Source organism: Zooshikella ganghwensis (assembly GCF_018263875.1).
Taxonomy (GTDB): domain Bacteria; phylum Pseudomonadota; class Gammaproteobacteria; order Pseudomonadales; family Zooshikellaceae; genus Zooshikella; species Zooshikella ganghwensis.
The window spans coordinates 1-42,119 of the sequence record NZ_JAEVHG010000028.1; the positions used below are offsets into that span (position 1 = coordinate 1).

At 37.9% G+C, this 42,119-nt stretch carries 35 protein-coding genes, 1 rRNA gene and 1 pseudogene; 25 read left to right on the top strand and 12 right to left on the bottom strand.

Annotated features, from left to right (window positions below):
* Positions 1 to 9 precede the first annotated feature (9 nt).
* Positions 10 to 125, top strand: a 5S ribosomal RNA gene (rrf, locus tag KHS79_RS23915).
* A 464-nt stretch (positions 126 to 589) separates the two neighbouring features.
* Positions 590 to 1,600, top strand: coding sequence for a hypothetical protein (locus KHS79_RS23920; RefSeq protein WP_212722712.1), 1,011 nt, complete (start codon positions 590 to 592; stop codon positions 1,598 to 1,600).
* A 60-nt stretch (positions 1,601 to 1,660) separates the two neighbouring features.
* On the opposite strand, the gene serA is transcribed toward KHS79_RS23920, so the two are convergent.
* A complete protein-coding gene (gene serA / locus KHS79_RS23925) occupies positions 1,661 to 2,890 on the bottom strand; it encodes a phosphoglycerate dehydrogenase (RefSeq protein WP_027709860.1) in 1,230 nt (409 codons plus the stop codon).
* Between the two features lie 364 nt (positions 2,891 to 3,254).
* Here serA and KHS79_RS23930 point away from each other — a divergent pair, with 364 nt between their 5' ends.
* Entirely contained in the window at positions 3,255 to 4,649 is a 1,395-nt protein-coding gene (locus tag KHS79_RS23930) for an FAD-binding oxidoreductase (RefSeq protein WP_212722713.1), read from the top strand.
* A 90-nt stretch (positions 4,650 to 4,739) separates the two neighbouring features.
* Here KHS79_RS23930 and KHS79_RS23935 read toward each other — a convergent pair whose 3' ends face one another.
* Positions 4,740 to 5,063, bottom strand: coding sequence for a DUF4404 family protein (locus KHS79_RS23935; protein WP_084611378.1), 324 nt, complete (start codon positions 5,061 to 5,063; stop codon positions 4,740 to 4,742).
* A 49-nt stretch (positions 5,064 to 5,112) separates the two neighbouring features.
* Between KHS79_RS23935 and KHS79_RS23940 the strand changes: the two genes are divergently transcribed.
* Entirely contained in the window at positions 5,113 to 5,793 is a 681-nt protein-coding gene (locus KHS79_RS23940; RefSeq protein WP_212722714.1) for a fumarylacetoacetate hydrolase family protein, read from the top strand.
* A gap of 71 nt (positions 5,794 to 5,864) precedes the next feature.
* Here KHS79_RS23940 and KHS79_RS23945 read toward each other — a convergent pair whose 3' ends face one another.
* Both KHS79_RS23945 and KHS79_RS23950 read right to left on the bottom strand, forming a co-directional pair.
* Positions 5,865 to 6,974, bottom strand: coding sequence for a DUF3103 family protein (locus KHS79_RS23945; protein ID WP_094789295.1), 1,110 nt, complete (start codon positions 6,972 to 6,974; stop codon positions 5,865 to 5,867).
* A gap of 747 nt (positions 6,975 to 7,721) precedes the next feature.
* On the bottom strand, positions 7,722 to 8,075 hold the full coding sequence (locus tag KHS79_RS23950; RefSeq protein ID WP_212722715.1) for a hypothetical protein: 354 nt from the start codon (positions 8,073 to 8,075) through the stop codon (positions 7,722 to 7,724).
* A 631-nt stretch (positions 8,076 to 8,706) separates the two neighbouring features.
* Between KHS79_RS23950 and KHS79_RS26005 the strand changes: the two are divergent.
* Positions 8,707 to 9,300 (top strand): annotated as a pseudogene (locus tag KHS79_RS26005) (GDSL-type esterase/lipase family protein); the annotation flags it as partial.
* Positions 9,301 to 9,322: 22 nt separating this feature from the next.
* On the opposite strand, the gene rtcR reads toward KHS79_RS26005, so the two are convergent.
* On the bottom strand, positions 9,323 to 10,939 hold the full coding sequence (gene rtcR / locus KHS79_RS23955; RefSeq protein ID WP_212722716.1) for an RNA repair transcriptional activator RtcR: 1,617 nt from the start codon (positions 10,937 to 10,939) through the stop codon (positions 9,323 to 9,325).
* Positions 10,940 to 11,115: 176 nt separating this feature from the next.
* Here rtcR and KHS79_RS23960 point away from each other — a divergent pair, with 176 nt between their 5' ends.
* The 6 genes from KHS79_RS23960 (at position 11,116) to KHS79_RS23985 (ending at position 19,916) form a co-directional block, all read left to right on the top strand.
* A complete protein-coding gene (locus tag KHS79_RS23960; protein ID WP_212722717.1) occupies positions 11,116 to 12,357 on the top strand; it encodes an exonuclease SbcCD subunit D C-terminal domain-containing protein in 1,242 nt (413 codons plus the stop codon).
* An 8-nt stretch (positions 12,358 to 12,365) separates the two neighbouring features.
* Positions 12,366 to 15,614, top strand: coding sequence for an AAA family ATPase (locus KHS79_RS23965; protein WP_212722718.1), 3,249 nt, complete (start codon positions 12,366 to 12,368; stop codon positions 15,612 to 15,614).
* Between the two features lie 425 nt (positions 15,615 to 16,039).
* Positions 16,040 to 16,753: a tRNA-dependent cyclodipeptide synthase gene (locus KHS79_RS23970; RefSeq protein ID WP_212722719.1), complete on the top strand. Its 714-nt coding sequence runs from the start codon at positions 16,040 to 16,042 to the stop codon at positions 16,751 to 16,753.
* 319 nt (positions 16,754 to 17,072) lie between these two features.
* Positions 17,073 to 17,594 (top strand): hypothetical protein, encoded by a 522-nt coding sequence (locus tag KHS79_RS23975; protein ID WP_212722720.1) that lies wholly within the window; start codon positions 17,073 to 17,075, stop codon positions 17,592 to 17,594.
* Positions 17,595 to 17,844: 250 nt separating this feature from the next.
* Positions 17,845 to 18,105, top strand: a complete 261-nt coding sequence (locus tag KHS79_RS23980) for an FmdB family zinc ribbon protein (RefSeq protein ID WP_212722721.1) — start codon at positions 17,845 to 17,847, stop codon at positions 18,103 to 18,105.
* Positions 18,106 to 18,611: 506 nt separating this feature from the next.
* Positions 18,612 to 19,916 carry an NAD(P)/FAD-dependent oxidoreductase gene (locus tag KHS79_RS23985; protein WP_027709318.1) on the top strand — a complete coding sequence of 435 codons (1,305 nt, stop codon included), beginning with the start codon at positions 18,612 to 18,614 and terminating at the stop codon, positions 19,914 to 19,916.
* A 53-nt stretch (positions 19,917 to 19,969) separates the two neighbouring features.
* Here the strand turns inward: KHS79_RS23985 and egtD are convergent, their stop codons facing one another.
* From egtD to KHS79_RS24000, 3 genes are all read right to left on the bottom strand, one after another.
* Positions 19,970 to 20,941: an L-histidine N(alpha)-methyltransferase gene (gene egtD / locus KHS79_RS23990; RefSeq protein ID WP_212722722.1), complete on the bottom strand. Its 972-nt coding sequence runs from the start codon at positions 20,939 to 20,941 to the stop codon at positions 19,970 to 19,972.
* 16 nt (positions 20,942 to 20,957) lie between these two features.
* Positions 20,958 to 22,232 carry an ergothioneine biosynthesis protein EgtB gene (egtB, locus tag KHS79_RS23995; protein ID WP_325167643.1) on the bottom strand — a complete coding sequence of 425 codons (1,275 nt, stop codon included), beginning with the start codon at positions 22,230 to 22,232 and terminating at the stop codon, positions 20,958 to 20,960.
* Between the two features lie 508 nt (positions 22,233 to 22,740).
* A complete protein-coding gene (locus KHS79_RS24000; RefSeq protein WP_212722723.1) occupies positions 22,741 to 23,709 on the bottom strand; it encodes a zinc ABC transporter substrate-binding protein in 969 nt (322 codons plus the stop codon).
* A 94-nt stretch (positions 23,710 to 23,803) separates the two neighbouring features.
* On the opposite strand from KHS79_RS24000, the gene KHS79_RS24005 reads away from it, so the two are divergent.
* The 4 genes from KHS79_RS24005 to KHS79_RS24020 all read left to right on the top strand — a co-directional run bounded on the left by KHS79_RS24005 (position 23,804) and on the right by KHS79_RS24020 (position 27,264).
* On the top strand, positions 23,804 to 24,286 hold the full coding sequence (locus KHS79_RS24005) for a Fur family transcriptional regulator (RefSeq protein ID WP_212722724.1): 483 nt from the start codon (positions 23,804 to 23,806) through the stop codon (positions 24,284 to 24,286).
* A gap of 8 nt (positions 24,287 to 24,294) precedes the next feature.
* Complete coding sequence (gene znuC / locus KHS79_RS24010) at positions 24,295 to 25,035, top strand: zinc ABC transporter ATP-binding protein ZnuC (RefSeq protein ID WP_027709321.1); 741 nt, start codon at positions 24,295 to 24,297, stop codon at positions 25,033 to 25,035.
* A complete protein-coding gene (gene znuB, locus KHS79_RS24015; protein ID WP_027709322.1) occupies positions 25,028 to 25,819 on the top strand; it encodes a zinc ABC transporter permease subunit ZnuB in 792 nt (263 codons plus the stop codon). Before znuC ends, znuB begins: the two co-directional genes overlap by 8 nt.
* A gap of 518 nt (positions 25,820 to 26,337) precedes the next feature.
* A complete protein-coding gene (locus KHS79_RS24020; protein WP_212722725.1) occupies positions 26,338 to 27,264 on the top strand; it encodes a hypothetical protein in 927 nt (308 codons plus the stop codon).
* A gap of 72 nt (positions 27,265 to 27,336) precedes the next feature.
* Here KHS79_RS24020 and KHS79_RS24025 read toward each other — a convergent pair whose 3' ends face one another.
* A complete protein-coding gene (locus tag KHS79_RS24025) occupies positions 27,337 to 28,836 on the bottom strand; it encodes a M64 family metallopeptidase (RefSeq protein WP_212722726.1) in 1,500 nt (499 codons plus the stop codon).
* 384 nt (positions 28,837 to 29,220) lie between these two features.
* On the opposite strand from KHS79_RS24025, the gene KHS79_RS24030 reads away from it, so the two are divergent.
* Complete coding sequence (locus tag KHS79_RS24030; RefSeq protein WP_027709212.1) at positions 29,221 to 29,553, top strand: PilZ domain-containing protein; 333 nt, start codon at positions 29,221 to 29,223, stop codon at positions 29,551 to 29,553.
* A gap of 163 nt (positions 29,554 to 29,716) precedes the next feature.
* Here KHS79_RS24030 and KHS79_RS24035 read toward each other — a convergent pair whose 3' ends face one another.
* A complete protein-coding gene (locus tag KHS79_RS24035) occupies positions 29,717 to 29,974 on the bottom strand; it encodes a DUF2164 domain-containing protein (RefSeq protein WP_094785541.1) in 258 nt (85 codons plus the stop codon).
* Positions 29,975 to 30,148: 174 nt separating this feature from the next.
* Between KHS79_RS24035 and KHS79_RS24040 the strand changes: the two genes are divergently transcribed.
* The 4 genes from KHS79_RS24040 to KHS79_RS24055 all read left to right on the top strand — a co-directional run bounded on the left by KHS79_RS24040 (position 30,149) and on the right by KHS79_RS24055 (position 34,690).
* Positions 30,149 to 31,156, top strand: coding sequence for an amidoligase family protein (locus KHS79_RS24040; RefSeq protein ID WP_212722727.1), 1,008 nt, complete (start codon positions 30,149 to 30,151; stop codon positions 31,154 to 31,156).
* Entirely contained in the window at positions 31,114 to 31,812 is a 699-nt protein-coding gene (locus tag KHS79_RS24045) for a gamma-glutamyl-gamma-aminobutyrate hydrolase family protein (RefSeq protein WP_212722728.1), read from the top strand. Before KHS79_RS24040 ends, KHS79_RS24045 begins: the two co-directional genes overlap by 43 nt.
* Positions 31,813 to 31,821: 9 nt before the next feature.
* Positions 31,822 to 32,259 carry a YqaA family protein gene (locus KHS79_RS24050; RefSeq protein ID WP_094785543.1) on the top strand — a complete coding sequence of 146 codons (438 nt, stop codon included), beginning with the start codon at positions 31,822 to 31,824 and terminating at the stop codon, positions 32,257 to 32,259.
* A gap of 151 nt (positions 32,260 to 32,410) precedes the next feature.
* A complete protein-coding gene (locus KHS79_RS24055; RefSeq protein WP_212722729.1) occupies positions 32,411 to 34,690 on the top strand; it encodes a carbohydrate binding domain-containing protein in 2,280 nt (759 codons plus the stop codon).
* A gap of 128 nt (positions 34,691 to 34,818) precedes the next feature.
* On the opposite strand, the gene KHS79_RS24060 is transcribed toward KHS79_RS24055, so the two are convergent.
* Positions 34,819 to 35,688 (bottom strand): extracellular medium-chain-length polyhydroxyalkanoate depolymerase, encoded by an 870-nt coding sequence (locus tag KHS79_RS24060; protein ID WP_212722730.1) that lies wholly within the window; start codon positions 35,686 to 35,688, stop codon positions 34,819 to 34,821.
* 743 nt (positions 35,689 to 36,431) lie between these two features.
* On the opposite strand from KHS79_RS24060, the gene KHS79_RS24065 reads away from it, so the two are divergent.
* The 3 genes from KHS79_RS24065 to KHS79_RS24075 all read left to right on the top strand — a co-directional run bounded on the left by KHS79_RS24065 (position 36,432) and on the right by KHS79_RS24075 (position 38,767).
* A complete protein-coding gene (locus KHS79_RS24065) occupies positions 36,432 to 37,139 on the top strand; it encodes an AraC family transcriptional regulator (protein ID WP_212722731.1) in 708 nt (235 codons plus the stop codon).
* 101 nt (positions 37,140 to 37,240) lie between these two features.
* Positions 37,241 to 38,149: a DMT family transporter gene (locus KHS79_RS24070; protein WP_212722732.1), complete on the top strand. Its 909-nt coding sequence runs from the start codon at positions 37,241 to 37,243 to the stop codon at positions 38,147 to 38,149.
* A 264-nt stretch (positions 38,150 to 38,413) separates the two neighbouring features.
* The gene (locus KHS79_RS24075) at positions 38,414 to 38,767 is read left to right on the top strand and encodes a hypothetical protein (protein WP_212722733.1); all 354 of its coding nucleotides are present in this window, start codon (positions 38,414 to 38,416) and stop codon (positions 38,765 to 38,767) included.
* A 358-nt stretch (positions 38,768 to 39,125) separates the two neighbouring features.
* Here KHS79_RS24075 and KHS79_RS24080 read toward each other — a convergent pair whose 3' ends face one another.
* Complete coding sequence (locus tag KHS79_RS24080) at positions 39,126 to 39,809, bottom strand: outer membrane beta-barrel protein (RefSeq protein WP_212722734.1); 684 nt, start codon at positions 39,807 to 39,809, stop codon at positions 39,126 to 39,128.
* A gap of 709 nt (positions 39,810 to 40,518) precedes the next feature.
* On the opposite strand from KHS79_RS24080, the gene KHS79_RS24085 reads away from it, so the two are divergent.
* Together KHS79_RS24085 and KHS79_RS24090 are read left to right on the top strand one after the other, a co-directional pair.
* Positions 40,519 to 40,878 carry a hypothetical protein gene (locus KHS79_RS24085; protein ID WP_212722735.1) on the top strand — a complete coding sequence of 120 codons (360 nt, stop codon included), beginning with the start codon at positions 40,519 to 40,521 and terminating at the stop codon, positions 40,876 to 40,878.
* A 326-nt stretch (positions 40,879 to 41,204) separates the two neighbouring features.
* Positions 41,205 to 41,495 (top strand): hypothetical protein, encoded by a 291-nt coding sequence (locus KHS79_RS24090; protein ID WP_212722736.1) that lies wholly within the window; start codon positions 41,205 to 41,207, stop codon positions 41,493 to 41,495.
* The last annotated feature ends 624 nt before the right edge of the window (positions 41,496 to 42,119 follow it).

Below are 42,119 nucleotides of genomic sequence, written 5' to 3' on the forward strand. Positions count from 1 at the left end.
AGGTTTATGCTTGACGACGATAGCGAGTGGGCACCACCTGATTCCATCCCGAACTCAGAAGTGAAACTGCTCAGCGCCGATGGTAGTGTGGCGTTTCGCCATGTGAGAGTAGGACATCGTCAAGCGCATATTGGAAGCCCTGGTACACTGTGCCAGGGCTTTTTACTTTTTAGGGATAATGCGTAAAAAAGCTGGCTGTTTACTAAGCTGAAATGATATAGGGCTTAGATAATCATTAGGGATGCTCAGCTGGTTTCGTTCACCTGTCTTCTTTCTTTGTTATACCCTTAAAAGACCTGCTTAATACCTATTCTTTTGGCTGTAATAAAAAAGCCTCTTCTAAACTTGCCACAGTTCTCGTTATAATTTAGTTATCGTAGTAAGAAGTGATGCTATCACTTGTCGATATACTTATTTTCCTTTCTTATTCGCTTATATCTGTGCCGTGTTTTGTACCATCAGAAAACTAAGTTGATTATGTTTATTAGCAAACCTTGAAACTGAATAGCCACTGGACTTGGTGGGGTATTATTTCAAGAAGCAATGGAACACGGACGAGACGCTAGCGTTAGCTGTAGAGATGATTGGCATGGACAGACAGTTTAAGTTGTACGCCTTTATTAAAGAAATAATCAAAGATACATTTTCCCTTAGCTGGCTTCTTTTTAAAGTCATGATACCTGTATTGATTATCGTAAAGATAATGCAGGAGCTTGGCTTCATTGAATACTTCAGTATGGCGCTAGAGCCTTTAATGGGGCTGATTGGACTGCCATCTTCTATGGGGCTGGTATGGGCTACTACGATTGTAACCAATATTTATGGTGGTATGGTTATTTTCTTTTCAATGCAAGAGCCGATGACGGTGGCCCAAGTGACTGTGCTTAGCGCTTTGATGTTGTTAGCGCATGGCTTGCCAATTGAGGTGAGAATTACTCAGCTGGCAGGTTTGCGAGTCATATTTGTTGTCTTACTCAGGTTAATTAGTGCTTTTATATTCGCCTATTTGTTGCATTTGATTTACAGCAGTGGGAATTGGTTGCAAGACGCAAATGTTATTATCTTTGAGCCTCAAGAGATAGATCATTCCTGGTTAGGCTGGGCTAAAAATGAAACACTTAATTTAATTAAAATTGTAGGTGTGATTTTTTCGTTGGTGACCTTGCTAAAAATATTACGCTTGATTGGGGTTGAGAGGGTTTTGATATTTCTTTTGAAGCCTATTTTAAAAAGAATTGGAATTGCGGAAGAAGCAACAACTATTACTATTGTAGGAGTGACGCTAGGCCTTACTTTTGGTGGTGGACTCTTAATTCAAGAAGCCAATAAAGGACATGTTTCTGCAAAAGATATTTTTTTAGCAATGAGTTTGTTGTCTATATGTCATAGTTTAATAGAAGACACTATTTTAACTTCATTATTAGGTGGACATATTTCAGGAATTTTATTTGTAAGATTGGTATTTAGTTTATTGTTAATTTGGGGCTTGGCTTGTGTAGTCGCAAAATGCGATTCTAAAACAATGGAACGCTGGTTTATGCGCAATAAAAAAGAGGATACTGAAAAAGTCAGTGAACAGCCTTTGGTAGAGAATAAATAAAGCACTTAAGATAATAAAAAAGCCAGAATAAATAACTGGCTTTTTTATATCAGATCTTAATTAATAAAGCACACGACAGCGGATTGTGCCATTGACATGTTGAAGTTTTTCTAGGGCAATTTGGCTCTGTTCTGCTTCAACATCAATAACTACGTAACCCACTTTATCTTTGGTATCAAGAAACTGTCCACTTATATTAATGTTATTTTCAAAGAATATCCGGTTAATTTCTGAGAGTACACCAGGAATATTTTTATGAATATGAAGGATTCTATGTTGTCCAGGATGTGAAGGTAGGCCAACTTCAGGGAAGTTAACAGAAGTAATTGTCGTACCATTGTCGCTGTACTTCACAAGTTTTTCTGCAACCTCTTTCCCAATATTTTCCTGGGCTTCTACAGTGCTTCCTCCAACATGTGGTGTTAGTAAAACGTTATCTATACCTCTTAGTGGAGAGATAAACTCTTCGTTGTTGGACTTTGGTTCTATAGGAAATACATCAATCGCGGCACCTAGTAGTTTTTGGCTACGCAAGGCTTCAGCTAATGCATCTATATTGACCACTGTGCCACGAGAAGCATTAATCAGTACACTACCAGGTTTCATGGCAGCAATCTCGTCTGGCCCAATCATATATTTTGTCGATGGGGTTTCAGGGACATGAAGTGTAACAATATCACACAGACCCAGTAGGCTTTTCATATCTGCTAATTGGGTAGCATTTCCGAGCGGAAGCTTAGTGACAACATCATAAAAGTAAACTTCCATACCTAAAGATTCGGCCATAACGCTTAACTGACTGCCAATGTTGCCATAGCCAATAATACCTAACTTTTTATTGCGAATTTCATAGGCATTCGCTGCCGTCTTCTCCCAACCACCACGATGGGCTTTCATGTTTTTAGCTGGAACTCCCCTTAGTAACAGAATTGCCTCAGCCAAAACTAACTCTGCAACTGAACGGGTATTGGAAAAGGGAGCATTGAAGACAGCAATACCTTTTTCTTGAGCAGAGGATAAGTCTACCTGATTTGTGCCAATGCAGAAGCAGCCAATTGCATTGAGCTTATTCGCAGCCTCAAGCACTTTGGGAGTCAACTGTGTGCGCGAGCGTATGCCAATAAAATGAACATCTGCAATTTTTTCTATAAGCTCCTCTTCTGATAGCGCAGTTGAGAGGTGTTCCACATTGGTGTAGCCATTGGCATTAAGCAACTCGATAGCAGAAGGATGTATGCCTTCTAACAGTAAAAACTTAATTTTATTTTTTTGCAAAGATGTAGTGGCCATATCAGGAAGTTACCATGGTCATAGTGTTCATCAGAGAGCAATAGGTTTCCCATAGTCCGGTACAACGAGCTTACATGGTAAGCATTATTATTATCAGCAGATTGCACACACCGATTAAATCCATTTATTAGAAAGTCCTGTTTAACAAATAGTAAGTTTGAGCATAACAAGAAACAAAGTTGGTGTATTTGGCTATGTTCTCTGCATCGATGGCTCATTTCGCAAACTATAAGGGGGGATAATCATAACATAGTGTGTCAGAATTATGAGCAAGTAAAAGGATGAAACTTATTCAGTCACACTATGAGAAAAGCTGAGTAGGAATAAGGATCGTGAGTAAGTCAACGTTATTGAGAGTAAACCAATGAGTCAACCGGAAATCATAGCTCAACTAAAAGATATTATTGTGGAAGGTAAGGTCCTCACTGATGCTGAATCACTTAGCTTTTATGGTAAGGACTGGACGAAAGTATTTACCCCGGCGCCTCTAGCTATTGTATTTCCCAGAAGTATTCCTGAAGTGCAAGCATTGGTTCGATTTGCTAATAAGCATAAAGTACAACTTGTTGCTTCAGGTGGTAGGACAGGGCTAAGTGGTGGTGCAGTAGCCGCAGCTGGTGAAGTTGTTGTTGCTTTTGACTATATGAATAGCATTAAAGATTTCAATCCGATTGATAGGACTGTGGTTTGTGAGCCAGGAGTGATCACAGAGCAGTTACAAACATTTGCAGAAGAGCATGAGCTTTTTTATCCGGTTGACTTTGCATCTGCTGGCTCTAGTCAGATTGGTGGGAATATTTCAACAAACGCGGGTGGGATAAAAGTTATTCGTTATGGCATGACCCGGGATTGGGTAGCAGGCTTGAAAGTTGTAACGGGTACAGGTGAGTTACTTTCTTTGAATAAAGATCTGGTTAAGAATAATACAGGCTATGACTTACGCCAGCTATACATAGGAGGAGAGGGTACCTTAGGCTTTGTTGTTGAGGCAACAATGAAACTTGTGAGACCTCCTAAAGACCTTACGGTTTTACTGCTGGGTGTGCCCGATATGAGCTCAATTATGAATGTATTAAATAGCTTTCAACAAAAGATTGATTTAACAGCATTCGAGTTCTTTTCAGAGAAAGCGCTACAAAAAGTAGTGGCAAAAGGCGATGTCCAACGCCCCTTTGAGACTCAAGTAGACTACTATGCGTTGCTGGAGTTTGAGTGCTTGAATGAGCAACTTGCTGAACAGGCAATGGAGGTTTTTGAACTATGCTTGGAGCAAGGCTGGGTCATGGATGGGGTGATGAGCCAAAGCTTGACTCAATTGCAGAATCTCTGGCGTTGCCGAGAAGATATTTCGGAAACTATTGCTGAGTGGACACCTTATAAAAACGATATCTCAGTAATTGTGTCTAAAGTACCTGCGTTTCTTGCTGAAGTAGAGCGGGTTGTTACCGAACATTATCCTGACTTTGAAATAATCTGGTTTGGCCATATTGGTGATGGCAATATTCACTTGAATATTTTAAAGCCAGAGCAGCTCGACCAAGAGAGCTTTATAGAAAAGTGTCACCATGTCAGCCAGTGGGTTTTTGAAATTGTGGAAAAATATCAAGGTTCGGTGTCGGCGGAGCATGGTGTTGGCTTGTTGAAAAAAGACTTCCTACAATACACACGAAGCCCAGTAGAAATTGAGTACATGAAGGCTATCAAGCGGATTTTTGATCCAAATAATATTATGAATCCCGGGAAATTGGTTGATATGTAACTGGAAGCAAAGTTAATCAGCTGTACCCTGTGAAGTGTTCATTTGGGCACAGCGATTATTTTTTGTCAGACAGAGAGCGTCTCATTAGGGTTATATACCCATATTATTTAAAGTATCCAGCACTTGCCGTGTTGCAGAAGCAATAGCGGGATGACTTTCAGCGAATTTAATGGCTTCTTCTTCTAGACGGTGTTTAAGCGCTTCAATCGGTGGCTCAGCTTCAGGAGCGTTGATAGCTGTATTTATTTCATCAGCGATTTGACGTAATTCTGCAGTGGTACACTCATCAGCTGCTTCTACATCATCAATGACTTTCAGAAGCTCATCCATGTCTGGTTGCAAACGTTTTGGCGTCATAGCGGTCATCCTAAAAGCTAATGTATTTATAAAGATAATATGCCAGGAAGTACTCATCTGGCAATTTTCCTCTTTTCATTAAACCATCAAAAAGTTGGGAGGGTATGTGACTAAATCACTATGGTGGGAGAATGGACAAAAGGTTGAATGGTCATTAGGAAAAATTGTTTGCGTTGGACGTAACTATGCAGATCATGCTGCTGAGTTGAATAACCCAGTACCAGAGCAGCCATTACTCTTTATGAAACCCGCAACAGCTTATAGTGAGGTAACGTCCTCTGTAAAGCTACCTGTAAGTAAAGGGAGTTTACATTATGAGACGGAGCTTGCGTTATTGATTGGCAAGCCTTTATCGATAAATTCAGGCATTAAGCCAACCGAGGCGATTGTAGGGATAGGCTTAGCCTTAGACTTAACATTTAGAGATATTCAAGCAGAGCTAAAGAAAAAAGGGCATCCTTGGGAGAGGGCAAAAGCCTTTGATGGTTCATGTCCAATAACCAAATTTGTGCATTTTGATTCAAGCTGGTCTCTAGAGGATATTGAGTTTTATTGTTGGATTAATGGTAATTTGCGGCAACATGGTGTGACGAAGGATATGCTGTTTTCAGCTACAGCATTATTAGAAAATATTAAAACAGAATTTACTTTACTACCTGGCGATGTTGTTTTAACTGGGACTCCGGCAGGGGTGGGTGAACTAAAAGGAAGTGAAGTTATTAGGCTTATGTTACAGCACAAGCAGACTAAATTGATTGATCAAACTTTTTCTACTAGTGCTGAATAAAGGTTTGCTGTCCTAACACGTTTAATCAAAATCTGTTTAGGACAGCATGAGCAGTACAATTTAATCGACTTTTATTTGGGTAACGTATAAGGAACCAGGGTTATTTGAGCATTGCCTGATGCTCCATAGTAACCACTATAAGATCTTGCTCTTTCTAAGGTATAGAATGAGTCAACATAGTCATCTTCATTACTGAACCAGCGATCAGGCATTGCTTCAACAATCGCTTGACCAATACCTATGAGTAGACCTATTTCTGGTTGTCCTGCGGCTGAGACGATTTTGCTCACAGCTCCAATAAGCTGCTTGGAAAGCTCTTTATAGTTGTAGTTATCGTCATGCTCATAGAGCATGATATTAGCAGCACCAAAACGATATTGACCCCACATCAACATGATTTGATTTGGGTAATAGGTCTTTTTATCTTCATCTAAATAAGGCATGTCAACAACATTGAGAACAGCTTCTTTTTTAGATGGATTAATGCCTGAAACAATTGCGTAGATTTCTGAACTACCAAGCACCCAGGGTTCATGATCATTGTTTAATCTAATCTCAGTGAGTTTAGCGGTTTCACGCATTCTCTGATTATTTGCAGCACTGCTATATTGAGGAAGATCTTTTTTGTTAAATTTTAGTCCTGCTTTTGCAATTTCTTGATTAAGTACTTTCAAACCTGCCTGTAAGTCTTTTTTACTATTTATATCTATTACAAAAACAGGCATATTTGGCATTTCATTTGGATCTAAATAATGCACATTACCATCTTTATCAAATGCCTCGATAGTTGACCAGTTTTGCTCATTACCATCAGGTACGTATGCTACGAGCCAGTCATCACCTGCTTCCCAATCAGCAAGCATAGACTTATCGGCTAACCTAATTTGTAATAAATTGTCTTCGTAGGTAGCAATGCCTTTGCGCTCAGAAAGAGATAGGTTTGCAGCTGAAACTTTTTTACTTAAGCTTTGGTTATTAGTTGAAGATGTAAGCTGTTGTAAGCTCAAAGATTGTTGATAACGGTGAATATTTTGACGTAATTGGTTATCTATTACTTCACTCTGCAAAGCAATATCTTTAGCTAGCTCTCGAGTGATGGGGGCAATTTCTACAAACTCTGATTGAGCAAGGGTTACAGAGGATAGGCATGATAATACAAAGCCTGCTAATGTTTTTCTCATTTAACGCTCCTTGATATTTACCTAATTGGTAGGCAAGGATGATAGTTTTCATTAGTGAAGATAATATTATTAATATTTTAAATACTGAATTATATAAATAATAACAATATTATCTGACTCCAAACCAAGTAGGCTCTTTGAAAAAATATGCTTTGTTTGTTTTATTACACATGTTAGTTATGATTTACAAACAACAGGCTAGGCGACAATGTTTACTGAGTTTGTTAAATTTCAGCTATTATACCCTTCACGAATGATTTCTAGGTTTTGTTATCTTCACTCCTCACCCCAATCACCTATTAATATAGGCTCATGTGGCTTCGTCACTCGATGGCCGCACCTAAAAACCATTCGCATTGGATATACATACCGCGATCATTTTATTATTCTTTTGGAACGAACACGCTAATACACTTTTGGTGTTTATTAGTGCGAGAAATACTAGCTTAAATTATGTTGCAAAATAACATATTAAAAAGAGATAGATATTCTATCTTTTGACAGACAGCCAAATAATGATAAAGCTGATTTAACTAAATTTTTTACGGATAACTTCTCTATAGTAAAGAGGCAGGTATCCAGGTTCTTAATAGCATTACTCTAATTGTGAATTTGCTAATTAATCAGTTTCTAGCTGGTTCTATCATTGATAAAAGTCAAGCTATTAATATCAAAAAAAATATTCTGAGCGCAAGCATTATTTTTATAAATCAAAAATAAAACCAAAATGTAATAATTGGTTAACAATTAGAGCATGTTGATATACCACTGGCTCTCTGCTTTCAGGCCATTGTATAAGTATTTAATTGCTTTAGATTGCTTGGAAGAATTACTTTTAAGTCCAGTAAAAGAAAGCTCCGTGACTGACTCTCTTATCTGTACTTTATTGCCAGCAGGTAAGATAGAAATAACGGAGTTCGCTGAAGATAAAAGTGACGTTTCATTCGATTGGCAAGTTAACAACCTATCTAGTGAAAAGACGCCACCTTCGCAAGAAAACCCAATATCAGTCAAGATAGTTTTAGATTTATTTAATACTTTATCAATAAATAGGGTTTTATCATCATGGTTGGTCTCAACATATACTTGAGTTGTTATCACTTTTCTCTTTGCTGCACATGAAGTAAGTTGCAGTGTAATTAGGCAGACAAGAAGGGTACAGGAAGATGTAAATAAAAAGTGATTTGTCATATTGTTAGAGTTTGCAAGATCGTGAATGTACTATTAGTTGGAATATATACCCAAAACGAAGGTTTTTTTAGGGGCGGCCGTCAAGCGATGAAGCCCCCGGAGCTTATATTAATAAGTGACTGGGGTGAAGAGTGCTGACAACAAACCCTAAAAATGATTCGTGAAGGGTATAACCATGATTACATCATGAGAGTATCTATTTCGATTTTGTGTAGTCACTTTGTAGTGGGTGTAGCATACTTCACCTGATTATTATTAATATTACCAAAAAATTGAGAAGAAATATCGCTTGAAAAAGGCAGTATTATGACATTTTGAGTAATATTTAAGATATACCCTTCACTTACCATTTTATACGCTCTATCCCCCACGGGTCAGCGAAGCAGTCTTAATATTGAGTAGAGAACTACTATATAGTTATAGCTGGTTTGGTCCCTGTAAACATTAATTCATTACTCGCTACAAAATGGATGAAAAGTGTACAGTTATGCTGAGTAGACTTAAAATGTTTATGGCTTTTATCATGCTTGTATTATTTTTGATGGCTTGGTTTAAGCTGGACTCAAATCCGGATATTGACTCGCCATTAATTTGGCAAGCGCAAATAGCAGCATTTCAAGAAGAAGACCGTAAACGTCCCCCTAAAATAGGGAGTGTACTGTTTGTTGGTAGCTCTAGTATACGGCTTTGGAGAACACTTGCTGAGGATTTCGTACCACTTAGCGTGATTAAGCGTGGATTTGGTGGGGCTACATTAAATGATGTCATCTATTATGCTGAAGAGGTCATTTTTTCATATCAACCCCAAGCCGTTGTACTTTATGTTGGCTCTAATGATATTAAGTCGCCTTCCCCAAAGTCTCCAACTGAAGTATTACACTTAACAAAACAGTTAGTTGAGAAAATTCATAAGCGATTGCCATTAGTACCCGTATTTTTTATTGCCATAAACCCAACACCAAAACGTTGGCATTTATGGCCAGTGATTCAGCAAGCTAACAAATTGATTAAAATGTATGCAGACAAACAACCAAACGTGATATTTATTGATAGTGCAGGGCTTTTTTTGGATAAAAAACAGTCACTGCGGTACTCATTATTTAAAAAAGACCAGCTTCACTTGAATCAAGCTGGTTATGCTCAATGGTTAAGGGTAATTAAACCGGTGCTGATGAAGCATTTAAAGAATGAATCTGCTCAAAGCTCAAGTCATATTTTCCGAGATAAGTTCTTAGTCTGTGAGAGTCATTGGGTGTCTTTTTCAGGTTTCTGGAAATATTGAACAGCTTTCTACCAGCTTCCGCTAAGCTTTTCGCATTCAAACACGCGTTAATCACATATAAAAGCTGCTGTTGATCAAATAAGTCAATATTTGCTATCGCTTCTTTTGAGAGGAACTGTTCTAGCGCTATTCCTTGCTTGTCAGCTAGAGGTGTTGGAGACTGCCATGCCCTGTTGAGCCGGAGAATTTCTTCTTCTACAACACTTTCTGTAATTCGTCCTCCAGGTGCTAGCGTGGCCATTCTTAATACACATGCATTAAGGTCCCGAAAGTTTGCTTTCCAAAGTGCCACTGGTGATAAAGCAAAGTTTAAAAATAAGGTTTTGGCCGCACTATTAAATGTCACTAATGATCCATGTTGTTTAGCAAATTGCTGTAGCTCATATTCAAGGTTAGGTTCTAGGTCTTCAATTCTGTCACGGAGGCCAGGAAGGTCATAGCTCCATAAATTGATTCGTGCGAGTAAATCTTCTCTAAATCTGCCTTCCAGAACCGCTTGCTGTAAGTTTTGGTTTGTGCCAGCGATTAACTGGAAGTTGCTATGAATAGGCTGGTCACTTCCCATTGGGTAGAATGTTTTTTCTTCAATAGACTTTAGAAGCATTGCTTGTTCATCGAGTCCTAATTCACCTATTTCATCAAGAAATAACAGTCCATCATGTGCCGTTTTTAGTAGACCTAAACGAGACTGTAGAGCACCTGTAAAAGCTCCTTTTTTGTGACCAAAAAGAGTAGACATAGCATTGTCGCCATGTAATGTCGCACAGTTTATAGCAACAAACTCACCTTTAACCTGTCCACGCTGTTTTTTTAGTGCGAATATTTGTCTGGCTAGCTGTGATTTTCCCGCTCCAGTAGGTCCTGTGAGCAGGATTGGTGCTGTAGAGCGAATAGCCACTTGTTCAAGCTGGTTTATCAGCCTATTAAATTGTACGTTACGTGTTGAAATACCAGACTTAAGTAACTGTTCACCAACAAGCTGCTCATTGCGGAAACGCTGGGCTATTTGGTCATATTTAGATAGATCTAAATCAATAACGTGATACTGCCCCTTGGCACCAATGCTGGGGGATGGAGAGGTTTGTAAAAGCTTGCCCGGAAAATAATGGGCTTCAGTGAGGAGGTAAAGACAGATTTGAGCAACGTGAGTGCCTGTGGTTATATGAATATAATACTCGTCGTTTTCACGATCAAATGAATAGCTGCTCGCAAAGTCGTGTAAGGCACCATAGACTTGTTCGAAGTCCCAGGGATCTTCCCAGCTTACTTTATGAATGTTAACTGCGGTGTTAGGCGATATTTCTTTTATATCCTCAGCTACTTTTTGCCCCATTCGCATATAATTGGGGTGAAGAATCATTTCTAACCGGTCAATATGAAGCTCAGGGTGCATACAAACTGCCACATTGGGGCGCCACTTATCCCAGCGATTGGCACCACGACCTTTTTGGTCAAGCACGGTTCCTAACAGGCTGATTACTACAGTAGCCATTTACTTATCCTATCTGATATTTAATATCATATAAGATAATAGTAGAAATGGTGAACCTCGTATACATGCCTTTATCAAACTGATTTAAGTCACGAGACTCTTAATATTTTGTATTGCGTGCTGAGTGTTGTGGGTGGTTATACTGCAGCTGGTTTATTAAAAGGAAATCGATTCTGATGAAAATTCTTCACACTTCTGATTGGCATCTTGGGCGTACCCTGTATGGCAAGAAACGCTATGTAGAGTTTGAAGCATTTTTATCCTGGCTTACTTCGACAATTCAACTGCATCAAATTGATACTTTGTTAATTGCTGGAGACGTGTTTGATACTAGTACACCTAGCCATCGATCTCAGGAATTGTATTATCGTTTTCTATGCGATGTCTCTGGAACCTGCTGTAGGCATATCATAGTTATTGCCGGCAATCATGACTCACCTTCATTTCTTAATGCGCCAAAATCATTATTACGAGCATTAAATGTACATGTTGTAGGGGCTATTACAGAAAGCCCTGAGGATGAAGTCATCACCTTGTATGATGAATCAAATACACCGCAAGCGATAGTGTGTGCTGTACCTTATCTAAGAGATAAAGATATTCGTAAGGTTGAGCCTGGTGAAACACTTGAAGATAAAAATATCAAACTTGTAGAGGGTGTAAAGCAACATTACAACAGGGTTTGTTCAATTGCTGAAGGAAAACAAAAAAACTTTGAAAATGCAGGATATACAGGGATACCTATTATTGCAATGGGACATCTTTTTACAATGGGAGGGAAAACTATAGAGGGGGATGGGGTCAGGGAGTTGTATGTTGGTTCATTAGCGCATGTTGGTAAAGATGTTTTTCCCTCTTCAATTGATTATCTTGCATTGGGCCACTTACATATTCCACAGTGTGTGGCGGGTACACAGCACATACGTTATTGTGGCTCACCTATACCAATGGGATATGGCGAAGCTTCACAGCAAAAAAAGGTAGTTATTGTGGAGTTTAAAGATAGTACGACGGGTATTCATGAGTTAGAGATACCGTGTTTTCAAAAGCTGGAACGCGTTTCGGGCTCGCTTGATGTGATTTTGGTTAAAATAGACCAGTTAAAATTAGAAAAAAGCTCTGCATGGTTAGAAATAGAGTATATCGGTAAAGATGTTATTAGTAACCTTCGTGAAGTTTGTAATGAAGCTGTGGTAGGCACTGAAATGGAAATCCGAAGAATAAAAAATAAGCGGGTTATTGATAAAGTGATGTGTGCTATGCAGGAGGAAGAAACACTCGATGATTTGGATGTCAGTGAAGTGTTTAAGCGTTGTTTAGATGCACATAATGTCCCTAATGAAAAACGGACAGATTTAATAAATTCGTATAATGAAATCATTAAATCTCTCTATGAAAAAGACATTAATGCTGAATAGAGAGATTAATGATGAAAATTCTGCAACTTCGATTTAAAAATTTAAATTCACTTTATGGTGAGTGGTTTATTGATTTTACTCACCCAGAATATCTATCAAATGGCATTTTTGCATTGACTGGACCTACAGGTGCAGGTAAGTCAACGATTCTTGATGCTATTTGTTTGGCTCTCTATGGTGCTACACCTCGGCTGGGCAGAATAACAAAAAGCAGCAACGAAATAATGTCTCGTCAAACAGGAGAATGTTATGCTGAGGTACTGTTTGAGACCCAGGTAGGACGTTTTCGTTGCCATTGGGGTCAGCACCGTGCAAGGAAAAAAGCAAATGGTAAGCTTGCTGAGGCAAAACATGAGATTAGTGATGCAGACACTGGAAAAGCAATAGAGACTAAAAAAAGTTTAGTCATAAATGTCATTGAAGAGAAAATGGGAATGGATTTTGATCGATTTACGCGATCCATTCTTCTAGCTCAAGGTGGGTTTGATACATTTCTTAAAGCTGACGCAGAACAAAAGTCTAAAATTTTAGAGCAAATTACAGGTACCGAGATTTATTCTTCCATTTCGCTTCATGTTCATCAACGCTTACGTGATGAAAACGAAGTATTAAATTGTCTACAGATAGAAGTTGCAGGTATTAATACACTGGATGAACAGCAGGAAGAGGATATTAAGCAGAAGCTGAATAATAAAGAACAGGAAGCACTTTTAACCGAAACCCAGCTAAAAGAAAACATGAAAGCTGTGACATGGCTAAAGAATATCGATGAGTTAAAAAAAGAAATAAACTTAATTAGTAATGAAGAAGAAAACTTTCTATCTGAATATGAACAGTTTTCACAAGAGCGAGAGCGCTTAAAGAAAGCATTAAAAGCCTCTGAATTAGATGGCAAGTATGCTTTGTTAAATGAAGTTCGTAATCAGTTAGCTGAAGAGCAACAAAGCCTTAATGCTGAAGAAACGCAACTTCCTTCTTTGTATTTGGATGCATCGAAAAAAGAAGCACTATTAAAACAGGCAGAGCAAAAGATTTTTGAAACTAAAAATGAACAAAAAATATTAGTGCCGTTACTTCAAAAAGTTCGTTCAGTTGATCACCAAATCACAGATAAAATGAAAGCAATAAGCCATTGTAACGATGCTTGTAAAAAAACATCTGAAATAATGTTGAGTGAAGAAGATCAACTAAAATACTATAAAACTAATTATCATTTATTACAACAAGAATTTAACGCTGTAGAGACATACTTACACCAACATCAAGCTGATGAGTGGCTTTTGAGTGGATATGCAGGAATAGAAACGCAACTTGAAAGACTTAACACAATACAGCACGATTTCACGGGAAAAAAAACAGAAAAACAAGTTTGTATAAGTCGTTTTGACACTACGAAACAAGCGTTGAAGTCGATCTATGAAGAAATAAAACACATATCTCAGAAACAGAGCCAAGTAGAACATTCTATTCAGTTGAAGCAGCAGGAACTAGAAACACTACTTAATGGGCGATTAGTTAGGGAGTATTTGGCTGAAAGAGAAGCGTTATACAGAGAAATGGTTTTACTACAAAAAATTTCGGATCTGGAGTCTGAACGTGCCAGCTTGGAAGATGGTAAACCATGTCCACTATGTGGTGCTAAGCACCATCCTTATGCAATGGGAAATATTCCAGAAAAAAATGAGTGTGAAAAAAAGATTGCTGACTTATCAAGTCTAATTGAAAAAACTAATTTAATTGTAGAAGATCTTAATAAGCAAGAACAGATAAAACTTAAGTACCATAATGAGCAAGTTGAAGCAGAGAAAAAACAGATTGCTTTGAGTAGTGAGTGTCAACAATTAGAAAAAGAGTGCTCAGTTATAAATACTCAGCTTAGTTTTTGGATTCAGGAATATGAAGATGTGAAGCAATCGATATGTGATAAGTTAAAGCCTATAGATATAGTTGAACTACAAGAGTTTGATGCTTCTGAGTTACGTATACGCCTTAAAGAACGAATGAAAAACTGGCAACAACAGAAACAAAAAAAAGAGATATTAACCCAGCAAAAAAACGATTGTGAAAGTAAAGTTAAAACGATTACTGCAATACTAGAAACGCATAGCTTATCTCTGAAAGAAAAACAAGTAGAGCTCAGTAAACTTAAGGTAGAGCTAGAAACTTTGAAAAACGAGCGTCATGTTTTATTTGGTGTAAAAAAGGCAGACCAGGAAGAGCAGCGACTAACTGAATCTCTTGCTGATGCTGAGCTTTCAGAAAAACAAGCCAGAACGAGTTATATTTCAGTACAACAGCAGTTAAGAATATCTGAATCAAGAATCAGCAGCTTAAAAACTCAAATTACGAATAAGAAAAGTGATTTAAATAAAAAAGAATATGAGTTTAAGGCGTTGCTAGCTAAAAACTTGTTTCCGAATGAGCAGTTATTTATTGATGCTAGATTGTCAATAGAAGCACGAAATAAGCTCCAGGATAAAGAGCATGAACTGGAAAAGAAGCGTGCAGAGCTTGAGCATAAGAAGAAAGATAGAGAAGCTCGTTTAGCAACAGAGATCAGAAAAAGTATTACTAGTTTGACACTTGATCAACTAGAGTCTCAGCAAAAAGGGTATGATGATACATTTTCGCAACTACGAGATAATATTGCTGAGCTTAAACATCAGTTAACCGAAAATAGTGCAGCAAGAGAGCGTGTTAAGGAAAAAGATAATGAAATTGAAGCACAAAAAAATGAATGTCTTCGTTGGCAAAATCTACATACGTTGATAGGCTCTGTAGATGGTAAAAAATACAGGAACTTTGCTCAGGGGCTCACTTTTGAACGAATGGTTTCACATGCAAATCGTCAACTTGAAAAAATGACAGACCGTTATCTATTGATTAGAGATGAAAAAGAACCTTTAGCGCTTAATGTAATAGATAATTATCAGGCAGGTGAAGAACGTTCTACTAAAAACCTCTCGGGAGGAGAGAGTTTTATTGTTAGTTTATCGTTAGCGCTTGGGCTGTCTCATATGGCAAGCAAAAATGTACGGGTTGACTCACTATTCTTAGATGAGGGTTTTGGTTCATTAGATGAAGAAGCCTTGGATATCGCTTTGGAAACCCTGGCTGGACTTCAACAAGAAGGTAAGCTAATTGGTATTATTTCACATGTAACAGCGCTAAAAGAAAGAATCAGCAGTCAAATTCAGGTTATTCCTCAAACTGGTGGACAAAGTGTTATTTCTGGGTATGGCTGTAATAAAATCTAAATAAATGTGAATGTAATAATCATAAATTCAAATTTGGTTATTGTTTGTGTTAACGCTTATGCGCTAAGTGATAGTATTGATGCTCTTTTAGGAGTGACTGGAGTATATCATATCTGTATTGTTAATGGTTTCGTATAATTAAAAAATCAATTCTGCTTAATAATTGAAATATTAATAATGGTTGTATCGATGCTGATTTGAAGCTGTTATTAGGATGGAAATTAACGAAAAAATTTAAATTTCAAAAAAATGTTGGCTATATAATGTATAGCCATACATAATTACCTTGCTTGTTGTATTTTTGATAATTGCTTTACACACTGACAATAAGACTTGCCAGCATTGCAGTAGAGGTATGTTATTTAAAGGGTGCAGATTTATTTATTGTATGATATTTATTAATTCAGGAAATAGGGATATTGCCAATGGTTATTTATAACAATATGGTGCATCGTATTTCAATTGTTAATAATGATCATATTAATCTGTATAAAAAAGGAAACCAGTACTTTGGGAAAAGTAGTATTCTTGTGGGCATTAGCCCTGGAAATGGCTACTTTAGTGAGAAAAATATGATTAGTATTCTGTCAGGTTTATGTAAGCTGTCTCCTTTTGTATATATTTTGGTGCCAGGAGAAATCCATATTCATAATTTTCTTGGAATTGGCTATACAGCTGATATGGCAAGAAAAAAAGCTAAAAAAGATACTAATCAAACTAACAATAGGTTGGCTCGTGTAGTTGATATTATGCAGTCAGAGCTATGTATTAGTAATTTTAAAATTATAGACTGGTCAAGTGAAATTGAAGTAAACACAAGGTATCAGAATAACTTATGTTTAATATTGAAGGAGTATGATAACAATAAAGAATTTCAACTTTCTGTTAATGTGATGACCTATCGTTATCTTACTTCTAGAGCAAAGTGTAGAACGATAAATAAATTAAATGTGTCAGAGGGTGTTTTGTACTATTTGAAAGAGCTTGCACTATTTTCAGCATTTATAAATATTTTTGGTGAAAAGGTAATTATAGCATACTATCGAGTATGGGGGGATGCTTTGGTGTATATTGACAAGTTGTTTCCTGGTTTTTATAGCTACTGTTCAATGATCCAATATGAAGTGTGTGATATGTAGCAGTGTTAGTTTTTTATTAGAGATGCTCTAAATTGAGTTTGATTTTATGTGTTACTTTTGTGGCTGCATAGTTTTTCCTTATACAAAGTGGGCGGCTAATATCATCATTTGTTATCAGTTTATTATTGGTTCAAGTCACATGCTGCTGAAGTATTTGGTTCATGTTGTATTTTGAGTGATAGATGACTTGGCTTTCAACAGAATTTTTTTGCAAAAAATAAAAAAGGACTACTCAGCGATATTAAGTGTGTAATAACTCTAATTAATTTGTGCTGAGTAATCGTATATTAAAGGTATGTATTAGGTAACCAAGGAAGTTATGATGAAAAGTATAAGTTTTACAAAAGTCCATAAATATATTGCTATTGCAGCAATATCGGCCTTGCCTCTCAGCAGTTTTGTTCATGCAGACACAGAAAGTATTAGGCCTGGACATCATGGTGGTGGTTTTATGTCTCCTATGATTGTCTTTAAATTAGCTGAATCTCAAGATATTGACAAAATTTTGAATGAATTAGAATTAACGCCAGAGCAAATTAGTAATATTAAAACACTAGTCACTGAGGCTAAAGCTGAAAAAGACAAAGCTTTTGCTGAAGCAGGTGTGACTGAGGAACAGCTGAAGCAGTTAATGCAAAATGTACATAAAGCTGCCAAGCCTTCAATGGATCATTTGAAGGAAGCGCTAACAATCTCTAAGTATCAAAAGTTGCGCAAACTGCTGCACTCAGGGCGACCTGATAAGCCAGGCAAGCCTGATCGTCCAGGTAAACCAGGGGGGCCAACTATTCCCGATGAGCCAATGCCTCCAGCTCCAGATGATGTGATTATTGTTCAGTAATTAATTGATGCTTATATTTGATTAATTTTATAGGCTGCTTAGTGCAGCCTATTTTTTTATCAACGGGTGCTTACCACAAAGATGGGGGTAGCTTAAAAGTGTATGGATTATGCTGATAGCAATACCGTATTAGGCATAAATCACCCTTCTCCATAAGTATGACCTTTGATAGCATATCAGCTATAACTCTGGTTGCTCTCTGAAGCAAAGGGTATACAAAGCTCAATCAATTGATGATGAGGTGCTGGCAATGCCAACATATGATTATCGCTGCCCAAGTAACGGACAGGTTGTTGAAGTATTTCATGGCATGAATGAAGAAATTCTCACTTGGGGAGCACTGTGTCAGCTAGCAGGTGTTTCACCTGGAGATACAGATGTCAATGCTAAGGTTATTAAGCTTGCTACAGGCGGTAATGTTGTGTCTAGTCAGGCCTACAGAACGAATGAACCGCCTTGTGCAACAGGAAAACCTTGCTGTGGTGGAGGTAGCTGCGAGTTTAGTGGTTAGCTTATTTCATATGACACAGAGATCAATAGCCTTTCCAATCATCTCGCTACCTATTACAATCAGCCATTGTTGCCTTTGCAAGGTTATTGATAGAGAGTCGATAACTCACTGATATTGGAACGCTCTTACCTAGGAAATAGCTTAAGACTAATTGCTAAGGCAACTAAATGTAAGAAAAGTAAGAAATGTAAAAAAGTAGATTAGTAGCTACATAATTAAAAACAAGATAATAAAGGCTATAACGTTCAGGTGTCGCTTTCAGCAGTAAAATGATCCAGTTACAGAAATAAATAAGACACTTTTTTAGGACAAAGCTAGCCATCAGCACTTGGAATGATTTTAAAAGCAACATGCTTTGCAGCGTGTTGTAAAGCAAACGCGGTAATGGTCTGATAATCACTATTTGCTGATGTATGGCGGATAGCAGTTGCTATATTCTGGTTGTTAAATGGCCATCATACGTGTTTGTAGACAAGTTTTATCATTCGTTAAAGGTAAAACACCTTATGAGCATAGAAGAAAATGGCCATCATATTGTGATTGTTGGTGGGGGTGCTGGCGGTCTTGAACTAGCCACTAAGCTAGGAAAAACGCTTGGCCGCAAAGGGCGAGCTAGAATAACCTTAGTTGATGCTAATTTAACTCATGTCTGGAAGCCGTTGTTACATGAGGTGGCGACTGGCTCAATGGACTATACCGCTAATGAAGTTAACTATCGTGCCCAAGCGAAATGGAATGGCTTTGAGTTTCAACTTGGTCGAATGACTGGCCTGGAGCGGGATAAAAAGCAAATACATTTAGCGCCTGTTATTGATGAAGAGGAAGGTGAAGTCGTTGGTGAGCGTATCATTAACTACGATAGCTTAGTTATTGCTGTGGGTAGTCAGACCAATGATTTTGGCACACCAGGTGCTGCAGATCACTGCTTATTCCTTGATAGTTTTGCACAAGCAAAACGTTTTCATAAAGTTCTCCTTAATAGCTTCCTCAAAGCCAATTATGACAAGGTACCGCTCGATATTGCGATTATTGGGGCTGGTGCAACAGGGGTTGAATTGGCTGCTGAGTTAAGGATGGCTTCAAGAGAATTACCTGTCTATGGGTTAAACCATATCTCCCGGGATGATATTAATATTTCTTTAGTTGAGGCATCGCCTCGAATCTTACCCGCATTACCTGAGCGAATCTCTTTGGCAGCAACAAAAGAGTTGGAGCGACTAGGAATTAAAGTTATTACTCATGACTCGGTTAAAGAGATTCAGGCCCATGGTTTACAGTTAGCCAGTGGAGAGTTTATTCCTGCGCAATTGAAAGTCTGGGCTGCAGGTATTAAAGCGCCTGAGTTTTTAACCACGCTGGATGGTTTGGAAACAGCCCGAAATAATCAGCTTGTGGTTAAGCAGACATTACAGACAACAAAGGATGAATCTATTTTTGCGTTGGGTGATTGTGCAAACTGTCCACAACCAGACTCAGATAAACCCGTGCCTCCCCGAGCTCAGGCAGCTCACCAGCAGGCAACGTTATTAGCTAAAACATTACAGCGGCGCTTGCAAGGACTAGATGCCATCCCTTATGTTTACAAAGATCGCGGCTCACTGATTTCGTTCAGTCGGTATGGTAGTGTGGGCAACTTAATGGGGAACTTAACGGGCAAGAACTTAATGATAGAAGGCCGCGTTGCTCGGTTTATGTACGTGTCCCTTTATCGGCTTCATCAAATAGCATTACATGGCTTTTTTAGAACAAGCCTTATTTGGCTAAACGACAAAATTAATCATGTCATTCGCCCCCGTCTGAAATTACACTGAGTTGTGTTAGCCAAGGAAGGCTTGCTTTACTTTTCAAAAGTGATCTTTAAAGGCTATACAGCATGAAGATTAACAATAGCAAATTGTTGTTGGTCATCAGACCAAATCGCGTCTACTTTAAAGCCTGCAATTCGCACTAATTGTTCAAAGCTGTTCAGTGAATATTTATAAGAGTTCTCTGTGTGAATATTTTCATTCATACGAAAGTGAAAAGTCTTTCCTGAGATATGTGCGATTTGATCAAGGTTGCTGGTTAAATGCATCTCCATGCGAGAGTGTTTAGGGTTGAAGAACGCACAATGGCTAAAATAATCAACGGTTATATTACCATGCAATTCCCGATTAATATGGTGAAGGATATTTAAGTTGAATTGGGCTGTTATTTTTTGTTCATCATTATAAGCTGCATGTAGTACTTTGATGTCTTTTAATAAATCAATACCCATTAGTAAGTTGCTGCCTATCCCCTGTGCATCATGAATACGTTGCAGTAACTCTATTGCTCTACGAGGCTCAAAATTGCCAATACTTGATCCTGGAAAAAAACCAACAATAGAAGGTTTGTGTGAATCGTGTAAGGTTGGTAATTTCCAAGGCTTGCTATAGTCTACACATGTTGCATGGATTGCCAGATCAGGAAAGTGAGTAGCTAAAGCGTTTACTGAGTTTAGTAAATGTTCTTTAGAAATATCCAGTGGCATGTAAATAGCGGGCTGTACAGCTTCCAGAAGGATTTTGATTTTTTGGCTGCTACCACTTCCATACTCTACCAAAATGCTTTCTGGGGCGATGTGACGGGCAATATCATCTGCATATTGTTGGAGTATACTAATTTCACATCGAGTTAAATAATATTCTGGTAGCTGTGTAATTTTGTCGAAAAGGGCAGACCCTCGCTGATCATAAAAATATTTGGCAGGTAGCTGTTTAGGGTGAGTAGATAAACCTGTGAAAACCTCATCCCGCATACTTTCTAGTTTGGGATGTAAATCATGAAACTGTATTTTTTTTTTAGTTGCAGTCATGAAACTAAGCTCTTGTTTAATTCATTACCAGTCGAATGCCACTAAATTGCCAGCGGTGATGAGGGTAAAAAAAGTTTCGGTAAGAGGCTCGTATATGCTTTCTAGGGGATACACAGGAGCCACCCCGAAGTACAATTTGATTGCACATAAACTTGCCGTTGTATTCACCGATTTCACCATTAAAGGTTTGAAAGCCTGGGTAGGCTTGGTAGCTTGAAGACGTCCATTCCCAGGTATCCCCAAACAGCTGTTGTATACCATTACTCAGTCGAGCTGCTTGGGGGTGATAGTGGCCACTTTCCAAAAAATTACCATCTTTATGTGTCGTTGATGCTGCAGATTCCCACTCAAACTCAGAGGGTAGACGACAATTTGCCCAACGCGCGTATGCATCAGCTTCATAAAAGCTAATATGTGTTACAGGTAAATTTAAATCTAATGGACGAAGGCCTGCGAGGGTATACTCGAAAAAATCACCTTCCATTTTTTTCCAGTACAGTGGTGCCTGCCATTGGTGCTTTTGAATACATTCCCAACCATCAGCCAACCATAATGCAGGTGTTTGATAACCACCATCTTCAATAAACTCTAAATAGTCACCATTGGTGACCAGTCGCGATGCTAAACGGTAAGATGGTAAAAAGACCTTGTGAGCGGGTATTTCATTATCAAATGCAAATGCTTGCCCTTGATAGCCAACAGTGTGTTCTCCGCCGGGTAATTCGATAAACTCCAACATGGGGGTTTCATTATGTGTGGGGTCGGAGATTTCTTCGTAAGCAGGATAAAGTGGATTTTGAAATAAATTATACTTCAAGTCAGTTAAAAGTAATTCTTGATGTTGTTGTTCGTGATTGAGGCCAAGTTCAGTTCGAAATAAAATATCATCATAACCTGATGAGATAGGGTTACACCTGTGCAGTAACTGTTTCATCTCGTTGTCAACATAACGGCGATAATTATAAATATCTCTCACCGTTGGACGAGACAATAAATGACGTTTTTCGCGGGGAAATGGCGTACCTACACCTTGATAATAAGAATTAAACAGTTGCTCAAAAGACCAGTGATAAGGCTCGTAATTTTTAAGCTCACGTTTAAGTAAAAAAGTTTCAAAAAACCAAGTAGTGTGTGCTAAATGCCATTTTACTGGGCTGGTTTCAGTGATGGCTTGTAAGCAATAGTCTTCTATTGCTAATGGGTTGCACAGCAACTCTGTTTGTTTGCGTGTATTGATATATTCTTCATAGAGCTGTAGAGGTTTACTCAACTCTTTTATTGCAGAAGTCACAATACCTTCCTTGTGGTATAATCCTTTGTTTCTAATAATAGATCAGACTAAATATTTAACCAGTTATGTTTTAAAGTTTTTAATGGGCACTCACAATGAGTTATATAGCAGAGCAATCACATATACCCTTTATCTTAAAAGCTATTTTCTAAAACACTTTTGCCTAAAGTCTGCATAACGCTCTGCAAACATAACGTGGGATGATTATCTGTGTGAGTATAGTTAAGCTACCAGCAAAAAATAGAAAAGAGAAAGGTGTTAAGAAAAATTTCAAAAAATCGAAAACAATATGTAAAGTGTGTAAGCTGTCTAAATGCTTTCTTTAAAGTCATAATAAAGACAGCTTAACGCTATTTGTATACCCAATACGAATGGTTTTTAGGTGCGGCCATCGAGTGACGAAGCCCCATGAGCCTATATTAATAGGTGATTGGGGTGAGGAGAGACGATAACAAAACCTAGAAATCATTCGTGAAGGTTATATTCAGTGGTGGGGTACAGTGGTACGTTATTGTTCTCGCCTACATTGACTCACAGTGGTAAGTATTTGTTTTAGGAATAGGATATATGCGTCCCCTTGAGCTTTTATATCAGATGCCAGCGGATCTAGGGACGCAATGGTAATTGGCAGTCCATCAATGAGGTTATCAACAATAGCACTGTTAAACTGAGGCTCAACAAATAAACACGTTTTACCCAAAGTTTTAAGGTGCTCTCTCAGCGAAATCACTTGTTTTACACCTAGCATTCTTTCTGGAGAGGCACTGACATAATCCACAACGGGTAAGTTGTAGTAGTGCTCCAGATAACCATAAGCATTATGAAAAACAACTAAAGGCAAAAGGCTGTCAGGTTGTAATTGAGGCTTGAGAGTTTTATTTAATTTGTCGAGTTGATTTTTGAAGCGAACAAAATTATCACGGTATAAAGTAGCCCGCTCTTTATCTATATCGCTTAATTTAAGCATTATTTGCTGGGCAATGACTAATGCATTATCAGGTCCTAGCCAAATATGTGGGTCAATATCCAATAGGTGCTCATCATGCTTATTACCGTGCTCTGTGTTGCTATGCTCATGGCTGTGCTGATCATGTAGCAGTTTAATTTCTGGTAGTGAGATAAGCTTTAGCGTTGATTGGGATGCCTTTTGGCTGAGTAGCTTTGGTAAAAAGCTTTCCAGTGTCGGACTTACCCAGATGAGTAAATCTGCTTCATTTACTTGTCGGATATGATTGGGCTTTAAGGCAAAATGATGAGGCGATGCACCAGGAGGTAACAGTACTTCTGGAGAGGAAACTCCCTCTGTAATTGCAGCAGCAATTAGTTGGATTGGTTTAATTGATGCGACGACTTTTGGAGGAGAAGATAAAGTAGCATTAGCAAATGGTGTGGTAAAAGCCAGTAAAATACATAGTAACTGGCGTAACCACTGAGAATGAATACAGTGTTTTATGAGTGAAAGAAGCTTAGGCAACATAGCAAATCTTGAGCACCAGAAGTCTATACAGGGAGTGTGCATAGTACACTAGTATGTTATATTATAACAATTATGTTTCAGGTTTGCTCCCAGCATGAATACCAAGAACCCCACAGCGCTGACTCCCCATAATCATGACAGCTGTATCGCCAGTGCGTTGGAGAAAGCTCAACAGGTTTGTCAGCGGAATAACGTAAGACTGACGGAGTTACGTCTTCGGGTTTTAGAGCTTGTATGGCGTAGCCACAAACCTTTGGGGGCTTATGATATTTTGGCAGTGCTCGCTAAAGAGGATGGTCGTAATGCTGCTCCTCCTACCGTTTACCGTGCATTAGATTTTTTATTAGAGCAGGGACTCATTCACCGAATCGCATCTCTCAACGCATTTATTGGCTGTTCAGACCCTGAATGTCCGCATCAAGGCTATTTTCTTATTTGTAACCAGTGTGGCATTACCTTGGAGTTACATAGTGACAAGGTGAGTAAAAGTATTCAGCGGGCGGCATCAGAGTACGATTTTCAAATTTCTCATGAAATGGTTGAAGTGGTGGGTGTTTGCCCAAATTGTAAGGTTTAGGATACTTTATGTCGGTACCATTACTACAGCTCACAGATATCAATGTATGCTATGCAGACCAACCAATCCTACAAAATGTAACGCTATCCATTTCTGAAAAGGAAATTGTCACGCTTATAGGACCAAATGGTGCAGGCAAGACCACCTTGGTTAGAGTAGTGCTGGGTTTGTTAAACCCCACTTCTGGAACACGACAAATGCGGGATGGTGTAACCATAGGGTATATGCCTCAAAAAGTAAGTGTTGAGCCTACGTTGCCTCTTTCAGTAAAGCATTTCCTCCGGCTTGCCAAAAAAGAAAAAGCAACAGATATTTCAAAGGTTCTGCAGCAAGTTGGCATAGCACATTTGGTTAATCAACCTGTATATGGCTTGTCTGGTGGAGAGATGCAACGCGTGCTGTTAGCAAGAGCCTTATTGCAAAAACCAAACTTACTGGTCCTTGATGAGCCAGTTCAAGGGGTTGATATTACTGGACAACGAGAGTTGTACAAATTAATTGCAGCACTTCGCTCAGAACTGGGGTGTGGTGTGTTAATGGTCTCTCATGACTTACATTTGGTTATGGCGGCGACTGATAAGGTAGTTTGTTTAAATAAGCATGTGTGTTGCTCCGGGCACCCTGAACATGTGACAAATGATCCTGCATATATTGCATTATTTGGTGAGCAAGAAAGTGAGTTTGCTGTTTATGCTCATCATCATGATCACACCCATAGTACAGATGGAGCCGTTATCCACAATGATTGAGTTTTTAGTTCGTGCTTGTTTAGCGGGGCTAGGTATTGCTGTGATTGCAGGTCCGCTTGGCTGCTTTGTGGTTTGGCGTCGTATGGCGTATTTTGGCGACACACTTGCACACTCTGCCTTGTTGGGCATTGCGTTGGGAATTATGCTAGAAGTCCAGTTGAATATTGCTGTAATTATCTGTTGTATATTATTAGCATTATTATTGGTGACTCTTCAGCAAAACCGCAACATTGCTACAGATACTCTGCTTGGAATTCTTGCTCATAGTACATTGTCACTGGGGTTGGTTATTGTCAGCCTTATGGATAATATTCGCATAGACTTAATGGGCTATTTATTTGGTGATTTATTAGCAGTAAACAATGTTGACTTGTTGTGGATTTATAGTGGTGGCATTTTAGTGATTGGTTTGGTTTGCTGGTTATGGCGTCCTTTGCTATCAATTACTATTCATGAAGAGCTTGCTCGGGTAGAAGGTATTCCAGTTAATACCATGCGCATGGTACTGATGCTGTTGATAGCGATGGTTATTGCGGTTGCCATGAAAATTGTCGGTGTACTTTTGATCACATCACTATTAATTATTCCAGCAGCCACTGCACGAAAACTCGCTGCTTCTCCTGAGAAAATGGCAATATGGGCAAGTGGGTTAGGTTGTCTTGCTGTTATTTTAGGTATTGCTCTATCATATTATTACAATACTCCCACAGGGCCTTCAGTGGTGGTGGCTGCTGGATTATTGTTTATCTTAGTAACCGCTCTGCCTATGAAACGATCCTATTAGTTTATGAAATTTAGTTTCAAACTATGACTAGCTATTAGCATTGATGTCTAAAATGTATTAACTCTGTAAAAAAAACATGATTGTTTTTGCGTAAGTCAATAAAAAAATGATAAATAGTTTGTAGCTTTGTATCCCTTCAAATACCATGCTTGAACGATTCAGCTTGATTGTTTTTGGCAACATGGCGTGTAATCTTATTATATACCCACAGCGAAGGATTTTTAGGGGCGGCCGTCAAGCGATGAAGCCCTGGGCAAGTTTACTACTGTGAAACTTGCGGTAGCCACTTTAATTGATATAACAGCGCTGCTGGGCGGTTATATTAATAAGTGACTGGGGTGAAGAGCGAAGGCAACAAACCCTAAAATTGATTCGCGAAGGGTATATATCCCTGATGTCATTGGCAATCCCAATTAGGTTGGGGGTATCACTCTAAAAATGCTTATAAATATAAGCATGATACAGCCATGTTGACTATAAATTAGTTCAAAATCTCTATAACAAAAACAATATGTCAGATGTGTAGCAAGCGAGATAACTTAAAGGAAATGAATAAACAACAGTGTGTACCATCCGTACTTTGTTACGGCTTTTGTTTTATTGTCAGTATAAGTCTGGCTAGCGTAGATAATACCTATGCTGCAGAAGACTTACCGATGAATCCTAGTGCAGAGAAGCAGTCTGCAGGTGACCAGCATCAAGACAACGCATCATGGTCTTCACAGCAGCTTGATGTGCTAGTGTTAGATATTGAGGATTCTATTACTCAGCTGCAAAGCTCTGTAGAACAAACTAACTCTACTATTATTAAACTGGAAACCTTACGCCGGCTTCAGCCTATACACCCAAAACTGAGTATACTGGAACGTAGATTAGCGCAAACGTTGTCATTTTGGGCTGTCAGGTTTTATAACCAGCTTGATTACAAAAGTGCGTTACACTTTGCGGGGCTGGCCAAAAATATTGTACCAAATCAAGCAGAAGCCAATCAGGTCATCAAGTTGGTCACATTGGCCCAACAGCAGCGTGCTGAGAAAATAAATAGAGCCACTTCTGCTATGCCACCTGCTCCTCGTGTCCATAGTCAACCACAACCTCAGGTGAGGGAAAATACGTTTTTGGACAGCCTTAATTCAGATCAGCGCGCAATCCTTGAAGAGCTACCACAGGACGTTCAGGCTGAACTGATCAATATTATTATTCTTGATCAACAACAGATTACTGAGCGTTTATTTGATATTCGCCATGTACTGGACAGTGTGGTTGACCAAATGATTAAAGAAAATGCACGTGCAGTCATGACAAGTCAGTCTGATAGTGACGCGCGATGGATCATGGCATTAATGAAAACGCGTATACGGCAGATTAATCCATACTTTGAATTAAATTTAAAAAAGCGCATTAGTCCTGGTATGCGCCCCAATATAGCCCTTTATGCTCAGTAGTAATTCAACCTAAAAGTATCTGGAATACATATGTTTATAGATATTCCAGATACACGTTATTCTCCACTGGTCCTAGTATGGGTAGACTGTAACAGTCCAACTTACGCTATCTTGCAATTTATTATCTGTATCTTTAATGACTTGAGAGGTTACATCTTGCACTTGCAACGTCAAGGTATATTCTCCAGGGTTATAGTCATTGACTACTAAGGTTAACTGACTTGAGTTTCCAATCTCTTGATCATTAAGAAGCCAGTGAGCCTCTACTGTTGGATTATTTGGCTGTAGCAAATTTACCGAAAATGTTTGTTTTTGATTACGATAAAGCTTCACTGTAGAGTTTGCAGGGGTTATGCTGTCAATTGGTGAAACATAATCATAAACACGTCGTATAAGTTGTTCTGAATTAACTGACTGAAAAGGTCTTCCTAAAGAACGCATCAAAGAGTTAGTAGTGGGACGATACATTCCTCGTTGGCAGTACTTAGCTCCTTCAAATACATCAACTGCCTTGTCAACTCCCATCCAATGAGACCACTTGTTGCCTGAAGGGTAATAGGTAACATTTGCTTCACTTGTTGGCCCTGCATTGCAAGAGCCATAATCATATTCGTCCGCTAAAAGACCAAATGTATGGCCGGCTTCATGGAGTGCCAGGTCGACAGCAGAGTCATGTAAAGACATTGTCGCAACACTACCACCAGAACCACCATACTCTGTAGAATTGACAACGACTATGATTAAGTCCCGTGCAACAGAGGGTAATCGTTCACTGACATAGCTTTTCACCCTTTGAGTATCCACACATAATAATCGAACAATATTGTAACAATTAAAGTAAGACCTAAACTGGGTGTTTTTGGGGTAGCTATAGCCAGCTCCAGACTCAGTACTTATGCTTTCAACAGCCCATACATTAAAGCTCTTTTGATAGTTATCAATGGGGCTTTCTGCAAAGAAACCTGAGGTAATTGGTTTTAAATCGTCTTTAAAGCGAGATATTTCACTTGAGGTATAACCTTCTGCAACAAAAACGATATCAACACGGTTATCTGAGGGACCATGATCAATAATCTTAGTGACTGATGAAGACTGGGTCGGTTCAGATACCGATGAGGTGCGCTGAGCAGGATATTCACCTAACAAAGACCATGTCCACTTTTTGTTAATATATTCAGGAAAAAAGATTAGAAATGTTTTTGTGCTAAGCGGTGCGTTATTAATAATGAGTGATGCTGATGCTTTAGTAATACGCTCTGATGACTCTATAAGACCTGTTATAGGGCTGAAGGATTCGGCTCTTATAATCAAGGGGTTTTGAACAAAGTCAGTAAATAATGGTTCACCTGTACTTGATAGGCCAATAACTGCAAGGTTATCTGTAATATTAACCGGCTGTGACTGTTTTTCGACGAGCGAGGAAAAATAGACTAGTGACTTATTAGTTTTGAAAGAGGTTGTAGTTGTTTTAGAGGAGGAAGGATTAAGTTTAACAACAAACTCATTTGCTGTAGCAGTAAAAGCAATGGATAGTATTGTTAAACAACTGATAACGAATCTGGTACTTTTCATAATTACCATTCCTTGGTTAAAGTATTTTTTAATACGCTTGTATCTAAATTGAAAGGCATGGTCACTTTGTTAGTCTACTCCTGGCTGCAAATAGCTCAATTGCTATATCATCGATCACTACAGGTATGTTTAAATGAGAATACTGCTGAGACTTAAAAAAAGAAATGCAACTTGCAAAAGAAGAAAGTAAAGCTTTATGGGGCTTTAAAAAAGATACTAAAGCCATTAAAACATGATTTAGGTTAGCAGAAAGGCTTTTTAATCATTAGTATTATTTTTTATATATTTCCCGAGTTAAATGATCAATGAGTGATGTATACTTACAAATAGCGCTATCTGTATTACTATTAGCGAGGGTTTAATTAGTCAGCTTAAAGGATTGTTATGAAAGGGCTAACTACAAGTAATTATAGTTCTTACGCAAGGAAAAGGGTTACATGGCCTGCTGTTATTAGTGTTAACAATCAGAATGTACCCGTTAAAGTTATTAATATATCAGACCATGGTGCATTGATTGAGCTTGATATAAAGTTAGCGATTAATCAAAAGCTTAAATTTATTTGCAAAGCATTTCATCGAGGGAAACAAATGAATATAAAATGCTCTGCTCATGTTAATTATGTGATTATAAGTCGTTATGGTTATCACATAGGTATTAATTTTGATGCAATTAAACATGAGGAAAAGAAATTTCTGGAAAAATATACTCATGAATAATCAATTGATATTAATATAGCGCTACTGAGTAGATAAGGTAAGTTATAATGTGTATCAAAATAAGTGTTTTTTTTGAGAGTTGTATCCGTTAATGGTTTTGGTTGATCTTGGGTGGTGTAAACTCTTATGGTTAAAGAGTTTATATAATCTTTCATGATAGTATTTAAAAACGGTTAAAGTCTGTCGGCTTTTCTATTTCATAAATAGCTTCAGAAATACTTTCAAGTCTTTTCTCTAAAATAGACTGAGCATCGTATAGTGCTCGATTATAAAAATATGCACCTATCTCTTCTGAAATGAAGTCTAGTAAAAACTCTGCATCAAACTGGCCAATACTATAGTCAAGTTCTTCTTGGAAATATAACTGTATTTTTTTTGTTATAATTTCTTTTTCTTCTTTTGTAAACTTCATTTTTGACATGACTCACCTTATCAGTTTATTGTAGAGGCAAAACAGTGATCATAACTAATTCGTAATAATACAAATATGACATATTGTTAAAAACAAGTCTAACTCTTTACTAGGGCTTGTTAACACTATTTGAATCACTACTGCTTAAGACAATAATCTTCCAAGGTGTGCTTAACTAGCGTTATGAGTAATGAAATAAACTATTGTATACCTGCAGAAACCAACAATCTTGAAGGAAAACCTCGACGAGTGGGTTTTGAGCTAGAGTTTGCTGATCTGAGCCTTCAGCAAGTCACGGATATCCTATGTGAAAAACTGAATGGCAAAGTACATAGCAATAACCCTGCAGAAACTATTGTAATAGTAGAAGGATTGGGAAAGTTTACCATTGAGTTAGATTGGCAATTTGCTAAAGAGACAGCAAAGGAGCGAGCAAGGCAGCATGCATTGGAATATGGAGACAAGAAAGTTGATGATCACTTTATGATCTGGCTAACTAAACTTGCAAGTATTGTTGTGCCTATTGAAATTGTGTGTCCGCCTATAGAGATTAAAGACCTGACTGTGTTGGATGGCATGGTTTCCGCGCTTAGATCTGCTGGGGCAAAAGGAACGGGTGAGTCACTATGGTATGCTTTTGGCGTGCATATTAATCCTGAAGTAACTGATAATGATCCTGAAAAAGTAATGAGGACGCTAAAGTCTTATGCTATTTGCCAGGACTGGCTGCTAAAAACTCACCAAGTTGATCCTATTCGACGGGTAACACCATATATTGACTTGTTTCCAAAGTCGTATATTAACACCTTAATCACGTATAAAAGTAATATATCATGGACTAAATTGATAGAGGATTATCTTGAATATAATCCAACAAGAAATAGAGCATTAGATGCCCTTCCGTTATTTAAGTATATTGATCAAAACTTAATCGACCAACGTTTGGATGATCCTAGAATTAAAGCTAGGCCCACATTTCATTACCGAATGCCTAATTGTGAAATAGAGAAAAATAACTGGTTTCTTTATAAAAGCTGGAATGTATGGTGTGTTATTGAGCATATTGCTCAAAATGAACAGTTATTAGAGCAATTGGTGATAGAATGGCAACGATATAATCAAGCACTGATAAATATAAAGCCTGCTCCATGGTTCAACATACTCGACGAAATATATCAAAACCTGTCATAGGTGTAACAGGTAACGCCAGACTTTTCTCTCCTTCCTGGCTTTGTATAAAACTAGCTGTTTTTCTTGCTGGTGGACATGCTCTTCGAATTAGTGTGCGACATCCGGTGCCAGAGGAACATCTTGATGGTTTAGTGATAAGTGGTGGAGATGATATTCATCCGTCTCTTTATGAAGAAGAGATTATGGCAAAAGCACATTACGATGAAGCTCGAGATGAACTTGAGCAGCGATATATTGAGTATGCACTTACAAATCATTTGCCTATTCTAGGAATTTGCAGAGGATACCAACTATTAAATGTGCAAAGTGGTGGTAGTCTATATCAGGATATTCGTCCCTTGCGTGAAAAAACAGATAACAGAGCTACTTTTTTACCTCAGAAAAAGGTTGTTTTAAAAAAAGAAACTGAGATATATAAAATAATTGGTCACGAGTTATTTAAAGTGAATAGCTTACATCATCAAGCCATCAATATACTGGCAAGTGACTTTCAGGTAGCAGCATGGGATGCAGATCATTTCATCCAAGCTATTGAGCACAAAGAAGTGAAACCTGTCATTGGTGTACAATGGCATCCAGAATATTTATTATACCTTAAACACCAGCGACAACTCTTTACGTGGTTAGTTGCTCAAGCTAAGCGTACAGTAACTTAGGTTTATGTAGTGATAGCCTATTTATCCTTATTTGCATCATCATTTTTAGCTGCAACCATTCTTCCTTTTTACTCAGAAGTTTTGCTATATGCATTGTTACAAACAGGAGAACCTGCTTGGTTACTCATAGTAGTTGCTTCAATTGGTAATACCTTGGGGGCAGTTGTGAACTGGTACTTAGGTCGTTATTTACTTCACTTTAAAGATCGACGCTGGTTCTACTTTAAAGATGAACAAATTGAACGAATGCAGTATTGGTTTCAGCGCTATGGTATTTGGAGTTTATTGCTTGCTTGGATGCCTATGGGAGGAGACGTACTTACTTTAATTGCGGGAATCATGAAAGTACGTTTAGGCATATTTTTAACATTAGTAGCAATAGGAAAAACTGCCCGATACATAGCAGTACTGTATTTTGCACAAATAACACATGGATGGTTTGTATAATATGAATGATGTGATGTATAACAGTATCAATTTGTATTTTTAGTGCGACATTTAATATTTTATAAGTGTTTAATTAACTATCATAACGAGTAAAGCGCATACATCGTAACAAAAAGGTATGACGATTATTAGAATTTGATAGGCTTCACTTATGAAAATAAAAGCAGTATTATCACCTCCTTTTTATGTTAACTTATTGGCGTCGTTCATATTAACTAGCACTGTAACTCAGGTGAATGCTCGTCTCATTATACCTGAATATAAAGATTTTAATCTGAAACATACTCAGTCAGAAAGCGGTATTAAATCAGAAGCTTTATCTAAAGAGCCTGTAATAGTATATACAGAAAAAAACAATCCTTGTGATAAACCTTTACTAATGAAAGGGAACTTAGTTCGTCAGCCTGACTTTAATAGCTTGGATAGTTGGCGAGGTTATTACACGACAGGCGTAAAGGTTTCTCAAAGTGAGCAGATAAAAAAATGTGGTATTGATTACCAAGTGGTGATATCCAATCGTAATAATTATTATGATGGAATTATCCAAAAAATAAAACCCAATTTGAATACAACGAAGGAATACACATTTCAAGCAAACTTAAAGTTAAATAATAGTGAAGTAAAAGATTTTGGTCTTGCAGCATTAGCTTTAAAAAATGATTTGGGGATTGTTTATTACCAATATCTTGCAGTAGATCAAATTAGTAGTGATGATAAAACATTAACTGGTACGTTTAAGGTCAATGCACTCGGTGAAATCAAACAATCTTTCTTATTGTTATTTGGTCCTAAAGGCGATAAAGAACTTGTTATTGACGAAGTAAAAATTGCTGAAGCTGATGACAATAATCCAGATCCTAATAGCCTTTTCAAGCATGACTTTGAAACAGACAATGCTGGGTGGTTACCCGCTTGGCTTACTGCATCTCCTGAAATTAGTGCTATGCAGGCAAAATCAGGAGGCTTTAGTTTATATGTCAAGGACCGTGATCACTGGTATTCAGGTGTTAAGTTACCTATTACGCAGTGGTTTTCTGAAAAGAAAAAATATACGCTGAGTCTGTCTGCTCTATTAAGTACAGGCACAAGCCAAGCTCAAAAGCTTAGTTTACAACTCTATTATGTTGATGACGAAGGTGCTCATTGGCAGCGTGTTAACTCAACATCCATTTCTGTAGTAGAGCAGTGGGTTGATATTGCTACCGACTTTATCATTAAACCGCAAGGTACTTTGAAGAAGGCGGAAATATATGTATTTGGGCCAGACACAAAAGTTGACTTTTTCCTGGACGATATAACGCTCACTCAGCAAGATGCAGACCCCGGCGATGGGGATAAACCTGACGATGGAGATAAACCCGGCGATGGAGATAAACCTGGCGATGGGGATAAACCTGGCGATGGGGATAAACCTGGCGATGGCGATAAACCGGGTGATGGGGATAAACCCGGCGATGGGGATAAACCGGGTGATGGAGATAAACCCGGTGATGGGGATAAGCCAGGCGATGGAGATACAAGCGGTTCAGGTTTATTTGAAAAAATGACATCGGCCCAGTGCATTGATGGTCAGTATCAAGAGTCTCAGCGGGCAAACCCCCAGGTTGATATTAAAGGTATTTTAAGCAGCCATAACCCAAATGCTTCTGTGAGCGTTTTATCTAAAACAGTAACAGCTGCATTAGAAAAGCGCTATCCATTTGGGGCAGAAATATTGAGTCAAGCTCCTAATAGTTCAGGACAAAAATGCTTAACATATTGGATGCAACGAGCTAAGAGTACATGGGGAGATTTACCCACAAGTGAGCTATTTCATGGAGCAGATTTATCTGTGCACGAATGTGGACATGGGTTATCACACAAATTATCTGGTTGGTCGACACAGGCTTTGCCTTTATCCAAAGGCACAACACCTGTTTGTCCTGTGAGAGGACCTTATAAATACCCTCCACTGTATAATTTACAGCATGATAAGTTTTCAAAAGATGTGCCTAATAATCATTATGATTCAACCTACATAAATAAAGGTAGCCCTGTAGGTAAGCAGGGATGGGAGTCAGTAATTGATGAGGCTGTACAATATAGTCATTCCTTGGCAATTGGATATGCATTTCACGACTATACAACTTATGGCAGTGATGCTGATGGTGCACTTAGCTTTGCATGGTATATACAGCGCTATTTATACTTTCTGCATCATAACAACCCAGATATTTATCAAGAAATTTTAAGTAATGCCTGTTGGCGTGAAGCTATTTTAAAATTATGGGGAAAAATCTGGATGTATGAAGACTTAGCATTAGCGCTAGACGAGCCTAAAAATCATGATAACTTAACATCTGAAAATACACAGCGCTTTATTAAAGCAATTCAACGACCAGAGTTAATGGCTGAGATTGAAGCGGTAAGAAAATCGCATCAGTGTAATTAGAATCTAGTTATTATTTCAACAAAAAGTGATGTAGTTGAAAATAAACCCACCTTTCAAAATATTTGGTGGGTTTGTTGTATTATTAATTAATTTAAAATTAATTCGTGTCAAAAAATAAATTAAGAATTTTAAAAACGGTTAAACCAATCGACAATTTTTTCTGGTGATTCTTTAAACCAGGCATGACCTTTATAAGGATTAACCCACTTTTCAGTATGAATACTATGATCGATTAAGCGGTTATAATATTGCTTCATTGTCCATACAGGAACAATCATATCTAACGCGCCATGAATAAATAAAGTAGGTGGGTGATTACTAGGTAATGATTGTGGTACCAGACAGGCAGGACCAAGACAAGTTGCGTAAGAAGCTGATTGAATCGCTAATGCCCGGAACTCACCAGAAAATGATACAGCCATGCGACTGGTATTATACCCTCCACTTGAAATGCCCGTTGCATATTTTTGCTGGTTATCTAGTGGGCCAAATAATCCTTGCTGTATGCCCATTAGCACGCGTGTTAAAAACTGGTAATCTGTCGTTAAATGATAAGGTGTTGCACTGGATAGAGCATTTGTTTGCCAAGCTAGGTTTATTGCTGCTCTGGGGGCAAGAACAGCATAACCCGAATCAAGTAAATGTTTGATCAGCATTGCTTCATAAAATCCTCCAAAGGGATCAGCTTTATTACGCTGAAACTCCACAGGAAAAAAACTTCCTTGATAAATGACTACTACAGGCCAACCTCGAGCAGGTGGTTCACCAATGGGTAGTTGATACTTTACCTCACGTTTAATCCTTGCATTAGCCTCAATGTAAACAGATTGATAGCTGCAACTAATTGAGTAATCGGTATAATTATCTTGTTCAATTTGGCAGTGTGATTTTAAATTTGAATTAGTCAAACTCGTTTCTAGCGTTGAGCCCCCATAGCATTGAACTGATGCAAATGTAAACGCCATTAAGAAAAGATAAGTTGTATAAGAATTTTTCATTCAGCTTCCTTGCATTTTTAGATTATCAAACAGAAGTTTAGCTGATAAATTAATATTTGCGAAAAATTATAGGCCATCACTCTGCACCATTATCTAAAGCTATGAGGTTGGGATATACTGACGTAGATGATTTTGCCACTGGGTATGCCAGTACCTAAAGCTTGGTTTTTTTAACAAGGAAAAAGCAGTTTAGAGTTACTCTTCAGTATGTCTGACTCAGAACAAATAATCCAGCCACTATTTATCACAGCAATCTGCTTGTTGAGGGGATAGCACTTCTGCCAGTTTTAAGTGTAGGAAATGATCTACACAAAGGTAGATTAATTCGCTTTCTATCTGAGTATCAAATTACACCTAATTGATGTAATAATCATCTATATTCGATTTACTCACTACTAATAATTTTACACTCTCCTGCTTTATTTAAGGCTCATATTGCTAAAAAGATATCTGGATATGCTGAGTGAGATAAATGATTAACTTTTCTTTTCGAGAGTCTGTCATTTTTTTATAGGAAAAAAGAGAGGGTGTAGATGGTCTGTATTAAAGTAAGTAGTTCTTAAGCTTCATCTGAAGAGGTATTCAATAGAATAATGATGTAGTGGCAGGCTATTTACATCATGTTAACCAATATGACTGTTAAGTCATTAGGTGGGATGGTATAAGCCTATTGAAGCAATTATCGTGATAGCATATATTTAGATACTGTTCGTCACGAAGATGCTTCTTAATAGTAAAATATTATGCCTAATTACCTATCTATCCGTGCGTACAGCCGCCAGCGCAAAGGTCACTCTCATCATTACCATCAGTTAGTACTGCCACTTCGTGGTGCGATCAATATTGAAGTTGAGGACTATTCAGGCAAAGTGGTGCCAGGAGAATGTGTAATAATTAGATCGGGGGAGATACACCACTTTACTGCTAATGAAGAAGCAAGGTTTGTTGTTGCAGATATGTCCAAGTTGCCAGAAAACATATCTCAGTCAGAGCAGCTAATTTTTTCTATTAATTCACCACTAATCAGCTATCTTAGTTTTATTGAGGAACAACTTGAATATCAAGTGAATACAGAAATTGAAAAAATAATGTTCAGTACATTTGAAATGTTGTTAGCTGAGCAAACTTTGTTGAAACAAACAGATCGTCGTATACGCTTGGTACTTGAGTATGTTCTTGAAAATCTTGCTGACAAGCTTGTTATAAACGAGTTGGCTAAGATTGCGTGTTTAAGTCCAACACAATTTAAAAAATTATTTAAAGATCAGATGGGCCTCAGTGTTTTGCAATACATCACTAAAGTACGTATGGAAAAGGCCAAAGCCTTGTTGATACATACTGATTATCCTATTCAGATAGTTGCTGAACAAGTTGGCTATACTGATCTTTCTTCCTTCAGTCGGCGATTTTTAAGTTTTTACGGTCTGACGCCTAGCGCCGTTTCTCGCTGATAGAAGCGGCTTATATATCAACTATACCGTCCTTTCTGCATAATACTTCGTTATTGACGATGTAAACTAAGAATATTATTCATATTTACAAAGGGCGTTACATGCTATCTCAGCATCAGTCAATTATAGGTTTGGGTGCAATTATTTTCGCCTGTTTTTTTTGGGGTACTACAGGAACTGTGGCAAGCTTCACTCTTAACGTGAGTCCGTTAGCTACAGGTGCTTTTGCAATGGGAGGAGGTGGCTTATTATTAGTGCTAACGGCACTAAAAAATCTATTTTCGGATAAATATAAACTAGTCTCTAATTACCCAATAATGCTTCTAGGGGGGCTTTCTGTTGCCGTTTATCCCTTAGCATTTTATAGTTCAATGCGACTGTCTGGTGTTGCGCTGGGAACAGTGGTTTCAATAGCCAGTGCGCCATTTGCTACAGTATTACTTGAGTGGCTTATTAGCAAAAAGCCTATTTCTAAAAAATGGTTGAAGAGTTTTGCAATTGGGGCAGTTGGAGTATTACTGCTTGCGATGAGTAAAGGTGAAGTATCTGAGTCTGGCACCCATATTTACAATCATTATTTAGGTATCATGCTTGGGTTGTTAGCAGGTTTCACTTATGCACTTTACTCATGGGCTGCAAGAGAAATGATTGAGCAGGGTATTCATTCCAAATCAGCTATGGCGAGTATGTTTGGTTTGGCTTCATTACTATTATTGCCTTCACTAATAATTACAGGAGATAATTTATTTGCTTCCACTAAGAATGCCGCTGTTGCTCTTTATATGGCTTTTGTGCCAATGTTTCTTGGGTATCTGTTATTTGGTTATGGACTGAGGTTTATTGCTGCAAGTGAGGCAACTCTGCTAACGTTGCTTGAGCCTGCAGTAGCCACTTTAATGGCTGTAGCGGTTGTTGGTGAAAAAATTATCACAACTGGCTGGCTAGGGATTGTACTGATCATGGTGTGTATGTTAATACAAATGCCAAAAAGAATAGTGAGTTCTGCATAAAACTCTTAAAATACTCCATGAGTTACTACCCTTTGTACATGCTCTAGATGCAATACATTTAATATTTGTTGTAGTTAATGCTGATTGCCTGGATAGCAGGACCTTAGTTCATGATTCTTTTGTTCACTGATGGAATGCATTATGGGAATAAGGCTTTAATAACTTTTTTGATAGGTTATCTTGTAGCAGTTGTTTTGTGGTGGTAATGTTTAAAAATAGCTATATATGGGTAGCCAACATATTAACTGGGACGGGTGTTTTAAGGTGGAAATATCTGTAAAAAGAATAAGAACAATTCTCAACATGCTGATTGCTATTTATACCGTGTTGTACGCAAACTTCAGTATTGCTTCAGATGAATCTGAGTGGGAAACGCTACAACAAATTGAGGTGATTGATGAAATGCTCATAGTCACAACTGAATCGCCCTCAAACCCAAGGAATTGCTCAAATGATACTTACTCCCTTGAGGCAACCCATAAAATGTTTAGTTCACTTCAACAGTTTTTAGCTGTATCTCTTAAGCATGGCTATCAAGTTAAGTTTAGCGTATATGGCTGTGATAGTTATCGACACAATAGTATTGAAAGCTTAAAAGTACGTGCTAATAGTGGTTAATTATTGGTAGTGTTTGTCAAGGTATCTTAAAGCCTTTGTACTGCCAATAACTCATCAAGTAAGGCCGACGTTGTCTGCGACTTTTCGATGATGCTAGCCACTAGGCTTAGTCTGCACTTTTTGACGTCTATATCCTTACTATACGGCATACTTCGGTTTTCATTTTCTCTTTACTGTAAAAACTTTATATAGCCTAGGATCTATCATTATTCCTTGTTACAGCATAAGAAATTGAATGATTTTCTGATAAATATAGTTTTAAATGAAAGCTGTAATTCAATGAGGGATGAAGGGCTAAGGGCTAGGTTTAGAGTAGTAAAGAGCGCTAAAAGTAGCGCCCTATATATGTTGGTATCAATTAAAACTTGTACTGAACAGATAAGGTGTATAAATCGATATCATTTTCACCAAATCTTAGCGTATCAGTTTTGTTTTCATCATACTTTTCGCCAACATCATTGATACGCTCCCACTGAAGACTAAATGCAACATTTTCAGTGAGGTTGTAATTAGCTCCAAACCCTATTGTCAGGCTAGTACCTTTCTCTGAGTGTGAACTACTCTTATTTTCAGAAGGTATAACTGAATTGGTGTAAGAGTAATCCTCTTCTACTTCCCACTTCATAACACCAGCAGTGGCTTTAAGTTCAATATTGTTATTGATGGGGTAAAATCCAACGGCCTTAATTCCATAGCCCTTGATTTCGTTTTCAATATCATCACGCTCATTACCGCCAGGGCTTTTCCATTCTGCGTCAGGACTACCTAGATCAGTATAATTTATCTCTAGGCCAAAGAACTTGTTTACACGGTATCCTGCAAAAAGATTTACTGCACCATCTCTGGTAGTGTACTCATAACTACCATATGTGGTCTGTTCTTTTCTAAACTCAGAGTAAGAGTCATTATAATCAGCTGCACCAGCGCCAAGACCTAAATAAAATCCGCTATTTTCGTCCGCAAAGGGGTTTAAAGAGTCGGCTGCAAATGCTGGTGCAATAAAGCTTGAACTCAGAGCAACTGCTAGAACTGCTTTTTTCATGCTAATTCCTAATAAGTACTTCTTAAAAAAACTTATTTCTGAACATATGTTCTGGCTAATCGAGATTAGAATTGTTATATGAAGCAAGGTTGGCATACAATTGGTAGTTATACGGCTTCTAATTATTCTTGATATATGCTAATAAAAAATTGTCTGACAAATCAATAAGTAGCTGAATAGTTGAATAACACTCTTAACGTTTGCTTATAGCTATTATTAATCTAAGGATTTTTCTATTGGAATGGTCAGCAGATTCCTTGTGGATAAATATGGAGTATAAAATTAGAGCAGGATTAGCTTTGTAAAGATGAGCTTTATAGCGCTTGAATCTATTTATAAAACAAGAAAGGTAGCATCGTTAACGGCAGTGACTAGTGAGGATAGGCTTCATCGCTTGATGGTCGCCCCTAAAAACCCTTCGTTTTGAGTATATTTTAATGGGTAAACCCTAACTCTTTATAAATTATTTTTATAATGATTATTCTGGCTATTAAAGTAAATCGGTACGTATCAAAGTTTAAATTGTCTAAAAGCAAGCAGAATAATATCCCAAAGCCTTATTTATAAACTGTAACTGTCGAATACGATATAAATAATTATAAAGTTTTTAAAAAGTTATCATTAGAAACTGATGATGTGATGGGGGGTGACAACTTGATCCAAGTTTTATTCTAATTACAAAAAAATAATTGTATTTATAGATAAATACATGCAAACTAAAGGGAACTCCTACATATTTAATCCTGAAAAAGATTTAGAGCCACGATTTATTTCCAAATCGGAGGCTGTCCGTTTCTTCATGAAGCAAGTCTTAACAGGTGATATTGCGGATGGTTATCCAGGCTGTCCAAATGTAGGTAACTCTCTCGCTGAAGAGCTACTCTCAGATAGATTTAAATTTGAACCTTATGAACACACCTTTAAATCAGCTCCACGCAAAGGAGCGTCTGAAATTAGGTGGCAAAAGGTTCCATCAAGTTCTATGTGGGAAACTGTCGTATCTTGCTATGAAAAAATGGTTTATCTGAAGGCATTGCAATTCAGCAGGCTCGTTGTGCTCGTCTATTAAGAGCATGTGATTATGACTTTCAACTTAAAAGGGTAATTTTATGGAAATCTTTATGATATGTTTCGCGATAACGTTTGTATTTACTTTAGGTGTATTTAAAGTAATTGAGTTTGGCTTTGAGGAATTTAACGATTGAGCATTAAAAAAGGCGATAAAGTAGGTGTTAAAGAAGAATACCTGCAGCATTGTAACGAGTATGGTTGGCCGACTGAGGCTCATCCAAATTGTGTTTATACAGTTTTATCTAATTAGGAAGGACAGGAAAACCTTGCTGGTGTATCCCGTTTATTCCATACAGACACTTTGAAAAAATAAGTGGAGGTAACTTGAGTAAGGATAAAAGCGACTTGTTTAATGAAAGTACGTATTTGTCTGAAATAAGGAAATATATAGATAAGACTTATAGTCAACACCATGCTTTTAAAAAGCTTCAAACAAGTGAACTCATTTACTCAAAGCCTGAGCTTGGTCTGCACTTTTCAATAAGTAACATTATTAAATATGCAGATCGCTTTGGTGACAAAAAGGGCATGAATAGAAGTGACTTATATAACGTCTGTCATTACGCTGTTCATGCTCTTTACTGCTCTGATTATGTTGATGTGAACTCGGATTAAATCACTTTCCCACACGGGGTCTTAATTGCATCAACATTGTGCCCACAGCTCTCCCTAGGCCAGTTTTTGACGGGTTAAATATCCACCCGGACAACAGCAGTATACTCGCCTCGTCTTTCTATTCTGATGGGAAAAAGTAGACTATGTGGGCAGTTTTAAAATTTCATTTTCCTCTTGCTCACGGCAAATGTCGCGCTCCAGCTCATGAGTGAGTTGCTGGTCTTGGCTCACGGACACCTCCCGCTACTAGACGGAACTTATTTATCAACGGTTGATTTACCGACACCCATTGCTTCTGATGCTTCGCGGATAAGGTAATTTTGCTCTATTATCTACCTGACAACTTCAAAATGGAAATCAGGTGTAAAAGTGGATTTTGTTTTTTTCTGCATAGAACACCTACTTGGTTTTTTGAAGCTACTATATGACCTCTAATTAGGTGGCCAGAATTAGTGTGACACTAAAGATATACCTGATGAGTAGATAAACGAACTTGCTAGGGCCTGTTAACACTAATTCTGTTACAATAGGCTCATGGAAATTACAACAGAACAATTTAAAATAATAGAACACTTGCTACCTGTTCAGCGTGGTAATGTAAAACTATCAAATATCCAAGTGCTC

Excerpts from the sequence above, each read along its gene's own strand:
- KHS79_RS23920 (WP_212722712.1), top strand. The coding sequence starts at position 590 with ATGGACAGACAGTTTAAGTTGTACGCCTTTATTAAAGAAATAATCAAA.
- serA (WP_027709860.1), bottom strand. The coding sequence starts at position 2,890 with ATGGCCACTACATCTTTGCAAAAAAATAAAATTAAGTTTTTACTGTTA.
- KHS79_RS23930 (WP_212722713.1), top strand. The coding sequence starts at position 3,255 with ATGAGTCAACCGGAAATCATAGCTCAACTAAAAGATATTATTGTGGAA.
- KHS79_RS23935 (WP_084611378.1), bottom strand. The coding sequence starts at position 5,063 with ATGAGTACTTCCTGGCATATTATCTTTATAAATACATTAGCTTTTAGG.
- KHS79_RS23945 (WP_094789295.1), bottom strand. The coding sequence starts at position 6,974 with ATGAGAAAAACATTAGCAGGCTTTGTATTATCATGCCTATCCTCTGTA.
- rtcR (WP_212722716.1), bottom strand. The coding sequence starts at position 10,939 with ATGGCTACTGTAGTAATCAGCCTGTTAGGAACCGTGCTTGACCAAAAA.
- KHS79_RS23960 (WP_212722717.1), top strand. The coding sequence starts at position 11,116 with ATGAAAATTCTTCACACTTCTGATTGGCATCTTGGGCGTACCCTGTAT.
- KHS79_RS23965 (WP_212722718.1), top strand. The coding sequence starts at position 12,366 with ATGATGAAAATTCTGCAACTTCGATTTAAAAATTTAAATTCACTTTAT.
- KHS79_RS23970 (WP_212722719.1), top strand. The coding sequence starts at position 16,040 with ATGGTTATTTATAACAATATGGTGCATCGTATTTCAATTGTTAATAAT.
- KHS79_RS23975 (WP_212722720.1), top strand. The coding sequence starts at position 17,073 with ATGATGAAAAGTATAAGTTTTACAAAAGTCCATAAATATATTGCTATT.
- KHS79_RS23980 (WP_212722721.1), top strand. The coding sequence starts at position 17,845 with ATGCCAACATATGATTATCGCTGCCCAAGTAACGGACAGGTTGTTGAA.
- KHS79_RS23985 (WP_027709318.1), top strand. The coding sequence starts at position 18,612 with ATGAGCATAGAAGAAAATGGCCATCATATTGTGATTGTTGGTGGGGGT.
- egtD (WP_212722722.1), bottom strand. The coding sequence starts at position 20,941 with ATGACTGCAACTAAAAAAAAAATACAGTTTCATGATTTACATCCCAAA.
- KHS79_RS24000 (WP_212722723.1), bottom strand. The coding sequence starts at position 23,709 with ATGTTGCCTAAGCTTCTTTCACTCATAAAACACTGTATTCATTCTCAG.
- KHS79_RS24005 (WP_212722724.1), top strand. The coding sequence starts at position 23,804 with ATGAATACCAAGAACCCCACAGCGCTGACTCCCCATAATCATGACAGC.
- znuC (WP_027709321.1), top strand. The coding sequence starts at position 24,295 with ATGTCGGTACCATTACTACAGCTCACAGATATCAATGTATGCTATGCA.
- znuB (WP_027709322.1), top strand. The coding sequence starts at position 25,028 with ATGATTGAGTTTTTAGTTCGTGCTTGTTTAGCGGGGCTAGGTATTGCT.
- KHS79_RS24020 (WP_212722725.1), top strand. The coding sequence starts at position 26,338 with ATGTGTAGCAAGCGAGATAACTTAAAGGAAATGAATAAACAACAGTGT.
- KHS79_RS24025 (WP_212722726.1), bottom strand. The coding sequence starts at position 28,836 with ATGAAAAGTACCAGATTCGTTATCAGTTGTTTAACAATACTATCCATT.
- KHS79_RS24030 (WP_027709212.1), top strand. The coding sequence starts at position 29,221 with ATGAAAGGGCTAACTACAAGTAATTATAGTTCTTACGCAAGGAAAAGG.
- KHS79_RS24035 (WP_094785541.1), bottom strand. The coding sequence starts at position 29,974 with ATGTCAAAAATGAAGTTTACAAAAGAAGAAAAAGAAATTATAACAAAA.
- KHS79_RS24040 (WP_212722727.1), top strand. The coding sequence starts at position 30,149 with ATGAGTAATGAAATAAACTATTGTATACCTGCAGAAACCAACAATCTT.
- KHS79_RS24045 (WP_212722728.1), top strand. The coding sequence starts at position 31,114 with ATGGTTCAACATACTCGACGAAATATATCAAAACCTGTCATAGGTGTA.
- KHS79_RS24055 (WP_212722729.1), top strand. The coding sequence starts at position 32,411 with ATGAAAATAAAAGCAGTATTATCACCTCCTTTTTATGTTAACTTATTG.
- KHS79_RS24060 (WP_212722730.1), bottom strand. The coding sequence starts at position 35,688 with ATGAAAAATTCTTATACAACTTATCTTTTCTTAATGGCGTTTACATTT.
- KHS79_RS24065 (WP_212722731.1), top strand. The coding sequence starts at position 36,432 with ATGCCTAATTACCTATCTATCCGTGCGTACAGCCGCCAGCGCAAAGGT.
- KHS79_RS24070 (WP_212722732.1), top strand. The coding sequence starts at position 37,241 with ATGCTATCTCAGCATCAGTCAATTATAGGTTTGGGTGCAATTATTTTC.
- KHS79_RS24080 (WP_212722734.1), bottom strand. The coding sequence starts at position 39,809 with ATGAAAAAAGCAGTTCTAGCAGTTGCTCTGAGTTCAAGCTTTATTGCA.
- KHS79_RS24085 (WP_212722735.1), top strand. The coding sequence starts at position 40,519 with ATGCAAACTAAAGGGAACTCCTACATATTTAATCCTGAAAAAGATTTA.